Source organism: [Scytonema hofmanni] UTEX 2349, from assembly GCF_000582685.1.
GTDB lineage: Bacteria > Cyanobacteriota > Cyanobacteriia > Cyanobacteriales > Nostocaceae > Hassallia > Hassallia hofmanni.
The window spans coordinates 115,343-173,013 of sequence record NZ_ALWD01000002.1; the positions used below are offsets into that span (position 1 = coordinate 115,343).

The window sequence follows — 57,671 nt, forward strand, 5'->3', positions numbered from 1 at the left end:
AGAAGTTCTCAAAACTAGGGTTTGTGCCATAGCGATGATTGGCTATCGCAATGCTAGTGTTCTAGTTTCCCATCGCGGGGTCATAGGTGAGGGGAAAACTTCTGACCTGGGCTTTATTAGGATGCTAGAGAAAGTGATGAGCAAGACTTCTGGACTTAGCCCCAAGCGTCTGACCCCAGCAATTGTGGAAGCAGGTGACGAGGTTAGATCGGCAGCGTTGTTGCGTTTACCCAGAAGCACGACTAGAGAGTTACGAGCCGCTGATGTTCAACAAATTGTGGCTGCTATTAAATCATCTCGTCCTGAATACGCCAAAATCCTCATCAGTTGGTTGGATGAAACCCTCCCTTTGGATGTGGAAGAAATTGTTTTTTGCGGGGGTACTGCGGATTACTTAAGAAAGGAACTTAACGAACATTATGACAGGATTCCTTTATTTTGGAATGCTGAATTGGTTATTCCCAAAACCCTAGACACTTTTGGGTTGGGGAATCGACTGGCTGATGTGTATGGAATGTTTTTGTACTTCTCTAGTTTAGTTAACACATTGCCCGATAGAGATGAAGAGGGAGCGGCATAAAAGGTAAAAAATTATGGCTGAGAGAATAAAGCAGGCGCATTTTTGTTGGCGGTATCAGCCAGAATCCCACACTTTGGATGCAGTGTTGTTGGCTTATCTCAAAAACAATGTGGTAATGCGGACAACCGATATGATGTTGCATTCTTTGCGGGCGTTTTGGTTGCCACTAGCTTGTTTAAAGCATCCCGATTTATCTGAAGCAGACAAAAAACAGATGGCAAGAGATGCAGTGTATGCCCTGATGCGACAGGCGGATTATCTTTGCTCAACTTTTGGTTTGGAGCGGGTTACTCCTCCTAACTCTTTAGTTTCCCCAAGTTCGATATCGCCAGTTTTTAGAAGTACAAATTCGGGACAAGGAGCCGAATCTTCTTCTTTGCCTTCAAAGAAGTTGAAAGAGGAAACAAGGGAGAATTCGTTATTGGTATCGGAGCTAGAACGAGCCACTGGCGATGGTGATTGGGATGACAACGGTTGGAAAAGTTAAGGAGAAAGAAGAATATGGCTTTAAGAGGAAGAAAGAAGAAAGAGGCAATTTTTGAAGAAATAGGAAATATTCAGGTTGAAGACCAGACTTTGGACACTATTTCAACTCAAGATACAAAAATTGAAACTGAAAAACTGGACAATACTTCAACTCAAGATACAAAAATTGAAACTGAAAAACTGGACAATACTTCAACTCAAGATACAAAAATTGAAGCTGAAAATTTGGACAATACTTCAATTCAAGATGCACAACTTGAAACTGAAAAACTGGACAATACTTCAACTCAAGATGCACAACTTGAAGCTGAAAATTTGGATAATACTTCAACTCCAGAAAAACAGGATGTTGGACACAAACCCCTACAAGCAAAGCAGAGGACAATAATTCATTTGGTGGATGGCGAAAAGGGGGGTGTAGGCAAATCTCTGGTTGCTCGAACCATGCTGCAATATTGTTTGGATAATTCACTGCCAATTGTTGCAGTGGAAGCTGACCGTTCCAATCCAGATGTGGCTGGGATTTACTCAGATTGCTTTGAAGCTGTATTTAGTGAGGATGAAAAGAGAGCTGACAAAGCGGATAAAATTTTCGAGTTGGCTATGTCTAAGTCCGTGATTGTAAACTTACCTGCTCAGGTATATGAGCCAGTGTCCGATTGGATAAACAAGAATGGACTGATTGAGTTAGGAAAGCAGCATTCTCTAACTTTCTGTAAGTGGTTTGTCTGCACCGGTGGTTATGACAGCGTGCAGTTGTTCTTAAAGTCCGTGAAGGATTTTGGTGACAAAATGCCCCACGTTTTGGTGCGGAATTTGGGATTATGTGACGATTGGTCTCATGTCGAGGGGATGGAGGAAGTGAACAATACTATTAATAAGTATTCGGTGCAGGTAATTGACTTCCCCAAATTTAGCTACCGGGAAAGGAATATGGTAGATGAGAAGCGAATAACGTTTGCCCAAGCGCGGGATTCTGATGAATTTGGGATTGTGTCGAAACAGCGAATTCATAATTTTCTCAAGTCCGCTTATGCACAGTTTAAAAATACGGGTTTGCTACCTTAACAAGTAAAAAGTAGTCGTAGAATCCCCATAATTAAAACGCGTAGCGCCGTTCGCTGTGCGTGGCGGTCTGGGGATTTTACGCTCACCTTTTCTTTTGGTCGCTATGCGCCTCGAAAAAAATCTTTATATTTCTTACCAGAGATTAATTTTCGGCTCCCAGACCAATTCTCTCTTTTGCCTTTTAAATGCATGACTTTTGACTTGGAGCGAACGCGAGTGCGTCTCCGTTCGCGCAGCGTCCCGTACAGCGCGTAGCGCATGAAAACCACGAAGTGTCTCCGACAGGAGAAGGGAAGGAGAACCGACTGTGACCTTTTTCAAAAATGCCAAAACCCAAAATTTGTTGGATGTGGTTTTGGAAGGAAAAACTGAGGAATTCCGGCGTAGGGTGTTGGATTTGGTAGTTAAGACAGGGTTGGAACCGGATGATCCAATTTTTCTAGTCTTGCTAGCTACTGGGCGTTTGGAAGTGTTGTTGGAGGAATCTCCTCTGGCGCTAGAGCGTCTGTTTAAGGGATGGACTTCTGAGATTAAGCGTAGTCTGGATTTGGTGGAGCAAGTTACTATTGAGCAGCAGAAAAGTGCGATCGCTAAAGCAGCCGGGGATTTAATTCGGCAAGCGGAAAGGAAAGAAGGGCGACGATTTTTTACTTCTTTGATACCGGCAATGGCGGTGTTGCTCTCTTGTGTGGGAATCGGTGTATTGTTGGGGATAACGGTTCCTCCCTGGATGGGCGGGGGACTGACCAAAGAGCGCCGCCTCACAGTAGAGGAAGCTGAAGCCTTGCGCTGGGCGCAGAGTAAAGAAGGGAAGTTTGCCCGCAATCTGATAAAGTGGAACTCCGGCTCCCTGGACAATTTGGACTGCACCAAAGATGTAAAGCGCCTGGGTGTTACTTTGAAAATTGCTGGAAGACCAGCCACAGGAGGCTTTTGCACGATTTGGGTGCAACCCCCAGAAAAGCGCCAATTTAAGAAAGAGGAGTAGTTATAACGTCAAGAGTAAACTACCTACACCTGTGTGAGTACAGGTACAGTGGGAGCCTCCTGCCGGAAATAGGTGACAATTGTCACTCTCGCGCTTTTGTTTCATCCTAAAATTTATCGCCCGAGAGCGATCGCTCGCGTGAAATATGCAAAAAAGTAAGAAGAATGGGGCATTTGATGAGCTTTAGCTAAAATCGAAGGTAAACAAGGATGAAGCTGGGAGATATTGTTAGTCGCATTGTTATAGATAAGCGCAAGCTGACGGATTACGCTCTCAACAGAGATAACCCCGTAGGTGCTGACAAGGCGGTAATTTTTCAGCGTGATTTAGGTTTTACCATAGATAACTATCAACTTCTGCTAGAACAAATTTCGACTCAAGCCCTAGATGCTGAAGCCTTGAAGGGGCGTGCCGACGAGCATGGACAACGCTACACTGTAGATTTGGATATTACGGGAACCCAAGGGCAGCGATAAATTGTTCGTACAGGTTGGATAGTAGAACTCGATAGCGATGCAGCTAGATTAGTAACGCTTTATGTTCGGAGGCGAAAATGACTTATCCAGAACTGTTTGATGTGATTGAATTGTTAGTAAATTTGCCTTTATATAACCTGCGTGCCGGAGTCCGAGGGGCGATTGTAGAATGTTATGACGATAATACTTATGAAGTAGAGTTTACTAATGAAGAAGGAGAAACTTTAGCTATTTGTACTCTATCATCTGAGCAATTTATAGTTATCTGGAAAGCTAAAACTAAGAGTTGGTTACCAGTCTCGGAACAGATTTATGCTGTGATTAACCATTTGTCTGAAGAACGTAAGCAGGAAGTATTAGATTTTGCCCGTTCTCTTCGAGCGCGATAGTTACTTTAAAAAGGAAAAACGCCCTTGAGTGACAATTGTCACTCTTGAGCGCTTTTGTTTCATCCTAAAATTTATCGACCGAGAGCGATGCCTATGGCGGGCGCGAAGCGCCATCGCGCTATAAAATATGCGTGCAAATCATGGACGGTCAACCTTGTCGTTGAGAAACCGTGTATTTGCTCAGATAATACGATCTACTATTAAAGATGGAGAGCTAATAACTTATGGTTCAAACAGTTGGGATTACCAAAGCGATTACTAACCTGAATGAGGCGCACGCCAAGTTCAATTTAAGCCAGACTGCCGAGAGCGAATTTTTCACAGAATGGTTTGACGATTTACCCGAACTCACAGATAGCGAAAAAGCATCTTTGAATCGCCTGAAAAATCGCTACCTCTATTATGCCGCAGACGGTTCAATCACAGAAGGTACTGTCAATATTATTATGCTATCTCCACTACTGGAATTAATGGGTTTGTGCGATCCTCCTTTTAAGATTCAGAGTGAGCAATTGGTGAAGGTTGAAATTGAAAATGGAGGCGAAGAAGAACTCGTATTAGAAGGATTCATTGATACTTTGGTTGTGCAAAATAGACTCTGGGTGGTGTTAATTGAATCGAAGCGTTATGGTTTGAGCGTTATGCAGGCTCTCCCACAAACTTTAGCTTACATGATGGCAAACCCTAACTTGGAAATGCGCCTTATTTTTGGAATGATAACGACTGGTGAAGACTATATTTTTATCAAGCTGAATCAGCAGACGCGCTCCTATGCTTTATCAAACAAGTTTACTCTCTCCAACCCAAGAGAAAATGAGTTGTACGAAGTTATGCAGGTGATGAAGCGAATTGTTAGCTTGGTTGTACAGGCATGAGTAGCGATGTATTGGATTGCAAAAAGTGAATCCTGAGTTACTACAATACAGTTAGTTTGCATAAATCTTACATTGCCCCAAACCCCGAAAAAAAATTACCCCGCTACGGTTAGGGTCGCGGGGTTGCCGTCCAATGGTGACGGCAATGCATATTTAGGCAGATTTGGCTGATATTCTTTCAGCACGCTGCTGTTTGTGCAGCTTACGACGTACTTTGATGGCATCTAGGTCTGCCAATCCGTACAATAACTTTGCTTTCTGAATAAGCTCGCTCAAGGGTGTTTCTTTGTAGTCTTCACGGAATTCAGTATTATGAACTTTCCAGTCGAATTCTTCACCGCTCCATTGGGCTACGCTTTCCAGTTCACGTCCGCTTTCTTCCCGTAAGACTTCCAAAGTCATAAGACGTAATTTTTCCGCATATGGGATTACGCGGTCTAATGCTTTAGCTTTGGGTTGGGCTTGAACTTGAGACTTACGTATCATTACATTTTCTCCATTTTTAACAGTTGATATCATGTGGAAAGCAGCAATAGCTGCATTTACAGTTAGTTCAAAATTGAACTTTACTCGCTTCGCTGTGTCCTTTGTAGCGGTTCACAGGCATTTACAGCGGTAGCTGATTATCCAGTTAAATTCAAAGTTTTAAACTTTCACGTATTAGCAGCAATCGCTGCTTATTTAATTAAATTCAACTTGAATCTTCAAAGAAAAAAAATACTCTGCTTTGGGGGCAGAGCATTTTTTAGTTAATCAGGCAGTTTGCAATTTTACTCTAAGGAATCGCCTTCTTCTTCGTCGTCCTCATCTTCATCATCGAACTCCTCTTGGGAGTCGTCGTCGTCCTCCTCATCATCGAGGTCTTCCAGGTCATCGAGGTCTGCATCGTCCTCATCCTCTTGCTTATTGTTGTTGAATGAGTTACGCTTTTCTAAACTCTGACGATTAAATTCCACCAGGTCAGCAATTGCCTGTTCGGGAGTCAAATCGATAGTGTCGTATAGCATCGCTAGGGCGAGTGCTACGACTTCTGTAGGATGTTTGAGAGCGTCTGGCGTTCCGAAGAGCCGGACAAATACTTTGTTGTTCCAGCGGTTCCAGTCCAACTTTTTCCCGTTTTTCTTTTTGACTTGGGCTGCGATGTCAAGTCCGATTTTCTCTCGGCTTGCGTGACCTACTTTGGTGGCGATTCGCTGGTTGCGAACTTGGAGTTTGACTCCAAATTCTTTGAAGACTGCGTTGCGAAGTTCTTTGAGTAATGCGATCGCTTGGTCTTCGACGTTGCCTCTTGCTGTAGCAATTGAGGTTGATACCGTCGCTTTTGTGCTGGCAGCACCATTTCCGTTTCCGTTCCGAGCCGTATTAGTGCGAGTTTTAGCGGTAGTCATGAAGTTCCTTTTTTTTAATTTATTGACTTCATGCTCATAGCCGCGTTAGCGGCATTTTTGGTTCTGCCACGTTTGCCGTGGCAATTAAATTCATTTAATGAATGAAATTTAGATGTAAGAAGATTGCACTTTTTGCTGCGATCGCTACCCAAAAATAAATTGCCTCTACTGCTATGAATGTATTTATACAACTTGAGAAAGAGTTAAATCTTGACTGGGGATTGTTATCAAAGTTATTAGGTTTCAAACAAAAATAAAAATATTTACTTAATATTCTTAGGGTAGTTAGTGTATGCGCTTGATAAAAGATTGGTCAGCCTTAGCCGCGAAAGGCACTCCAATAGTTGGTTTGGAGTATCATTCGACTGATAGGGCAAGCATATTAAACCAGTTCTACAAATGGGGTGCAGAGCGTTCAATGCCCGTTTATTACTGGAATCCCGGTTATTCCTGTCTTCAGCAGGTGGTGGAGCGTTCAGGACAAAATAAGTGCATCTTGCTCCCTACGGATATTGCCCCAAATAAGGATGTACCGCAGTTTTTATTGGAGAACAAGCAGGCAGGGATTTTCCTGTTAGAGGGGGTGCTAGAGTTTGACAACATTGGTCAGGTCAGTGAACGACGTTCTTATCAATTGATGAACGCTTTCTACCAAGCGTCTTGGGCAACAAGCCAGCAGTTCTGGGTTTTACTGGAAAATTATGTCCAGCTACCTTTGAATTTGCAAGCCTTAATTCCTATTCTCTCCAACCCACTGCCTGGGCGGGAACAAGTACGCGACACAGTTGCAGATTTTGTCAGCAGAAATTCCGGCGTTGCAGAAGGAAAAGACGATCCACTGGCGATGGCTCTCCTTGTTCGGGCTTGCCAGGGATTACCTTTGGGAGAGATTGGGCTGGTATTAGAGCGTAATCTGACGAATGCTCTCACAATTGAGGAACTGGCACTCGTTGTGCTAGAACACAAAGTTTTCAAGCTGCGGGGGCGGGGGTTGGAATATCTGAACGAGCCGGATGTGCCTTCTTCTGGGGGTTTGGACTTGCTCGACGAGACGCTCGACAGGGTGACAGCATTGCTAGACCCGGAAGCTGAAAAGTACGGGTTAAAGTTTCCTAAAGGTATGATCCTCTGGGGACCGCCAGGAACCGGTAAAAGTTTGAGTGCCAAACTTGCCGCTAAGAAGATGGGAGTACCGCTTTTGGCGGCTGACTGGGGTGGGCTGCGCGGTGCTACTGCTTATGAGTCAGAGCGAAACCTCCGGTTTTTACTAGAACTAGCCCAGAGCCTTGCTCCTGTTATTTTCTACTTTGATGATTTTGATAAGGGCTTTGCTGGGTGGGACTCCGACGCTGATGGTGGTGTGGCACGACGGCTCTCTGGAAAGCTTTTAACTTGGATGGAAGAGCATCAATCACAAGTTTACATGATGGCAACAGTGAATAGGTTAGGGATGCTGCCACCGGAGCTGATCCGAAGATTTGACGATATTTTCTTTATCGATTTGCCTCATGAGGGGGCGATGTATGAGATTTTTAACTTGCACCTATCCAAATATTTCCCAGAGTTTCAAAATCCAGACAAATCACCTTGGTCGGATGAGCAATGGCGAATTTTGCTCAGGGATTACCGACTTTGCACAGGAGCGGAAATTGCCAATGCTGTCAGAAAAGCTGCTGAGGAAGCATTTTATCAAGGTAAACCAGGAAAGGTGGATGTACTAGACCTAATTAAAGTGCGTTCTTCGTTTACTCCGTCGTTGATCCGCGATGAAGATAAAATCCTGGCAATCCGCAACCAAGCCGTGTTTGCCCGCCCAGCAGCAGGTCCAGATCAGTCTCGCTTTGCGATTCTGCCAGCCGAACTGTTTGATTAAAACACTCTCACGTTTGGTGTTAGGGGTATATCTGTGGGAAATTTATCCACATATGCTTTTGTTAACGTAATTATGAGTAGGTTTATGCAAGCGGTCTAGACTTTATTAAAAGCTTTCGCCCATCACCACCCAAACCCCGCTCCTCTTGACGGAAGACAAGAAGCATAAAGGAATTCCCACAGCTTGTTCAGAATCACCTGTATGTTGGGCACGCGCGATTTGGGTGCAACTGTTGGCAGATCATTTGGTCAGTATCGATATGGTAGATTCGATTTCAGACGAAACAGTGCGTCAAACTTAAAAAAAAAACGACTGTCACAAGCAATGGCAAAGGCTACGCCGCGCCGAGCGCCAAACAGCTAGAGGATAAACATGGGAATATCCGGACGTTTTAGTTGCTGAACGCGGAGGATTTGACAATAATCCATGTTTTATTTGATAAATTGTTTGACTACTTTTATAAGCTAAATTTTTATTAAAGTGAAACGGTATTATCCCTACTTTCTCGACCGAAAGCGCACCGGCATTCGATCGGGCGGATAAATCAAAAGGTTCTGCTGTAACTGTTCCAGAGATGATCGACCGTTGACCAACTCCCACTCAAAGTAGCGGAGCAGTAGTGCCAGCATCATCGTTCCTTCCAGCATTGACAAATGCTCTCCCAAGCAACGATGAGAACCTGAGCCAAAGTCTATCATTGGCAGTTGACTATTTTCCTTACTCTTCTCTAACCAACGCTCTGGCAGAAATTCATCGGGATGCGAATAGACTTCTGGATCTCGTCCAGCAGCAAGCATTGACCAGAATATTTTCGTGCCACGAGGAATAACCGTACCCTCGATAACAGTGTCACGTTGAGCCTCCAATGAAGTCGAGCCAGAGGCGACTGAATAAAGGCGCAAAGTTTCCTTGATAATAGCGCGGATGTAATTCAAATCCTTAAGGCTTTCTCCATTAATACTGCCTTGACTTTCCCAAGCTTGGTCAACAACGGCTTGTGCCTGCTGAAAAACCCTTGGATTTAAGGTCAACTCTGCTATTGCAAAAGATAAAGTATGAGCCGTGGTATCAGTACCAGCTATTAAAAGTTCAATAACTTCTGCTATCAGTGTTTCCCGATTGTATTTTGGTTCTTTGGCAGCTATTTTCACTAACATTGATTCCTGGAACAAAGGACTTACCTGTGGTAAATCGGTCTGATTTTGTTCTCTCATCTGTAAAGCTAAGTCTACACGGGGAGTAATAAACTCCTCTAAATATCGCCTTGCTGCCCAATAATCTCGTGAGTTCTTAGTTGGCAGATATTTCATCCATATCTTCTCGCCAGTAGCTACCCGTAGGAACCGATAGCCTACAATAGACATCGCCTCGTACACCTTGAGAACATCAAGGGGTTGTCCTTCATGACTAGCAATGTTTCTATCCACAGAAATGCCCAGTACAAGAGAGGAAATCACCCTCATTGTTAGTTCTACAAACAGAGGATCTACCTGAACTTCTGGTGAGGCAGCTGACTGAATTTTCTCAATTATTTGTTCGCAAGCTTGGCTAATAATTTCCACATATTTGGAGAGACCGCTAGAACTAAATTCAGGGTTCCAAGCCTTGCGTCTGTACTGCCACTCATTTCCGTTTTGACCTAAAAGAATGGGCCCACTAATGTCGTTCCAAGCTTTGCTAGCTCGCTGTGACCTAATTAGGCTACCGTCTCTCATGCCATTAACAATAGTGTCTTCGATAACTTTTGGCTTACTCAAAACGAGAACTGGCTGGCCAGCCCAGTAAACATACATTGGCCCTAGCTGCTGGCTCCAATCAAATAATAATTGGAAGAATTTCTTCTCTTTGACTGCTGCTAATACTTGAGGAATATTTCCTAATAGCCAGTGTCTCTTAGGAGAGGGAAAGACCTGTAGAGATTTGTAAGTGTTCTTTTGTTTCCACCACCTTAAACCGAATATTCCCGCTGTGCTAGTAATGCCTAAGGCTGTAACTAAATATGGAAATGAGTCAGAAAAAGCAATTTGAGCAGTAATCTCTTGGAACATGAATCCGCCTTTGTCCAACAAAACTTAGGTTATTCAGATACTACCGTATTGTTTCCTTTCTTCGTTATATCACCAACGTTGGTAAGTCGAAAATACCATTGATATCGTGTCCGGTTAAAGACTTATCATTTAGGCCGCACTCTTGCAGGGGGCTTTCTAGCAGGGGAAAAGAGAGTTTCATGGTTTTTGCTATTATGTGGGAATTATAACTAATTAAGCGGACTTGATATGATTAATTGAAAGTCCGTCTGAAGGGGTGCAAAACTCTGATTCGTTCTCAAAACCAAAACCCCCGTGGAGTTGTTCAGGAGGCTTATGGTTGTTTTAGGGCATTGGGCTGTTCGCTCTCTTATGTTCCAGGCTGCTGATCGCATTCAAATGTTCTTTTTCCGCATACGTCAGTTTGTACTCCACAGATTTCAACAACTCAGGCAAGCCTGTTCTTGGGGTTTTTTTCGTTGTTCCACTTCATCAACTGTTGGTCGCGGTGGTAGAGCAGCCCACCATAAACCCCGGCCATCGGGACCTGTGGGCGATGTAATGTGCGATCGCTCGAAAAACAGGGCAAAGCACTCGTCTTACCGATTGTGGTGGAATTACTGAGCTAGATGTAGTAGGCTCCCTTTTCTAGTGAGAAAAAAGGTAGGCGGTAATGAGAGTACGCAAAGCGCTATTAACAATGAGAGTGCGATCGCTTTTTACACTTCCTAAAACCAATACCTAAAATACCAAATACTACTAAAGCTAATACAGAAGTTGGTTTTAGGAATAGCAGTGGGAGGTTCAGACGCTGGTTCAGCACGGGCAATGACTATAAAGCCATCTGCTTTTTTGGGCATGAAAAACGATTTGACCGGAGTTATTCAGGAAATTGTTAGAAAAAGCGAAAAGACTTGTTACTGTAGAGCCGAAAAGTAGATCGCCTGTAGTAATCACTTTATCTTTTACTGCGTCGCTTCCTGTAAAGATGCCTTCACCACCAGCGTCTAGGTCAGCACCAAAAGCGTTTTGGCGCAGTCAATATTGTGTAGCAATAGGTCAATCCAGATCGTTACCGCAAGCTTTCCGAGCCTGGGTCAGCTTCCTTCCAAGTAGTTCACCATTCGAGGGATCGCGCGTGTTTTCACTTCTGGGCGATCAGCACCCCCAAAAGAGAACCGCGATCGCATCCTAATTTACAATAGGGAGCAAAGCAAGCTGGTATTACGCTCTAGAGTAGAAGTTGAGGTGCAAAATATTGCACAGAATAATTATTTGGTTCATCTGTGCCAATCCCTAACTCCTGTAACTTAGCTTTAATATCTTCCCAGTTATCACCACAGTAGTAATACTTTTTATCTCGAAGATTTGCAAGATAATAACCAGAGTTACCGCCATTGATGCGGAACAGTTCAATCACAATTTTATTTTTAGTTATCCCAAATAACCTTTCCCGGTTACTTTCGGGTAAAGATTTATCAGTGCGATTGTAGAAAACACTTCCATATTTGAAATACCATGTTGTACCAATTCTCTGAATAATTTGGAAGTGGAGAGGATGAATGATGCTTGTTGTTGACATAAGCTATATGCACCTTCAAGATGCTCCCGTACGCTCCAATAGGTGAAACCACCCCAAGAAAGCATCCCTTCAGCCCACTGAAGAACCTGCCAATGTCATCATTCGCAACGCCACACCAGAGTCAATGTACCCATACCAATTCCAGCAAACACTCATAGAATGCCTCAGATGGACTATACCACCTTTGAAGGCGTGAGAATACCACTCATTATAAATAAATGCGTCATAACCCTTGACTAATAATAATTTTATGCACTGCGCGATCTAAAATAGTTTACTAGAATGCCACTTCTGATAAATAAATGCGTTCACCCCTAGTTCAGGCGCTAGTTCTAAGCGAGCCATTGCCACTGACGCTACACCCAGCGGCGGTGTATCTCGATAGCCTTGCTCCTGGGTCTAGGCCCACTATGGAACAGGCTTTAAATGCGATCGCTTATCTTTTAACCAACGGTGCGTGCGATGCAATGACTCTCGACTGGGCGGCATTAAGGTATCAACATACAGCTGCTGTGCGGTCTGCGCTGATGAAAAAACACGCCCCGGCGACGGCAAATAAGATGTTATGTGCGTTGAGGAGGGTGTTGCTTGAAGCTTTTAAGTTGGATTTAATTCAGGCACAAGATTACCAGAAGGCTGTAGATTTACGCAGCATAAAAGCGAGTAAAAAGCAACGGGGCAGACAACTAAAACAACCTGAAATAACAGCACTATTGGCGGCATGTCAAGATGATAAATCGCCGCTTGGGGTGCGGGATGCGGCGTTAATTGCGATACTACGGTGTGGGTTAAGAAGGGCGGAGGTAGTTGATTTAAACTTGAAAGATTTTGATGCTGCAACCGGGGCGTTGGAGATTGTTGGTGGGAAGGGTGAAAAAGATAGAACGGTATATATGCCGATTAGTGCGATCGCGGTGGTCTTTTCATGGCTTGTTGTGCGTGGGAAAAGACCGGGACCTTTATTGCATCCGATTCGCAAAGGGGGATTTATAGAAGATTTCAAGCGCATGACCCCCCAAGCGGTGTTGATGATTTTAAGAAAACGTGCATTATCAGCCTCGGTTGAGCAATTTAGCCCCCACGATTTTAGGAGGACGTTTTGTTCAGATTTGTTGGATGCGGGGGTAGATATTGTGACGGTGCAGAAATTAGCCGGACATGCATCCCCTGTAACTACGGGGAAGTATGATCGGCGTGGGGAAGAGACTAAGCGCAAGGCGATGGAAAAATTGGATATTGGTTATACGCCGAGCGAGTAAGTAAAAGTAGCGACTATACACCCCAAGATAAATCCCGCATAATTGCATAAGTATTTTACGAATTCATCAACAGTGTCCATTGCTACTCAACGCTAAAATATCACGGGAGCTGGCTACCAAACTATTTCTCGCCAATATTGCTTATTTATCGAAGTTTGTGCTTGAGCAGCTATAAGCTGTTTTTCATAAGCGCTTAAATCATCAGAGATGATGTTATTGCTATTCGCAGGGTCTACATATCTTCTATTTTGCAACTTATCTTGTAGAAACGAGAGTACGCTGAAAAAGTTAGATGCTAGCTGCCCATATCTGCATCCGTAAAGGCAATCAATGACTGCTAGCTCAAGATAAAAAGATGGGAAGTCTAGCCTATGCAGTTCGCGCCATATTTTGGTGAGTTTAATCTCATCGATACGATTTGAATTTCTTACGGTATAAATGTGTATATCTATATTTGTTTTTGTCCAGGAATTAGTCTTGTTTTTATAAAGACTATGGTCATTTCCATACTGCGACTGCCGACGCCCTGGAACGAGGTCAATTTTGTATTTGCCAATATTTACACCAATTGAAACATTCTGCTTTCTAGCCGTATATCCTGCATCGGTTACAGCGTTGTAGAGTGAATTATATATCTGAGAGAGTGTACCAAGAGTTGTAGAACTAAGGGACAAGAAAACATCAGCGTCTGTACCCAACGAAACAGCCGTTCCTTTTGCTAAAGAACCAGAGAATTTCGCGTCATTCAGACAACCATTTGCCCAACTATAAATAACTCCATAAATGGAGTTGGCGGCGGCTTCAGATGAGCTGGCATCTACAGTGTATTTATTAATAACTCCTTGAAGGTATTCATCCTCAGACATTAACTTTTCTCGTTGTACAACTGCTTAATACTAATATAGCATCAGTACTGGCGTGACACGCCTAAAATGGTGGAATAGAAAGGGCTTGTAGTTGCGCTGTCTTCGCTAAAAAAACAGAAAACCTAATGCACTGTTTTAGCTGTGCCACGCCACTACGTGTTTTTCAAAAAACGATTATTTTGAATCTCTTCAAATTCGACTTCCATCTCCTTATTGTTTTCATAAGGTGGATAAAATACTTTGATTTTTCTTTGTAAGTTCTTAAAGAAAATCTGTTCTCTTTTAAAAAGAGAGTTGAGAACTTTGTAAGTGGTAAACGAACCAACCGCTATTGAAGAAAGAATTGTTAAAGTACCAATTAATAAATCAAGATTACTTAGATTTTGATAAATCGTTTGACCGTTCATACTATTCAATTTGCTCCATACAAAAGTGTTCTCGTCGCCTAACTGTCATCAAGACACTCAGTAGATTAAAGCATAAAAGCTTCACCAGCAGAGGTCAGTATATCAGGCATTGATCGCTACGGGATGGTGATACACGTTATTGACAAAAGTAATTAACTGTGGTTATAACCCATTTAGCAAAACTCCGCAAACAAAAAATACGGAATTTTTTCCTTTTTGCTGGAAACTCAGTATGAGATAGTGTAAATACTTAAAAGATACAAAAGTTACTCTCTATCAAACCCTCTCACCAGAAAACAAGACTATTGCCAAGTTGACGCTAATCCCTCATTGCTTTTCTTCAACCCTATGACAAACGATTCTCGCACGCGCACAATTACTGCACTAGCCTGGTGTCTTGCCTGGGGCGAAAAACACAGTCTCCTTCAAGATGAACTCAGTGCGTTGCATCAAATGCGACAGGTGTTGTCTGGTCAAAACAATCAAGGCGATAAGCAAGATGTGCCGAAAAGCATGGAATTTTTTGTTGCACAGGCACAGCAACTCTACAATATTCCAGAAAAGTACACCCCTAAGACGCTTGAAGAATTAGAGAAAAATTATCCAGACTTGTGGAAGCAAGAAACATCCATTGGCTTGGTATTTGGTGGTGCAACAAAGATTAAGCAATATGTTTTTGAAGCAGCAAAACTGAACGATATTCGCGGTGCATCGGCACTTCTTGATCGGATTAACCTCTATGACATCCCTGGTTTTTTTGGGCAAGGAGTGCGATCGCACGGGAGCATCAGGCAATGGCTGATTGATAATGGATTTGGAGGTTTAACACAAGCACTTATCCCCGAATTGATTATCTACTCTACAGGTGGTAGTATTCTTGCCTTTTGTCCTGCGGCTTTTGTTGATGAACTTGCTAACGCTATTGAGAAACGCTACACCGATGAAACTTTAACAGCTAATTCCTGTGCAGTTGGCGATACTTTCCGCTTGTTAGAATTCCGGTTTGGACTGCTGCAAAATCCAATTGAAAATACTCTTTGGTTGGATGAATATCTGCAAAAGCAAAATAATCCCATCATCCAAGCTTATTTTGACCAGTCCAACGAACATGATTTAGAGGAGAAATTTTGGCAGCGCAAGAACTTTAATGAACTTGTGGGCAAACTTGCTAATCAATTTACCCATCGTCGTAATGGTAACAAACACTTGTGCGGTAAACAAGTCTCCACAGATGCCCAAAACGACGGAGATAACAAGATACTGGGTCTACCGCGTCCGAGTCGTTGCTATCCTCCTATGTTTGAAACCCATCCGTATCTGCAACGGGATGAAACCGATAGACGTGCAGCTGTAGCAGAGACAAATTTACCAGGAACGCCGAGTTTCTCCGCAGCTTTGGCACGTAAAGTAATTGTCGGACAGCGCAGCAAACGCGATCGCCAGCGACAACAATGGTATCAAAACTTTGGGTTTCGCCGACTGTCGGGAGATGAAGAACTATGGGAAACAGGTATTGTCCGCAGCTGGGTGAGTAAGTTTAAGCTATTTCTGAAAAAGTCAGGTAGCAAAAAAGAATACTATCAAGCATTAGATCAAACACTAAAACCTTACAAAGTTACAGAAGCCTTTTCTCTGCGTGAAATCGGTAATGTCAGCACACCTCGCGGTTTTGTTGGCTATATCTATGCGGATGGTAATAATATGGGTGGCTACATCCGCAACAAAATTCGCACACCGCAGGATTACCGCGAATTTAGCAAACAGGTTTTAGATGCAACCCAAAATTCTGTTTATATTGCCTTGCGAAACCATCTCAAGCCCCGTCAACTTAATCATCTTACCGACCCAGACAATATTAATCGTAACGGTGAATGGATCTATCCGTTTGAAATAGTCACCATTGGTGGCGATGATGTGTTGCTAATCGTACCTGCGGATAAAGCCTTAGATATTGCCAAAACCATCGGCGAAGAATTTGAACGAGAAATACTAAAATCATCAGAATTTAGAGTTGATAAACCCTACGATCTTGAAAAAGTCCATCGCTACCAAGGGGGGAAACAACCTGAATACACCCATCAGTGCGAGTTAAGTATGTCCGCAGGTGTTCTCATCACTGCGGAAAATACACCCATATACTACGCAGAAGCACTTACCAACCAACTGCTAAAATCATCAAAAAAACTTGCTAAAGACCTAAAACGCGACTGCAACTACTATGGCGGAACGGTGGATTTTTTAGCCTTGAAAGCCGTGACAATGATTGCATCAAATATCAAAGATTTCCGCGAACAAGGGTTAACGAAAGATAATCTTAACCTCAAACTTTACGCTGCACCCTACACTCTTCACGAACTGGGAGGGTTGCTGGATACTGTCGAAGCACTCAAAAAAGCCAAATTTCCCAAATCGCAACTATATCAAATCCGCAGTTTATTAGAGCGTGGTAAACGTACTGCCATCCTTAATTATCGCTACTTCCGAGTACGTCTGCAACAAGGACAACCAGAACTAAAAGCCGCGTTTGAGGAGGCTTGGTGTCAGCCAAAAGATGAAAATAATCATGGTAATCTTGCGCCGTGGATGTCTTTAAAGCTGAATAAATCTGATACAGAAACAGAAAAAACTATCTACGAAACAATTTGGCGCGACTTGGTAGATTTATACCCGTTCATTGCCACACTTCAAGACGGTGAAACAGCTTTTATTCAAGGCGAACAGCAGCAAGTAAACCAATAATATAAAAAATGATTGACTTAGATAGACTTCCCCAAGATACATCCGAACGCTGGAAATTAACAGCAATTATTGATACTGCACTATGTGTCGGTGCGGGTGGCTCATCAGGTTCCCTTGCAGATAAACCCATCGTCCGCAATGCCCAAGGACAATTGCTAATTCCTGCTTCTCAAATAAAAGGTAGGCTGCGTCATGAATGTGAAAAGTTGGCGAGTGCGCTAGGTTGGCAAATTTTTTACGCACCAGTAGCGACAGAGCTTTGTCCAAATGAACATCAACTGTGCGATCGCTTCCGGCAAATTTATATGCTTGAAGATTTTCTTCCAGATGAAAACCAAGACTGGAAGGACTTCCGAAATTTATTTGAAGTAACTGGCTATAAGGGCTACCACTGCGTTGTATCGCAAATCTTTGGCAACCCCATCCTACCATCCCGCATCATTGTAGAAGATTTTATCTGCCCATTACCAGCCGATGAACTACCAGAAGTTCTGCGTCCTGGTGTCACCATCAACCGTCGTCGTCGCACTGCTGAGGAAAGCAAGCTTTACCTATTAGAAACATCCCCAGCTAATGGCCAATTGGAATTTACAGGTACTATTCACTTACTTCCTCGCTTCAATTCTCCCAGTCCTGATTTGGCAAAACCCTTGATTTTTGCTGCCTTACACCACATCTATGCATTAGGAGGCAGTAAATCAAAAGGTTTGGGATGGTTGCACTGGAAAAAGGAGAGTTTAGCTACATTACTTCCCGATAATGTTGACTGGTCGAGTTTGATACCTAAAACTGCTAACACCAATGTCCAAGTTGAGGATGCAGCATGAAGCAAGGTAAAACACTGATTTCAATAAAAATTACAGCCCTCTCACCTCTAGCAATTGGTAAAGAAAAACCCGGAGGTTCCATCAGCGAAGTTGAGAAATACATACCTGGTTCAGTTCTGCGTGGTGCAGTAGCGAAACAAATCCTACAGCGTCATTCAGGGATGGAACTCGAAAATCTGGATGTTGTTGCCGATAATAACCACTTTCAACAATTATTTTTAGACGAAAATCCGGCAATTTTCCAAAATGCCTATCCCGCTGTTGCCTTGTTTGGCGATCGCTATCAGGTGGTAGAGGATGCAATTAAAGTTTTACCTGCAACAGCAGTGAGTTCCAAAGCTAACCCAGGATTTATCGCCAAAAATCACGGTGTATTCGATACACTAATAGATTCCTTCTGTGCGGAAAAATTCAACTATCCCTACGACCCCAGTAACCTTAAAGCCTTAGCAGATGGAATAGATTCGCGGGTAGAGAGTTATAGTAGTTTCTACAGTAAGCATGGTGATAAATATTATAGCCATGCAGTTACCAGTCGCTTACTGACGCGGGTTGGTATCAATCGCCGCCGTGCCACTGCTGCGGAGGATATTTTATATAGTATTGAAGTTCTTAATGAGGCATTCCTGCAAAAAAATAATACTAAATCTACCAATAAAATTACAAAAAAAACTGATTTTAAATCTTTGGAATGGAATAACTATGTTTATCGAAGTTGTATCATCGTTCCTACCAAAACTTTAGCTAATAAATTGACTAGTTTTATCAACAATAATTCCGAAAAATTTAGACTTGGCGGTTCGATATCGCGGGGTTTGGGTAAAGTTAAAATTCACGCCAAAGCAATTCAAATAAACAACAATGTAAAAAATAGACTTGATCAATTTAATCGGAAATTAAAAGAACGCTGGAAAAATTGGTCAGACGCATTTGGAGAAACAATAAATAACCCATTTGATAGCCAAATATATTTTACCATTAACTTACAATCTGACGCAATTTTGTTAGAAAATTGGCAGCGTACCACGGTGATTTCGTCTGCAATGCTTAAAGAGTTTGTGTATATCAAAGATGAAGATGATAAATCTTTAAAACTTCACACTGCTTACAGTAGCTATGATTATCGTTCTGGTTGGAATAGTGCTTGGGGGTTGATGAAAGATGTAGAACTTGTAACTAATAAAGGTTCAGTTTACTTATTCAGCACCACGAATCCAAAATTATGGTATGAAAAGTTATTTGACTTAGAGTGTAGTGGTGTAGGAGAACGTATTAGTGAAGGTTTTGGTCAAGTAGAAATTTGCAATGAGTTTCATTTAGTATTTCGGGAGGCTGCGGTATGACAAATTGGGAACAACAACAAAAAGAGTTCAAAATTCAAAAAGAGATACTTCAAGTTGAAGATGATTTAGTAATAGCAATTGAGAAAATTATTAAAGATAAAAACTCATGTAAAAATTTAGAAGAGTCGCAATATCGAAATTTGATGCACGTTGCAGATACAACTATTAGCATAGAAGTCATCAAAAATTTTTTACGTTACCAGTTAGGACGAGATAATAAATGGGGTGAAGGAGGAAATTCTCTAGCACAACAAATAATTGATGATATTGATAAATTACTTAGAAATAAAGCGGAAGAAATTGTCAAGAAAGTACAGTGTGACGATAAATTTAAAGCAGTCTGGCTGGAATTAACTCGACGCTATCTTGGTTATGGTTCGCGTCGGCTAAAATATCTGAAAGCTAATAAAAATAATTCTGATAGCAAGACAAACTAAAATACTTAATTACTAGATTTATCCAGCAAAGCTATGTTTGAAATCTTTAAAAATCGTCTAGAAATTACCGGAATATTGGAAACAGTTACAGCATTACGAATTAGTGCCGGACGTTCTACAGAACCTATAGGTTCAGATTTACCCGTCATCAAAGACGCTTTGAATAGACCATTAATACCTGGTTCGAGTTTTAAAGGGGCTTTGAGGTCAAGATTAGAAAGTTTCTTACGGGGGATTGTAGGTAGTAACCGTAAATTAGTTGCTAACCCAGCAATAGAAAGTGAATGGTCAATCACTCCTGATGAAATATCACAGTTTAAACACGAAACTCCTAATGTTAATCCGTTAGATAGAGAGAATAGACTACATAAATACATTATCGAAAATACCGATTTAGTATCTTTACTCTTTGGTTCACCCTGGCTTTCTAGTAAATTACAAATCCGTGATTTAACGGTATATGAACCAGAAGATAACTGGTTTGGACAGTATCAAGAACGAGATGGTGTTTCTATCGACAGAGATACCGAAACTGCTGCTGATGGTAAACTTTATGATTTTCAAGTTGTGCCAGCAGGAACACCATTTATATTTCATGCTGTTGTCGAAAATGCTGATGATTGGGAGTTAGGCTTATTGATGATTGGGTTACATCAATTTGAAACTGAACAAATTCCTTTAGGTGGTGGAAGGTCAAGGGGTTTGGGAGTTGTAAAACTGAAAATTAATGATATTAAATGGGTGGATGTCCGAGATGATAACGATAAAAATAAGGTCAATCCAAATAAAGTTATCGAATATCTCAAAAAATTAAGTAATTCTAATGAAAATTTGCCTTGTGATAATACAATACCTTTACCATATATATGGAGCCAAGCATTAATTTACCGTCTAAATGAAGAGATTGAAAAAAATAAAAACACAACAAATGCTACTCATTAAAACTTAACCATGCACAAACGATTTGTTAACCATTGCACAATTGATATCACTATTATTCCAGATGGACCCATCCTGATTAAATCAGGTCGGGAAGGTGCAGACCCTACAAAACCTCAAATGGAGTTTGTAGAAACTTTTCATAATGGTATTCCGACAATTTATCTTCCTGGTAGTTCCTTAAAAGGTGCAATTCGCGCTCATGCTGAACGTATTGTCAGAACTGTAGGTCATCCTGAATATGAAAAACCGTCCGATCCCAAACTTATTTGGGCAAATAATCCGTTAGATACTGATAAATACGATTATTTATATGAAAATCCTCAAGCTGAACAAGGACTAAAAAAGAAACTACCAGCACCCGCTATATATAAAGAATCATCCTTCACTGACCAGATATTTGGCAATATTGCGATCGCTAGTCGTTTCCGTATTGAAGATGCTTATCCTGATACCTCAGTACCAGTCAAAATCGAAGAACGCAACGGTGTTGCCATTGATAGAGTATTTGGTTCGGTAGCACACGGACCTTTTGATTATCAAGTTTGCACTGGTGGTGCGTTTAAGACCAAAATCCACCTAAAAAACTTTTCGCTGGCACAGTTGGGGTTAATTGCACTTGTAATGCGTGATTTAAACGCAGGTTGGTTTGGCATTGGTTTTGCCAAATCGCGGGGGTTGGGTATAGTCCACTTAGAGTACAACAGTGCTGTTGTGCAGTATCCAGGTTGCATATTGGACAAAGAAGGGCAAATTTACCCATTTGGCAGTTCAACACCTTGGGATAAGGTTTATCTTGCAGGTGCTGGGGAATTTTTACAAGAAGATGGTGCTAATCCTTACGGTTTTCCTTCAAATGACAAATATGAAGTTGCTATCTCACCAACATCGATGGAATATGGCTTTGGCGTAGAACTGCGCTGGGAAGACAAAACTGATATCACCGAATTATTTATGCAAAGCGTTGCCGCTTGGAGCAAGTTGTTGGAAGAAGGAGGTGCTTTATGTGCAACGTTTGGGTAAGCGAAGAATCTCTTTCAACAGATAAATTAATCGAACGATTGGAAGAACTGACAACTTCACCCAGTTACTATTTTTTACGTTGGGCACATCGGGTTGGGGGGTTTTGGCAGCGGCGAAGCGACAAGTTTGCCAACTTGGGAGATGATATAAGCGATCGCTTAAATAATTATCCCATCAATGGTGTTGCGCCAAAACACCCTGAACCCTTTCCTAGTCCCCAAGGACAACTGTTTAACTCAGTGCTGGAGGTGCGTTGGCAGATTAAGCAAGGTAAGTATCAGGTATTGCTACTCGGTTCACAAGAGATAATACCAGGTTTTAGGGCGATCGAACGCGATTGGGAAATAATTGAGCAAAATGTACTTATACATCCCGAAGATGAAACTCGCTTTCCCAAGGGACTGGAGTCAGATGTCGTTAATAATCTTGCCCAACGCTATTTTCGAGACAAGAAGACTGCTACGGTTCACTTTGTCGCCTTAACGCTGAAAAATTCCCATGACTAACAGTTCTTATCGCTCTAACACCAATGGTAGTTCAGATGAACGCGCACCCGTACCATACGAACTCGTTCGGTTTCCAGATAAACCACCCAGCGTTTGCACTCCTCCCGGACACGACAAATACCAAAGCAATTGCTTACACGGTACTTTATTTTTAACTCTCCAAGTACAGACAGCGCTACACGTTTCCACTGGGGTAGCTGTGATGGGTAGCGATGTTGATAAAAATGGTATACCCCTAATCAAGACTATGGAGCAGGGGGTAGATAAAACACTGTTGATTCCAGGTAGTTCTTTAAAAGGTTGTATCCGCGCTATCTATGAAGCAATTACTAATAGTCGTTTAGGCGTAAAGTCAAAAACCAATAACCCACCTGACCGCTTACCTGCTCGCAGACAAAATGAAATTTGTCCGGCGGGAGTCGTCTTTGGTGCATCGGGAGATAATTGGGGTTGGCAAGGATTAATTAACATCCGAGATGCACGCTGTAACACAAATGGTTTTGGTGTTGGTTATATGCCTGCTTTATGGTCGCCAAAACCTCAAGGAAGCAACTATTATCATGAAGGTAATGTTGCTGGGCGTAAGTTTTATTATCACATGGTTCGTGCCTTAGATAAAGGTGAAAAGGATGGAATTCGCGTCCAACAAGCAAGTAGAAATTATACTTTTTCAACACAGTTACACTTTAGAAATCTTCAATCTAAACAACTAGGAGCGCTATTAATTGCTTTGGGACAAGACTCAAATTATCCCTTTGCACTCAAACTTGGTGCGGGAAAACCCATTGGTATGGGAACAATGATAGTGAAAATCACGGAAGTGCAGGTGATGCAAAATCAAGATGATTTATGTAAGCACTATAAGTCGTTCTCCAATCCAGATGATGAAAAATTAAAGGGTGAACTGTTGCAGCAATTTATTCTTCAACACATGCAAGCAGCCCACAATCAAAATTTGATTGAAGAGCCGCAGTTAGAACAATTAAGTCAAATTTTAAGTTATCCCACTACCCGTCAACCTTACGAAAATTACTAATGGCTGTTTATCTCGACGAACGCGCTTATTCATTAACAGAATATGAGTCGCAAATCGCGCATAATATTGCGCGAATTTTGGCTGAAGAACAAATATCACTCAATCGTGAATCTCGCTCTAATTCCGATGGGATTAAGACTGAGCTAGAAAAAGTCATTACTTATCTTTATACAAAAATTCGTCAAGCTGAGGGTAAGAGTAAAAACAATGTATTATCTATTTTATTTAATTATCTAGAGCATTTAGTCAAATACGGCAAACAAATTGGGCATACAGGTAATGTCCCTAAATATTATGACAGTATTCTCTATGCCTGCGAACAATACTTTGATATCAAACAGAATGATGCTGCTAGAGTATTAACAATACTCGGCTGGTCGGCACGTTTAATTCGCTTTTACAAGCAGAAAATTGAAAATGGCGAAGTTTTACCTGCAATTGCACCTGTAGTGAAATCACCTCCAGAACCCAAAAGCCAGACTATTACAAATCAATCCCAGAAATTTGAAATTGACCAGATACTCGATGCTACAGTAGTTAAAGTTACTAGCAATAAAGTTTCCTATCAAATTGGAGATATTTTGATTCCTAATGAGAAAGAACCTAAACATGCCAAAAATTTACAGGAAAAACAAACAGTCAAAGTCAAGGTGACGGCAATTAAAGAAGATGGCAGTATCAAACACGTTAAATACTGTGGTAGTTAACCCTTGATTTGTTAAATATTCATCCATCATTGCTTTTCACCATAAGCAACATAGGCAGAATCGGCAACAATTCCCAGCAAACTTATCGGTGCATTTACAGGAATATAATAGTAATCAACTCGCGCTGCCAAATTATCTATTTCTCTATACCTTCCTTTTACATAAATCACTAAAACAGTATTTTTATCCAACCAATCTAATGCTAAATCAATCTGCTCCTTTACTTTATCTTCCCGCTTATTTTCTGCATCTTCTTTTGATAATCCAACAAAATCCTGTCCTTCAAGTAGCTTAGAATTTATTAAATCTAAGACTAAAATATCTCCTACTGGCTTCTTAGGCTTCCTTTTTTGATTCCAATATCTAACTTTAGCAAAACCTCTTGTACGCAGCAGCTTACAATCATTGGGTTCTGTTGTATCGTTACTAGGTAAATAATAATCTACAATTGTTGAACCAATTACCCTTTCACGCTGCAAAGAACGCTTGACACTCTCAACTTCGGATTGAACTAAATCTGTAATTTTATTCTCTACTTCTCGGTTAATTAATTGACTGGCTACTTTCTTCGCATCATCTAAATTTTTACCTACAACATAAGCTAAAAGTCCACCCAAAAAGGCAAATACAACTAAGACAAATTGCATCGCTGCAACAAATCTATTAAAGTTTTCATTTAGTTGGATGTTTGTACTTTTGAGAAATTCTAGTTGGCTGGCATTTGTAGTTTTAAGAAGCTCTATTTGACTTTTTAATAGTTCGATATCATTAGAAATTTTTGCCGTATTTGGTAACGGTGAAGATGTACGGGTAGGTGTTGGAGTTTGGGCAATAACCAAATCCCAAAGGTGAGATAAGTCAATTGAGGGTAGCCAATCCATAAGTTAGTTTATAGTGTTTGACGATCATAATATCCTTGAAAGGCGTCTTTTTTGTCCCCGTGAGGGGTAATTGGTTGAAAACGATGCACTTTCCGCGCAAGGTGTCCAGTGTTTTGTGAATGGTAGTTTCCATCCCCGTGAGGGGTAATTGGTTGAAAACAAAAATAGTAGAATGCTATGACAATCATTACGATGGTTTCCATCCCCGTGAGGGGTAATTGGTTGAAAACATTAATACATTGAAGGAAGATTTACGACAGAATCCTACTGGTTTCCATCCCCGTGAGGGGTAATTGGTTGAAAACTTAGAGTATGCAACCCCTACGAATAGAGGATTTAGTTTCCATCCCCGTGAGGGGTAATTGGTTGAAAACCTATGACGGAACAGGCAAAAATGGCGGTGGTTCTCAGTTTCCATCCCCGTGAGGGGTAATTGGTTGAAAACAAACTACAACGGCAAACGCGTCGGCGTGCCAGAGTATTGTTTCCATCCCCGTGAGGGGTAATTGGTTGAAAACGTCTTGATGAAAAATCAGGATATTATCCGTTTAACGAGTTTCCATCCCCGTGAGGGGTAATTGGTTGAAAACAATAGCTAATGCAAAAACAAGTGCTGAATCAGAAAGTTTCCATCCCCGTGAGGGGTAATTGGTTGAAAACTTGGAAAGACAGCTTGCCTGTTGGACCAGTGGAAAGTTTCCATCCCCGTGAGGGGTAATTGGTTGAAAACCCTACCTGACTAGAAACCTTGAAATAACAAGGTTTGAGGGATGTAAATCTGAGGGGGTGTTTGTCATAAGCAAATAATTGAGACTATTTATCAATTACCTTTAACCTGACAAGCTTTTAACATTTACACAGCAAGTTATCTGAGGGGGTCAACGAAAGAATAAGGGTTTCAGGTGTTACCCTTCCCCCTCAGGTGATTATTAAGCGAGCGGAAATATAAAGTAAATATAAGATCGCTCTACTCCCCACTAAAAACTTGCATGTAAAAAGTAAAAACAAACACTTTCACCTTTATTCGGAAACGCAATATTAACTTTTCGAGGTTCCGCTACACATTCGATGAGTATAGCAAACTACTCCTGATTTTTGAGCGCCCGTCGCGCTAATTTAACATAAGTTTTCACTGTTTCATAAGGCATTCCCAAATCTTGCGCTACCACTTGCAACGATTCTCCCATTTCTCGCCGTGCTAATATTGTCGCCCATTTTGTGGCTATTTCATCCGCGCGATCGCCCCCAGTACGTTTGCGTTGTGTCTTAAAAATTTCTGCTAAATCTTCAATGCGTTTCGCTAGCACACTTTCCACATCGGGTACATCCGGCAAAATTTGCGATGACCAACCTAACCGCGTTTGTCCCAACCCAAATGTAGTTTTATGACCAGTTCCGCAGTAAGGTGCGAGTTTCCCCAAAGCATAAAATAACTGTTGAAACTCCGCCTGCAAAGCTGCATCCTTAGTTAAACTAAACTCAATTGCCCCAGTAAAACCTGTCACCGCACCTTTTTTAGCCGCTAGTACCTTTGCGGTTGTTATCTGACAACGATTTATCAACACACAATCATCTACCCAAGCCAGGAAAGCATCTTGGTCAATAATTATCCCCGAAAAGTCATTCCAGCGTCGCAAGTAGCTGTGGAAGATATTAACTGGTACTGGAAGGGGGAAGTGATGACCTTTGCGACGAAAACTTGTAGAACTCAAGAATTTTAGGGTGACAGTATTGCCATGCTCAGAATTTAGCAGTTCGGCATAAGTTGTGGGAGGATGGATAATATCGCAAGAATTTATCTTTAAAGTGCCGGAGCGTAAGTCAACTACACTGGGCAAATTTTCCACCCACTCAAGCATCCACTTTTGCACTCGACTTGACAAAGCTGTGACATACCAGCGGTAAGTAGTGTTAGCAGATAATTGTATTTGTCTGCCGCTACTAATTATCTCTCCATCCAAAGCAGAGATAGTAAAAGGTTTTTCTGATTCCCCATCGTGGAGATAAGCAGAAAGTTCCACGTCAAGCGATCGCACTTGGTCGAGAAACCAAGCATGGAGTCCAATGGTATACTGCGGGTAAAGGTAAGCATCTTTTTCGGGGATTAACTCAAACTCCAAGCCGATCAACTCTGTGTCTTTTGACCATGTAAGCTCAGAAGATGATGTAGTTAGCTTTTTTTGAGAGTGTCGAGGCATGGTAGCATTTAAGCTATATTTTCTGCATCTTATCAAGTTTTCATCCCCTTATGGGGATTTAATAAGTCAGATGTAGAGACGACGATTTATCGCGTCTCTATAAGAGTCGATTTGGAAACCTTAATAGAGAGATTGCATTTTGTCGGTTGCTATGGTACTGTTTATACCAACACATGCACCTTGACAATTTAATAACTACATTTTCTTTAATGTGTAACTTAATGGTTAGTTTCCTAAAGCCATTTTGTTAAGAAATGTAAACTGAGGGGGTCGTCCAAAGTCCGAAAGGCTTATTGTTTCGTAGACCCCCTCAGATGACTTACTGTATAAGGGTTTGGGGTCTTGAAGACTGTAGTTATTGTCAATAATTATGGTCTGTTGACAGGTAAAATAGACCCCCCTCAGTTTTACAGTTCTGTAATCCTTATTTGGTAAGCTTTCTGTAAGAGTGGGGTTTTAAATCTCTTACCCCTCACGGGGATGGAAACTTAGCCATGTTTACAGTGGTGAACATGGCAATAAGTTTTAAATCTCTTACCCCTCACGGGGATGGAAACCCCGTTGACGTGTCCTTTCTCAACTATGTCTCCAGTTGTTTTAAATCTCTTACCCCTCACGGGGATGGAAACAATTTCCACACTCATTTGCAAATACAGATGAAGCTGAAAGTTTTAAATCTCTTACCCCTCACGGGGATGGAAACACCATTCTTATAACGAGGCGTTTTGTGTCCTCATCAGTTTTAAATCTCTTACCCCTCACGGGGATGGAAACTTTCTTGAAATGTCCATTCTGCTCGCCAAATCTTACCAGTTTTAAATCTCTTACCCCTCACGGGGATGGAAACACAGTACGGCACAGGCAATTGGGGAGAATGCCACCCGTTTTAAATCTCTTACCCCTCACGGGGATGGAAACCAACGCCATTCAACGCCATCAAACCAGCAATAGCCAGTTGTTTTAAATCTCTTACCCCTCACGGGGATGGAAACTTTCAGTTGGTGGTGTTCACGTGCTGCACGATTGGAATAATCGTTTTAAATCTCTTACCCCTCACGGGGATGGAAACCAGTATATTTATTGCGCTAAATTTTTAAAACTTCTATTTATTTATGGAGATTATCTTTTTACTTTTTACTATCAGGTAATTTTCGCACTCCTTGCACATCAAAAATAATCAGAAAACTTGTATTTTTGATTGAATGTTGCAACACTTGCAAGTAAGCAACTGCATCATCTCGGCGACGAAATCGTGCAACAACTTTAGACTCTTGGCACTCTGTATAAATGCTTCTGGGGTGTAACGGCACACCAGAATTATCCAACTGTTGTTTATTAGGTAAAACACGAATAATGCACCACGGATGCAGTTGCTTAAAATAGGTCATAATTACCACCTCACAAATGCTGATAAATACCTGAAAAATCAGCTTTTAAATTGACTACTATCACCTTAGTTGAGGAATATTATTCAAAACAGGTCGAGGTGATATTGACAAATTGACTTAGTTGTGATTTAACTAAGTGAATTCTCTAAATTATTGAGGTGTAACCAGTGTAGAACCTCTTCGGGAATTTCCTCAAAATGTTCGAGTAGAAAATCCATCAAAGCCAAATGGCGTAAGTCGTTATAAGTGGGATAGCGTTGGTTACAGCCGTTTCTAAACCAGCCTCTAACTGTTGAATCGGAACGGGAACATATCAGGGCGATTTGTTCGTAATTTACACCCCATTTTGCATAAAATTGTGTTGGTGTCATACCAAATTCCCAATTGCTGTAGAGTAAAATCAGATGTCGTTCGCGTGCGGTTATTCGACGGGGATTAGACATCATAAATAAGTAAAAAGGTAAAAGTAAAAAGGCAAAAGAAAGAGTAGGGAATAAGTTATACCGTTTCTATATGAAGATGCGTCTAATCAGCCCACGTAGGTGGGCTTTGTTCGTATAGCCCTAGGCTTCCAGCCTAAGGGCGATAATGTGCAACCTCACATAGAATTGGTATAACTTGATTAGTGCGAATCTAAATGCGTGATAAGAATGTTTTCTGACTCCGTATAACGCCAGTAAAATCGTTTTGCCATCGATGCAGAAGAACTCCAGATATCGCCGTTTTTACAGCTATATCTGTGTGTTCTCAAGCTGCGATAAGCCGGACCATAAAGAGCAAAAATTTCAAATGCTTTGTCGTACTGCTTGCGGTCTTTTAGAGGTAATTCATCAAGTTTTTTTTGGACTTTGGGAGCAAAAATCAAACGGAATTTAACAGATTGAACTTCCATTCAATAATTCCTAGATATCCCAACTTGACCAGACAGCGCAGAGTTTCTTATTCAAGGAGGCGATCGCGCAGCGACTCCAAAGGAGTATCGCGCTTTTTTCCAGCTAGTCATTTTGATATTCTTTTCTAAGGTAAAAACTACGTAGAAATCACTTTCTAAACAATAAACGCTGCATCATCTACAACAAATTCAGGTTGTGTTCCCAAGACTGCAACTTTGCACCGATTGTGTGCAGACATGGGGTAAAATCTAACTTGGTCTTCGCGTTTGTTGACGAGTCGCATGAGGTATTTGGATAGCGTTTCGTACTGTTTTTCGTCCAAAACGCACTCAAAAACCGACTTTTGCACGCGAAACCCGTAGCCTTCAAGCATTTTCGACACCTTATTGCGTCGGCGATCGCTAACGATGTCGTAGCAAACCAAATAAAACATCATCGTTTCACCAGCGTTAAGGGCGTTTTTTCGGGTTCAGCGATATTGGTGAAATGGGGATGATTTGGGTGAAACTTCAAAGCTAAGGGGCGATAATATTCCACATCACCCAGCAAACAAGCGAGGTATTCCCGCACCTGTAAGTCCATACACTGACGGTAGCTTACTTCCCCAGCGTGGGGATGCAGTACAAAAGTTCGCAACTTCGCTTCCCAATGTTGAAGGAAATTTTGGAGAATCATTTTCGGCTGGGTTTTACCGTTACCATTCCCATTACCATTTGAACTGGGGAGATTGCGGACAAAGTTTAACACCAAATCATCAACGATAGGTGCGCGAAATTCTACAGTAAAGTCCCATGCCAAGGGGAGTTCGTGATGACCGTGACGGTGTAAAATGGCGTAATCGGGGTGAAGTTCTACGGTGTGGAGAAGCGTGTAAATATATTGATGCAACAGTTGATATCCCAAGTTGAAAAGTCCACTAATTTGCCTTACCCTTGTTTGGGGATATATGCTATAAAAGCTGAGTAGCGAGTTGATAGCGGTGTAGTAAACGTTATCCGCTTCGTCGTTATATTCGCAAAGTTCATCAAGGGATTTTGCGATCGCTAAATTGTCCATCAACAGCGTTAAATAATTTGACGCACGTTGAGTTGCGTGGTTTGCATGATAGCGAGTCCAACTTTGTAAAAATATATGTTGATTGTGCAATTTTGCCCAAATCATGCTTTCAGCCGTAGCGCGGTTAAATTCAATATCGCGCAAGCGTTTCCGCTGGTGAAACATGTATTTTGGTTGCACTTGGGATGGGTTTTCTAACCTTCCTAAATATTCACCATCTTGGGTTAAGTATAAGACGGGAATATGATGTAAGCGCAGAATTTTAATCACATCGTTTGGTAAATTAACATTACCAAAGATAATGATTTGATTTACGTGACGAATCGGCAGCGAAATGCATTGCTTTTGTTGATGAAACACTTGGAAGTAATTGTGTTTCATTTGAAATGATGCGTCAGATTCAGTGATGTAAATATTGGGCATAAATTGAAGTAAACTAGGTTTATTTTTAGAAAGGAAAGTTTTATTCCCTTGTCTATACTTCAATCTTTCCACGTCGCTATATGAGTACGTATCTGCGTAAAAGCAATTTTTATATGATTTTGTATATGAGTTATATGAGTTGCTCAAAAGGCATTAAAAAAGCCGGAGGTACTATCCCCGACTTAGCTATAGTTTAATTATTCAAGCAATTATTTATACTTGTTGTTGGTTTAACCAAGCTTCGAGTTCAGCAACTTCTGAAAAATCTAACAACGCTTCTCCCAAAGTTTCTAGTTGTTCAATCGATAATCCTCTAACTCGTTCAATTAACAATGGATTTATTTCACTAAAACGTCGATTTAGCTGGCGTATAATTAGACGTTGCTCTCCTTGTTTGTTTCCCTGTTCCAGAATATCTTGGTAAATTACCGATTCTTTCATGACATCCTCCCTTAAAAATTGGCGAATCAAAGTCTTATCAAACTTCAAACCTGCTAATATTTCGGTACATCCCGCAATATTTTGTCGTACATCTATATCTGAAATTCTAGCTATTCTGTTACCAACCTGCGAGAGTAAAGTTGCTGGAGAGTCAGTTTGAGTAAGAGGTGCTAGTGGTAGCAGTGCTGGATTATTGAGAAACAAGGTAGAATTTTCTTCCCACAAGCGTACAACTCGGTAACGGTGAGTTGTTATTTCATCAATATACTCTTGAGTGAAAGCAATTTCGTCACGTGTTTCCTGCAAAAATATAACAACCTGTGTAATTGGAAACTTATACTTACGTCTCAATCTCACGGAGTAATCCAGCATTCTAAAGGGTAGCGGGGGTTTCGAGATAGTACGGGTCTGGAATTCGATGTGTAAAATTCTCTCTTGAGTTTGCACAAAGGTAACGGAATCTGCGCGGATTGGTTCTAAAGAAAGTTCCGTTTTAAGTATTTTAGCTTCTGTGGTTTGAGATGTTAATAACCAACGAGCAAATTCGAGTGGATATTCTTCTGCTAACAGCTTACAAATGTTGTCCGTGTTCAATTTTTACACCCTGAAATGAGGCTATTTTTGTGACGAGTGTAAATACTTTATCATCATTGGCAAATGCGATCGCCACCCGTTTCCATCCCCGTGAGGGGAAGAGGAATTAAAACTTATGTAGTCCAAGCTTCTCTGGAGCGTGGAAACATTAAGTTTCCATCCCCGTGAGGGGAAGAGGAATTAAAACATCTGCTATTGGTTTCTTCTTTTAATGTTTCCAAAATTGTTTCCATCCCCGTGAGGGGAAGAGGAATTAAAACCCTTAGTAAAATCAAAGAACTGGTAATCGCGCGCGAGTAGCAATGGAACAGGAATGTACGCTAAGGCTACAAGCTTTGTCTACACAAGTTTCTAGCTATAGGATTCGCCAAAGTCCTTTGGATCGCGCAGAGGACGAAGTTCACCCCGCTTCAAATGTTCAGCTAAAGCAAACTGATAACGTCCTAACATATTGATATGCTTGTATCCCAAAGGAGAGAGCCGCGCCAAATCCTCAGATTTTACTTCCACCCCCTGGTCTTGCAGTTGCTTTACCGCTACATCTATGTAGTTCGTATTCCATAGTACCAGTGCATTCACTACCAGTCCCAGAGCGCCCAGTTGGTCTTCTTGACCTTCACGATAGCGTTGACGCACTTCACCCCGTTGTCCGTGGAAAGTTACCCTGGCTAAACTATGGCGACCTTCTCCTCGGTTAAGTTGGGTAAGGACGCGACGGCGATAGGTTTCGTCATCAATATAAGGTAGCAAATATAACGTTTTTGCTATTCGTCCTAATTCACCGATTGCTTTTGATACTGTCGTTGAACTACTTCCACCTTGCAAAGTTCGCATCAACTCAGATGCACTTACAGTCCCCAATTTTAGGGAACCAGCAACCCGCAACATATCATCCCAGTTATTAGCAATTAGCTCAGTATTGACTCGGTTACGTGCTAACCCATTCAGCGCACCATAATTAGCACTCTCGTCAATCCGCCAAAACCGAGTCTCACCGATGTCTGCAATTCGTGGGCTGAACTGATAACCCAGCAACCAAAACAGACCAAATACCACGTCACTGTAGCCTGCCGTATCGGTCATAATTTCAATTGGACGTAAACTGGTTTGTTGCTCCAACAATCCTTCCAATAGGAAAAGGGAGTCACGCAGTGTACCAGGAATAACGATGCCATGAAAACCAGTAAACTGGTCACTAGTAAAGTTGTAATAGGTAATGCCGCGTCCCACACCAAAGTATTTGCTGTTGGGTCTAGCATTAATAGTCCGCACAGGAACCGTAAAGCGCAGTCCATCAGCAGATGCTACCTCGCCTCCTCCCCAGGCTTGGACTAAGGGAATGTGAGTTTGGGCATCAACTAATCTGGCATTAGCACTAGTCAGTGTGTCCATGCGGATATAGTTTTGTTGTACCCACGAGAGTCGTCCGCGAGTTAATGCTGGGACATCTGGGCGGATCAATGGCTCCAGTCCAATATTACAAGCTTCTGCTAAAAGTACCGCACAGATACTTGTAGACAAGTCCTCTACACGGGCATTCAATGCGCTCAAATGGGTAAATTCATTGGCAAATCCTGTCCTTGCTTGAATTTCTAAAAGAATTTCTGGTAAGTCAGCACGAGGCAGCATCTCACTAACTTGATCTCGAAGGACTATCAAGCTAGGTGGCTCCTCCAGCTTGTCCAGTCCAGTTAATACTATTGTGTCGCGCCCATCAACTTGTTCAATACGTACCGCAGCATTAGTAGGTAAATTTAGAGCGGTGCGGCGATAAGCTTCATCAAGTTGGTGTGCTAATGCTTCCAACTCCAGTTGAGGAGTGGGATGAAGGTCTAGGGTACGGCATACAGTGGGACGTGCTGAAATCCAAGCGTCACCCTGCAAAAGTTTTGCGCGTGGGTCGCCCCATCGTAGACTAGGAGAAACAAACAAGTCCCGGCGGCGCAAAGTGTGACGTAAACGTTCTAATACGCAAAATGTGTAAGCGCGACGGTCTATTTCACCATTGACAGTTTTCACTAACCGCAGCCAGCTTTTACTGACAAAAGCTAGTGGAGCAACACTCATGTCAGGTTTTTTACGTCCCTCAATGGCATGAAGAAATTGCAGCGCCTCCAGGATGGGTTGTCCTGCCTCTGTTCCCTCAAACTGAATTATATGTAAAAGCCGTGGTAAAAAGATGCGGATATGTTTCCAACGACGCATCATCACATCTCCGTAATCGTCATCAGGAGGTCGTGCCAGTGCCTCTACCTTGGAAATTGCTTGTGTCAACTTCTCTTTGCTGATGCGTGTAAAAATTTCGTCGCGTACCTTCTGGTCATCACAAGTAGAATCAAGGAGAACTCCACAAGCTTTGCACAGTTGCAACGCTGCTGCATCCAAGTCTTTAATAGTACGCAGACGTTCTCGCTCTCCAATACGTTTTGATTTCGCTAATAAATCCCCAATTAGCAAATCAAGTAAATCTATGGCATCATCAGTAGCCGTGGCCTCTAAAACATGAACAAAAGCCAGCAGTGTAGCTGTTCTACGTTCAGGAGGCATCCTAGCAATAGCTTGGGCGCGTGCATTATATGCTGTTCGAGCTAATACCTTCAGTTGACTAGACGGTATAGCAGATAATGATAGTGTATTTACTTCTATAGCTCGCACCTCAACCAATCGGTTTAAAGCACCAACCAAAGCCGGAGCTGAGGAGCGGGTAGGGGAATGACGTAGGCGGTCTAAGGGTGTAGTGCGGGTGTTAGGAGTGATTTGTAGTAAATCATCCAGACGTGTCCGTTGTTTGGTGTTAGGAAGTTGGGACAGAACTCGCCACAGACGGTTAGCTGCACGGTCGCGCACACTGGCAATCAAACGTGCTAAAACACTAACACCAGGCAAGAGAATTTTTCGTTCAACTAATCGTGCTGTAGCGAGGTCAAATAGGATACTTGGACGTTCTGCGCTTAACCATGTACGTCCATACAACCAGCGCACCAATCGCCAGTGTTCTGGCTGCTCACTAAAGTCTCGGTAGCCGTTTGGTAGCAATGCTACGCAACTATCTTAAGCAAACTGGATATAAATATGGACCTCTGTTCCGAGCCTTTAAGAATTTTAGGGGTGGTTCTCTACGTTACCAATCAGTTCAACAGAAGTGGTCTAGTTATTGTAAAAAAGCTGGTATAACCTGTAGTATTCATGACCTAAGACACGCACACGCAACTGAACTTATCAACAATGGGGTAAGCCTAAATACTATCCGCAAGCGTCTTGGTCACAAAAACTTGCAAACTACTATTTATATCAAAATCGGTGGCGTTTTCAGCCTCGGCGCAAGCGTCTTGGTCACAAAAACTTGCAAACTACCCTCCGTTACGCAGAACAGTCAGATGCTACTGCTGACGCAGAACTGCGGGCTTGGCGACGACACCATGAACAAGGTTATCAGTAGCGATCGCAGTAGCGCGTGATTGCTCCCGATTGCCGTTGTCTAGAGTCTAGTGATAGTAAGCTTTTCGGGCTTAACGTACATTCCTGTTCCATTGCTACTCGCGCGCGGTAATTTGTGCAAAGTTTCCATCCCCGTGAGGGGAAGAGGAATTAAAACCGACAACTATACGGATGCCCAAGATGCTTGGTGCTAGTTTCCATCCCCGTGAGGGGAAGAGGAATTAAAACGTATTTGCAAATGAGTGTGGAAATTTCACGCAAAATGCGTTTCCATCCCCGTGAGGGGAAGAGGAATTAAAACCTTTCAGCCTTGACCAAATTATTGAGCAACAAGGACTGCGAATTGTTTCCATCCCCGTGAGGGGAAGAGGAATTAAAACCTTTTTCACCTTGGTCTCATTGAAGAATGGAATCAAGTTTCCATCCCCGTGAGGGGAAGAGGAATTAAAACCCTACCTTTCTGAAAGCTTTACCACAAGAGTGTTTTAAGGGTGCAAATCTGAGGGGGGTGTATTTTACCTGTCAATAATCTACAACTATTGACATAAAGCAACATACTGAGCCACTTCAAATCCTTACAAGGTAAACGTTCTGAGGGGGTCAACGTAATAATAAGGGTTTCAGCGATTGGGCTACCCCCTCAGATCAACTTTCTTCACAAAAGAATTTTGGAAAAATTACGCCTTATATGAATCTTGACGATCAACAGGCTTAATTTGGAACTGCATATTTATGAAATTGTCAAGGTACAGCAGCGATGTACAAAATATACCACATAAATTTCACAAAGCGCAATCCTTAAGTTTCTGTTTGCGTATCAAATTCAAAATTATCTTTCTTTTGCCTTTTGACTTTTGCCTTTTAACTTTTAACTTTTTACTTCCTTCCATAGCTAAAGTTTCCAAATCATTGGTCTATATAACTCCACCTCTCCCATCAAACAAGCGACATACTCCCGCACCTGTAACTCCACACATCGACGAAAGCTGACTTGATATCCTGTATGTGGGTGTGTTAACTCGGATTGTAATTTTTCTTCCCAATGTTTGAGAAACTTTTTTAATGCGTGGGGTTGAAGATATACCCCACCTTTTTCGTCTGGCGGTGTAAAATCTTCAAGTGTTAATATCTTAGAATTCACAACGTAAGCTACCAACGAATCAACCAATTGTGCGCGAAACTCTTCCATCAAATCGCTAACTAAAGCAGGATGATTATCTCGTGGTACGTGGAGATTACCAAAGTGCGTGTGTAAACCCACCGTTTCCACAAACGAGAAAACATTTTGACTCAATAACGTATATCCTAAACTCATGAGACTGTTAATTGGGTCAGTTGGTGGACGCTTTGTACGTCTATCAAACTCAAACACTCCCGTAAACAAAGAACCCAAAGCTTGAAAATACAAAGTTGCCGCTTTACCTTCATATCCTCGCAGTGCATCCATTGATTCAGCTTGCGGTAATTTGTCCATTAAATCGGCGATTAACTCAATAGCAGAACTAGCCATTTTTGATGGACGACGACGATTAAATTTTAACAACAAAGCGCGGGAATTATGTAACTTTGCCCACACAATATTTTCAGCTTGCTTTCTGGTAAATTCCGGATTTTGCGAACATATTACCTGACGCATCAAATACTCAACTTTGGCATTACCTTCAGTTTGTAACCTACCAAAATATCGCCCTTTTTGGGAAAGATACATAATTGGAATTCGTCGTCGTAATGCGTAAGAAACTGCACCATGTGATACATTACAACAACCAAATAAAACAATATTAGTCACTCGCGTTGCTGGAACTTTAATCCGTAATTCACCTTGGTAATAAACTTGAAACTGTTGATTTTTGACACTCAAATAAGCGCCCTGGTCAGTAACGTATAATGTAGTCATAAAATCCTGCCAAAGATGAGATATTGGTGCTGTCGGATATTTACTCGGCTTGTCGATACTGCAAGCTTTAGGAGGACGAGAAACGGGTTTTGTCGGTCTTGGTTTTGTGCGAAAATAGGGTGTACCCGAATCATTAATTACCCATTCACCCCGACGTACAGGTGCGGGGGGTGGTGGTGCGTAAACTTCACCTTTTTTAAACCGATAACCGAGGAAAATAAATTCATCGTCAGGAGCGTAAATTTGCGTTTTTTCTGGTTGCAGTTGTAAATAAAGTTCCCCCAGCCAAGTTGTAATTTTGTCTAAAATCCGGTTTGCTTCATGAAAACTGGTGCAAGCGATCGCAAAATCATCACCGTAGCGCACCAAATTTATGCCGTGACTGAGACATTTCCGATCAAAATTAGTCAGGTATAAATTTGCTAACGCACCGGAAAGCACACCACCTTGCAATACTCCCTTACCTGGGTAAACGGGTTTCCCCGCAATGACAATACCTGATTTGAGTTGTCCTTCTAACAATTGCAGTACAATTGATTCAAGCTGCAAATCTTCCAACGCAGTTAACAACAAAGCCCAACAAAGATTGTCAAAAAACTCAGCGATATCAGCCTTAATAACCCACTTTGGTTGCAACTGGTAATAACTATATAAATGCTGCACCGCTTGCTGAATATTTCTTCCCGGACGATAAGCGTAACTACAATCAAGAAAGGTATCTTCTAAAGGAAAATACAGTTCTTCAAGTAATAAACGCTGCACAATTCTATCCCGCACTGTCGGAATACCAATCAACCGCTTATCACCGTTTTTTTTGGGTACATAAAAACCCTTTGCCGGACTTGCTGTATAAGTTTCATGGTGGAGTTGGTATTCTATGTTCCGTAATTGTTCGGCAGCAACCGACTCAAATAAGTCAAGAGAAATACCATCAACACCCGCAGATTTAGTTCCCGCACGGACTTGGAACCATGCAGCATTCAGAAGTTCAAGAGGAAAACGCATGGAAAGTAAAAGGTGAAAAGTAAAAAGGTAAAAGAAAGAGATGGAAAAAGTAAAAAGTGGAAAGTAAAAAGTTAAAAGTCTTGATCGGGAGTGGAAGCAGTACCACCAACAGCTTCATAAAAAGTAAAAAGTGGAAAGTAAAAAGTTAAAAGAGCTTATTTAGAGACTGAAGAAGTCAAAATAGGCTTTTTATTTAGACTTTTATCTTTTGCCTTTAAACTTGATTGTCACAGCTGTGTATATGAGTACGTATATGAGTTATTGACTGAAATATATGACTTTGTATATGAGTTACCGAACAAATATAGGGTGCTGTACTTTCAGCTAACGCACCGCATATTTAATCTTCGTATGGTGCGTTAGAACAGTCGAATTACCCCCCTTAATCCCCCCGTTTATTGGGGGGAAAAAGAAATCTATCTAGTTCCCTCCCCTTTACAAGGGGAGGGTTAGGGTGGGGTAATTCGAGGACTGGTAGTGATTCTGATTAAACCAATTACTAAAGCAGCAATTAAAGCAGGTTAGGGTGGGGTAATTCGAGGACTGGTAGTGATTCGATAACTTGTGTGTACACCGTAGACGAGCGTAAGGAGAGGGAAGCCCTTATGCTGGGTGAGGTTTTATCTTATATTTAATTACGCCTACTTATTGACAAATGTATACAACTTCGTATATGAGTTAGACAATATTCTCTTTTAACTTTTGATTTTTAACTTTTAACTTGTTATGCCTGGAGTTTCTCTTGTTGCATCAGCAGAAGGTATTATACGAGCCAGAAAAGCTTTAAAATATCTAAACATGACCCAGATGTCTCTAGTTAACGAGAGAGGAATTGCATCTTGGTCAACCATCAACAATTTTTTTAACGGTAAACCAGTTAAACGTCAGATATTTATTGAGATTTGTGAAGAAATCAACTTAAATTGGCAAGATATAGTAGCTTCTCCCAAAGATGAAGACACCCAGCAACTAACACCTATTGATGAACTTTGGCAACATCTGCAAACACTAGGTTCTCCCACCGAACAAATGGGATTAGTGTTAGTAACAGAGGAAACACTCGCTTGGGGTTGGCATTCTAGCGTTTATGACAAATCCGTGCGTGTAGGCAGTTATATTCAATTTAAAATTAATTTTGAAACTCCTGGATATTTACTTTTATTACAAAAAGACACATCGGGGCAAATGTGGTGTTTTTGTCCCTCGTGTTTTGCGCCACAACCCAAGTTAGAAACTGGTAAAACAAGTTTACCTCAAGAGGGTTCACCTATTACGTCATTTCCTATTGAAGGTGCGCCAGGAAAAGAGGAAATTTTGGCAGTAATTACCCAGGATATATCTGGTTTGCAGTGGCTACCGCAAGAAAATGATGATCCATTGGAACTAGAAGCAAGTCATCTTATGGAATTACTAAAATACCTGACTGAATGCGGAGAATATCAGGTTTGGTATACAGATTATATGGTAACTGCACAATAAAGTAAAAGTTAAAAGTCAAAAGGTAAAAGTCAAAAGTCAAAAGTCAAAAGATAATCCCGATAAATTGCAGGAGCGGGGATTTAATAAGGACACCTTGTACGAGTGGACTGCTTGTCTAGAAACAAATCTTTTTATTTCTTTCCATAAGTAAATTTAGTTGCTCTCAAACCATTTTTTCTTTTACCTTTTGCCTTGTTTGGTGAAAAGTTAATATTTCAGGCTTTCCAAATTTCAAGTACTTTGTTATACTACTGTTTATAATTACAGAACCTTGAAAATTGAATCTCAAGTTTTTAATTGAGAGTAAAAGTACTCATTCTTCCCTTGGATACTTAAATTTTCTGAGGGGGTATCCCGATGGCTGTAACCCTTATTCTTTCGTTGACCCCCTCAGATGATTTGTTCCACAAGTGTTTGAGGGTGGTTGTTCTAAGTTTTATTGAGACTTATTATCAACTATTTGCCTATCTAGATTACCCCCTCAGATTTAGGCGTCTAAAAGTCTCTTCTGAAAAGGGTTTCAAAAGGGTAGGGTTTCAATTTCTCTTCCCCTCACGGGGATGGAAACATTCTTGTACCCTGAATTCAGTTGGGACACCGATAGGTTTCAATTTCTCTTCCCCTCACGGGGATGGAAACTTTTGCGGTGTAGGCTGAAAGCAGAAGGTGCAGGTTTCAATTTCTCTTCCCCTCACGGGGATGGAAACCTCCAGAGTCAATTCGCACAATTCTCTCAGCAAATTGGTTTCAATTTCTCTTCCCCTCACGGGGATGGAAACCTTCAGTTGTGCCAAATCCCGTGATTTGGTATTCTCGTTTCAATTTCTCTTCCCCTCACGGGGATGGAAACGCTACATCGCCAGGGTGTGGCTGCACAATTCCGCTGAGTTTCAATTTCTCTTCCCCTCACGGGGATGGAAACACTTGAGCAATAAACGCAGCGGATACGGTAACTTTCAGAGGTTTCAATTTCTCTTCCCCTCACGGGGATGGAAACAAGTTACTTGTGTAGGAAATCTGTCTCTAGTTATTAGTTTCAATTTCTCTTCCCCTCACGGGGATGGAAACTTGAGTCCCTGTGCGGAGGCTGTTCTTGGAACTTGTGTTTCAATTTCTCTTCCCCTCACGGGGATGGAAACGATGCACATAATGGTGCAAATATGAAAGATACTACTGAGTTTCAATTTCTCTTCCCCTCACGGGGATGGAAACCGCTTAGAAGAGCGCATTGCCTTGATACTGATATCGTAGTGTTTCAATTTCTCTTCCCCTCACGGGGATGGAAACATTATAAATCTTTTAAGAGCCATAAAAAAAAAAGTTTCAATTTCTCTTCCCCTCACGGGGATGGAAACATAGCTGCTTCTCGTAGTCCACCTTTTGTAAGATTAGGAGTTTCAATTTCTCTTCCCCTCACGGGGATGGAAACCATGTGCGATATGGGGTTTTCCCACCTATATCCCTTAGGTTTCAATTTCTCTTCCCCTCACGGGGATGGAAACCTGTTTGTTGTGTCTGGTTAGTAGAACCGACAACTGGTTTCAATTTCTCTTCCCCTCACGGGGATGGAAACTATTCGCAACAGTTAGCTATCTACTTGTTAGTTCTCGTTTCAATTTCTCTTCCCCTCACGCTTACGCAAAATTTTGCATAAAATAACAACTAAGAACCAAAAAATATATAAGCATCTCAAATCAGCAGATGAAAGAAATAATAGAAAAATTAAATCAACTCAACCGAGAAGTAGTGCAACTTGTTGAGCAAGGGAATTTTGAGCAAGCTGTAATCGTTACACAACAAGCGATAAAGCTAGGACGAGAAAATATTCAAGAACACTCTGCTCTAGCAGATAGCTTAAATAACTTAGCAGAATTATATCGAATGCAAGGACGTTTTTTGTTAGCAAAACCCTTGTATATCGAAGTCTTAAATATGAGAAAACGCTTGTTTGGCTCACATCCCGATGTTGCACAAAGTTTAAACAATCTTGCAGCATTTTATGTCTCACAAGGACGTTACTTAGAAGCGGAAAGTAACTTTTTCGCAGCTTTGAATATTTGGAAACATTATCTGGGTAAAGAGCATTCAGAGATTGCAACTAATCTCGAAAATATTGCAGAAGTTTATCGAGAGCAAGGACGCTATTTAGATGCTGAAAAAATGCACATTAAAGCTTTAGATATGCGAAAACGCTTATTTGGAGACTCACATCCTGATATTGCTCAAAGCTTGGATAACCTAGCAGTACTTTACAAAAATCAAGCGCGTTATTTGGAGGCTGAAAAAATACATTTAGAAGCCCTAAATATGCGAAAAAGTTTATTGGGTGAGGAACATTGGTATATTGCGGTTAGTTTTAACAATTTAGCTGCATTATATAACTCCCAAGGGCGTTTCTCTCAAGCCGAAGAAAACTATAGCAAAGCCTTAGAATTATGTAAAAAAACATTAGGCTCTGACCATCCTTATGTGGCAATTACATTAAATAACATAGCTGATATTTACAAAAACCAGGGAAGGTATTTAGATGCCGAAAAAATGAATTTAGAAGCATTAGCAATGCGAAAAAGGTTCTTTGGAGACGAACATCTCGAAGTCGCTATGAGTTGGAGTAATTTAGGAGATGTTTATCTTCAACAAGGACGTTATAAAGATGCCGAGCGAATGTATGTAGAAGCTTATACTCTCAAAAAACGCTTGCTAACTTCCGAACATCCAGATATTGCCCTTAGTTTATATAATCTCGCAGTTCTCTACACATATCAAGGGCGCTACCAAGCAGCAGAGGAAAAATGTTTAGAATCATTATCTCTGTACGAACGTTTATTAGGAAATCAACATCCCGATGTCGCCGATAGTTTAAGTCATTTAGGAATAATTTACCGTTTACAAGGATTTTACTCTCAAGCCGAACAAAAGTATTTAGAAGCATTAGCAATTCAAAAAAATCTTCTCGGACAAGAGCATCCTGATATCGCAAATAGCTTAAACAAGCTAGCAGGAATTTATCACTTACAAGGACGCTACTCCCAAGCCGAACAAATCTATCTCGAAGCCTATTCTATGAGTAAACGCTTGCTAGGAGAAATGCATCCTGACGTTGCAGCGGTTATCAATAATTTAGGAGTATTATACGATGCTCAATATAAACATTCACAAGCAGAGCCATTATTTTTAGAAGCTTTGTCTATTGTCAAAACTAACTTCGGAAATAAGCATCCGCAAGTAGCAAGCACCATAAATAATATAGCAACAATTTATGGTAATTTAGGACGTTATTCTGAAGCTGAATCAATGCATTTACAAGCACTAGAAATTAGAAAATCGATATTAAGTGAACAACATCCCGATATTACCAACAGTTTAAACAATCTTGCAGATATATACTTTTCTCTAGGACGCTATCAAGAAGCCGAATTACATTACACAGAAGCTTTATCTCTGAGAAAAAGTCTGTTAGGAGATAAACATCCTGCTGTGGCATTGAGTTTAAATAATTTAGCAACTTTATTAACTGCTACCCAACGTCCTATAGATGCCTTGTCATGTCGCATCCAAGCAAGCGAAATCAATGACAAGATGATTAGCAATATATTCTCTTTTAGTTCAGAAAATGACCGTCTGGCTTTTCTGCAAAAAATCAGAAATAATTTTAATTTATTTCTCTCTTTAGTCTACAACCATCTTTCTCACTCCAAAAGAGCCAAAAAACTAGCGTTAGATTTTATCCTCAAACGCAAAGCTCTAACTGCATCCGCACTCGCTGCTCAAAATGAAGCTCTTTATAGCGATCGCTATCCCCATCTTACAGAAAAATTCCGTGAACTCAACGATTTGAGCAACCAAATAATTCATCAAACTTTTGCAGTTTCCGAGACTGATGATTTTACCATATACCAAGAAAACTTAGCGCAACTGCAAACTAAATATAACAACTTACAAAAAGAATTAGCCGCTCAAGTTCCAGAAATTCAGTTATCCGAACAAATTGCTGACAGATACGCAGTTGCAGCAGCATTACCCCCCGATTCTATTTTGGTCGAATTTGTCCGCTTTGACGTATTCAATTTTCAGGCAGTCCCAGCAAAAATGGAAGCGCAATGGTATCCCGCACGCTATTTGGCATTTATCCTCAAAGCAGGACAACCGGATGCAGTGCAGATGGTTGATTTAGGGGAAGTAGAACCCATCGATAACCTAATTAGTGGGTTGCGATCGCACTGCACCGACAATACTAAAATAACTTTAGGGTGGGTTAAAAAAGCTGCTGCTGTACCAAAATTACCTATCAAACCGTACAACCCAACAACAGCAACCCAACTGTGCGAAATGCTTTTTCAGCCCATCCGCAATGCAGTTAAAGATTGCAAACATCTGATACTTGCACCCGATGGGGATTTGAACTTGCTACCATTTCAAATATTACCCCTTGATAAGACAGGTACGCACCTATTGATGGATGAATATACTATTAGTTACCTGGGTGTTGGACGGGATATTTTACGCTCAAAAATTCAATTAACGCGCAATGCGATCGCCTTTAGTAAAGCAGAGCCTATCGCACCTTTGGTTATAGCTGACCCTGATTTTGATTTCGGGGTGGACTTAGCAACAGATATTGATTATATACCAGATAACAATGATTTTGTCAAGACTTTTATTGCATCTGAAGCATCACCAACAGGAGAATTGCTCAAAGTTTTGGGCGATCGCTTATCTCGCACACTCGGTACAAGGTTCCTTGGTGAAAGCGTAGCTAAAAAACTTCAAAACGCACGACTGTATATGCAAGCAGAAGCATTGGAAACCCGCTTAACAAGCAGTCAATGTCCCATTATCATGCTTATTGCTACTCACGGTCTTTTCTTACCCGACTCCCAACAACCACCAACTTTAAAACGCAACTTGTTAGGTTTAGAGCGATTTTCTCAAGTAAAAGTAGAAAATCCGATGATGCGATCGGGACTTGCTTTAGCCGGTGCTAATACTTGGCTATTCGGGGGAACTCTCCCCAAAAAAGCAGGTAAAGGCTTTGTCTTTGCCCAGGATATCGCATCTTTAGATTTGTGGGCAAATGAACTTACCGTACTATCTGCCTGCGACACCGCCAGAGGAGACATTAAAATAGGTGAAGGTGTCTTTGGATTGCGTCGCGCTTTTGCGGTTGCGGGAACAAAAACGTTAGTGATGAGCTTGTGGAAAGTGCCTGATAAAGTAACTGCATTGCTGATGGAGCGTTTTTTCGACAATTTGCGAAGTGGGATGAATCGAGCGAAGGCGCTACAAGATGCACAATGTAATATACGTAAAATTACGGTTGCTAAATTGCGGAAATCAGCTTTGGGGATTGAGGTACTGAAAGAACTGTTGTCAGTTAAGGAATTATCGACAGACAGTAAAATTGATTGTCAAGAAGAAGACACGCCGTTTGAGCATCCTTTTTACTGGGGAGCATGGATTTGTCAGGGGGATACTAAACCTTTGGTATTAGAAGTATTGAATTGACGCAATCCTCACTCCTCAAATGTTGGCATCGATGCTCGACACTGAGGACATTTTGCATATAAAACAGGAAATGCCATCTGACAAAAATCTGCGTGTGATCCAAATTATCGGGATAGGTCGAGTGAACTACCCACACTGACTTGGAGCTTGCCTTGTACAGTGTCGGCTTCTGTAATCACGGGGGAGTGCCTAAACTTAGACTTTCGCCCAAGATTAGGACTTACATCCCCTCCTACAGCAGAGACGGATGAACCTTCCGTCTTTATCATTCTGATACCCTCTGCTCTAATATTCGCTGCTGCATTTCCATCGCGGTCATGATGAGTATGACAATGAGGACAAATCCATTCACGGATATCCAACGGCATCTCAATGATTTGATAGAAACAATTAGAGCAGAGTTTGGAACTGGGGAACCATCTATCAATCTCAATCAACTTCCCGCCTTTGCGTTCTAGTTTGTAAGCTAAAAAGTTAGTGAATGTTCCCCAACCAACATCAGATATTGATTTTGCCAATTTATGGTTGCGTACCATGCCTTTGATATGAAGATTCTCTACTATGACAGCTTGGCTATCGCTGACCAACTTATAACTAAGTTTATGTAGAAAATCTTGCCGCGAATTAGTAACTCGCTCGTACACCTTGGCAACAACTTTTTTATACCTGTTCCTTGATTTACTTACTTTTTGTTTACGTGCTAATTTTTTCTGCTTGCGTTTAAGGTTTTTCTCGTGTTTGGCAAGGTGCTTAGGATTGTCATATTTAGAAACTTTCTCACCGTCAGTAACAACCGCAAAGTGTTTCAAACCTAGATCAATCCCATATATTTTACCTTCTGAAATAATCGGGTTCTCACCCTCTACAAGAGTCAGTATAGATGCAAGATATTTACCAGAAGGCGTTTTACTCACAGTAACAGTCTTGATTTTACCCTCGATTAGTCTATGTATTTTGGCTTTGACTATCCCGATATTGCCAGGGAGTTTAACATTGCCATCTACAATCTTGACGTTTTGAGGATATTGGACAGACTGTTTACCGTACTTAGATTTGAACTTAGGAAATCCAGCGCGGTTCTCAAAAAAGTTTTTGTATGCAGTGGTCAGATTAAGTGTCGTAGCTTGCAAAACTTGGCTATAACAATCGGCTAACCATACAGTCTCTTCTGCCTTTTTGAGCGCAGGAAGAAACGCGTTGAGTGCTACACGGCTAAGTCCCTTGCCCGTTTCCTTATAAGTTTCAATCGACTTATTTAGAGCATAATTCCACCACCAACGAGCGCAACCAAATGTTTGAGCTAGTTGTATTTCTTGTTCTTTTGATGGATATAAACGGACTTGCACAACTTTGTGTAACACTCAACATCACCTCCTTGATAGCAATACTTTAACACAAATTGATATTGCGGTAAAGTAGCCGAATAAAATAATTGGTGATTCCGACGCTCGATGACTCGCTAACGCTTCGCTATCATACATCCAGCATTTGTTTTTGCTAGGCAAAAACAAATGCTGGATGCAATCGTTATCACCCGCCTTATATCCCGCCACTGATTCGGAGTACCAAATTCAGTGGGGGACTTACGGCGTAATAGTTAAGTAGCGATCGCCTCAAGTCGGCATCAAGGCTCGTGGCAGCAGCGATCAACGGGACAAGAAACGGCATATTAGGTTACTTAAGCGCTATATTGACTACTGACTTCGCCGAATACAGCGCGGTTTTGGGAGGTTAATATGTTGCAACTACGGGACTACCAGACGCAAGTAATATTCGATACTTATAAATTTTTTCACATCGGATTGAAATCGGTTCTGCTTTATGCGCCAACCGGTGCGGGTAAAACAGCGATCGCATCTCAAATTATCGCCGATTATGTTGGACAAGGTAAGCGAGTTTTATTTCTTGTGCATCGCACAAAACTTGTGCGGCAGACCCAAGACACGTTGCAGAAATTCCACGGCATTGATTGCAGCGTCATTTGGGCTTCGGAAGGTAAGCCAGATTATAGTAAGCCCGTACAAGTCGCGATGCTCCAAAGCCTCCATCGTCGTGAGCTACCACCAGACATCGATTTGGTAATTCTGGATGAAGGACACACAAGCAGCTATTTCTCAACATATCAGCGAATCTTAAATCAGTACTCTGGCGGAATTTGGGCGCTTTCCAAAACACTATTTTTGGGGTTGAGCGCTACACCTTGGCGGACAAAAAAGCAAGAGGGGTACTGCCACGTATTTGAGGCAGTTGTTCGCGCTCCTTACCCCCAGCAGCTTATCGATTTGGGGCATTTATCCCGCGCTCGTCAGTTTGGGTATGTGGGATTGATTGATGAAAGCAAATTAGAAGTAAGCCGGGATACTGGCGAATTTACAGATGCCTCAATAGCCGAGGTTTGTGACGAAGCGCTTAACCTTGAAATTGTTAACAAATACTCAGAACGCGATCCAAAAGGAGAGCGTAAGGTTCTAGCCTTCTGCGCTAGCGTCAAACAAGCGCTTGATTTAACTCTCAAGTTAAAAAGCCGAGGCTACTTATCTGAAATCATTATTGGTGAAACTCCAGAAAGCGATCGCTCTTGTATCTTTGAAAAGTTTACCAAAAGTGAAATTAAGATTTTGGTTTCGGTAGCAGTTCTTTGTGAAGGTTTCGATGAGCCATCTGCTGATTGTGTTTTAATCTGCCGTCCCGTTAAATCAAGGGCGCTGTTTATACAAATGGTCGGACGCGGGCTGAGGATTGCCAAAAATAAAGAAGATTGCTGGATTATCGATTATTGCGGCAACATTAAGCGGCTAGGACTGCCCACCCAGCGATATCCTATCAGCCTGTGTCCGCACACTCATAGCGATGACGACGAGCCTATATCCACTAAAACCTGTCCCAGTTGCGGACAAGAGATTTACGCCTTTTTGATGATTTGTCCTCACTGCGGACATGTTTTTGAACCTGAGAAAATAGATTTAGTACCACGAAAAGGCAAACTAGAAGAAATTCTTTCCCCAGATCAGCGCACCCACTTTAAGTTTCTAAAAGAACTAATCGTTGGCTTATACAACAAGCGAGCCCCCAATACCGAGATTGACCTTGCCTTTCTACAAAAGTGGGGCTACCTCCCACCAGAAGATTGGTATGATTCAATATTATTTGGCGATAAGCATGGCTGGGAAGTAGATGTACAAGTTTATTATCGCTATCTGTTAGAGGCGCTGCCTGGTGGTTCTACTCAGACCCGCGAGTGGATAGAAAAAAGCATCCGACGTGAATTTAAATCAGCGATCGCCTGGGCAGAAGAAAACTTTTACAAGAACTACAAACTTCACCTGCCCCCTGTTGGCGTACAGCGCTCCGCGCATGAAAACGGCGGAGCCTCTCGTAGAGAAGCCTCTCCAACAGAAGATATCCAGGAGACAATTAATAGACGCATCAAGGATCTAATTTCCTACAAAACCTGGTGGAAGCTTTTAGGATTTACCCAGGAGCCGACGGATTTATCTCTGGTCTACGATGCTTATCAACAGCGGCTCAGAGAAGCGGAAACTTGGAAGCGTAATATTTTTGAGCAACGAGCGAAGCTCTACAATTTAGCGTTGGAGCAGTCTGTAGCGCGGTTTAGCCTCAGTCCCCGTCTTTTACTATTGACCGCAGGTGCAATCAAAAGAGCGATCGCTGCCCAAGATTTCCAAGCAGCAGAGGAACATGCATCATCCGTGACGGCGATCGCCAGAGAAACTATTTGGTCAATGCTAGATCCAACGGAGCGCAGTTTATTTGCCCGATATCGCCGAGGTGAGTTGAATAAACCCGTTCAAGTTGCCAAACCAACCTACACTCAGCACGGAGCAGCGTTTTATCATAAGTCTCATCGTAACTAGCCGCAATATCGGCACTTGCTCGTCATTCGCTCTTGCTAGTTACGATTAGTTAGCGTGACAATTGAGCGATCGCAATGAAAAGTTTCTTTAATAAATCAAAAGTCTCATGAGTGGAGAGTGAAAACGGTGAGGCGAAAATAAGGAGGCGATCGCCCGATCATGATAAGCTGCCAAAAACTGCTATTCCTGCTCAAGCGCTCCAACTGCGAGCAACTTGAATGGACACTTCTACAGGTAGAGGATTGAGGAATTGTGCCGCTGCTGACAGCATACATTTGTGCAAAATCTTGCTCACAGGTGCAACTTGTTCTTCTGGACATTCCAGTAAAATTTCATCATGCACAGTGCCAATTAACTTCGCATCCGTTTTACCCAAAGCTTTGAACAGCTTGGCAATGGCGATTTTGGTAATATCAGCACTCGTTCCCTGTACGGGGTGATTTAACAGTTCAGAAAGACGAGGTTTATTTGCCCAGCGCCGTCGCCGTCCACCGATTGTCCTGATTTCTTTAATTCCTCTGCCGTAGACGGTGCTACGAATTCTATCATGCCATTTGGCTACACCTGAGTAAGCTTGGAAGAAGCGTTTTCTGAAAATCTGTGCTTCTTCAAGTGTCATAATGATACCGTATTCAGTTTCGGCATACACTTGCAGTTTTGAAGCTCCCATGCCATAGATTAAGCCGAAATTGATTGCCTTGGCTAACCGTCTATCTTCTGGTGTAATAGAGGACAGAGGTTTTCCCGTAACCAGGGAAGCGGTAACGGCGTGCAAGTCTTGCCCTTGTTTATAGGCTTTGAGAAGAAGGCGATCGCTACTGAGTACTGCTGTTATTCTCAGTTCGATTTGGCTATAGTCAGCTTTAATGATTTTGTAGCCACCAGAAGCAACAAAGCAGCTTCTTATTGCCTTATCTCGCGGAATGTTTTGCAAATTAGGGCATAGACAGCTGAACCTACCCGAACGGGCACCGCATTGACGGTATTGTGCATGTATTCGACCTGTAACAGGATGAATGTGTTCTTTAAGATTTGTTGATGTGAGTTTTGATAATTTGCGGTAGTCCAATAGCGATCGGATGATTGGGTATTGGTTAGCTAGTGGGATTAGGGTTTTTTTGCTAGTTGAGTCAACGGGGATACCGAGAGATTGTAGGGCTGCCAAAATTTGTTGGGGTGACTCAGGATTCACACAATCTGTGTATTCTGGTAGTAAGGAAAGTTGATCCGAATGCCTGATTTTTAGTTCTTTTAGCTGCAAAACTGCTGCTTGCTTTTTCTGTTCCAAGTCTAAACTTACAGCAAGCCACTTTTGGTGATCTAGCTGCATTCCGTTTAGCTCCATTTTTGCTACAGCTGGCATTGCTTCAAATTCTAAAAAGGCGGTTGGCAGCAAAAAAGCCCGTTTGAGATGAGTGTATAGAATTTTTTGCAATGGGAGCAGGATGGCAGCATCAATAGCAGCGTACTTTAGTTGGTCATTCGACAATTTCCCAGAAAAATCGCTGTGTTGTAGGTTTTTATTAAGTTCTATCTTTAAAAATTTGTCGGCTAGGGCAGCTAGGGTATGGCTCTTTTTCAAGCCAGCGAAAAGGACTTGGGATGCTAGTTGAGTGTCAAAATAAGGACCAGTGGGCTGTAAATTAGCCATCGACAGAAAAGATAAGTCAAACTTGCCATTGTGAAAAACCTTAGTAGATCCATTAGTTAGTAGTTGTCTTAAGGGTCTAAGTTTATCTGCGGGAATGGCGGCTAAGTCCACAATCATTACGGGCATTCCCGAAGCTGCTATTTGCACCAGCCTGAGTTGATGAGTTCGGGGGTCTAGTCCGGTTGTTTCTGTGTCAATCCCTATGGTTTTGGCGGTGGCTAAAGACTGACACGCGGACTTCAGGGTTTGGGCATCCTGCACCAGCTGGTACTGCACATCGTTTGTGTTTAAAGTTAAATTCATGGCTCTTTGTTAATAGGAGTTGATGATAAATATTGCTTACAGAGAACCGCGCCAATGGGTGGAGGAGTGGGAGACAACTTGTTGCCATGAAATTGTTTTGTTGATTTACAGCAGATTGCATTTTTATTGAATACACGTAGAGACGTTCCGGCGGAACGTCTCTACAGGATTTTGGGTTTTATGCATGTACCTCCTGCAACCTGAAATATGCTGTAGTTTTCAACATCAAGGAGTTAATCATATAAAAACATAAAAATGAAAAAAAATGACTTCCATTGAAGTCAAAAAACAAGAATATAAATGAATTTCACAAGAGGTATTCATGGTAAATAAAAGAATGTTACCAGCGCACTATCGACAGATGAGAAAGGATAATAGCAAGCAGTTACCTGTTAAATATGTACCGAAAACCAGGTGCTTTTAGTATTCGTCTGCACACATTAACAACCCAACCCGCCAAGTTTTATCGGGGTTGCTTGGATCATCAGAACCCAAATCTTGACCTTTGCGGAACGCTTCACGGTCGTAGTAATCGATTTTGTAAAAATATCGAATTCCGTCCAGTTCAACCACCGCTAGATCGTGTTCATTATACGGGTCATTATTAGAAGTGAATTTGTCAAAGCTACGCACCAGTTGAATGAGTTGGGCTAATTTGTTAACTGGGAGGGCTTGGACGTTACGAGTCATGCAGGTTATGCCCAAACTGGTGTCACCTTGGCGAAAGCGATCGTTCAGTTCTGCAATCGACATTTTGAGTTTGGGCTTTCGACAACTATAAGCTGCTTCAATCACATTGTCTGGGTCAAACTCAGGTGGAACTTTGAGTAATGTCCAGCATGAAGTGCCTTCAATTGTTGCGCTTTGTTTTTCTGTTAAAAAGTCACTGAGGACTTCTATAAAATGGTCTTCACCATGCTGTTCCCACAGCTTTTCTAATGTTTGTTTCATTGGTTTATATGGATTATAGAATTGGACTCAGCTACGTCCGTATGTGAACGTGCTGGCTAATCCTAAAGGGCGTTAGCCCTGATTTTTCTCTAGTTATCAGTGACTTAAAGTCGAGATTGAAGAACGGAGTTCTCTTTCTTTGAACTGAAGAGCGAAGCGCAACTACAAGCGCTGCGATGGTGTAGCTGCTAGCCTTGTCGGACTTCGCAATTTTTTTAACTCAGCCTAACGGCTGATAGCCTGACTGAAAATTCTTCCCGTTGATAGAACCAATTTTTAAAGAGTGTTGGTTAATTTAATTTGTCAATTTTGAATGATTTGTAGCTACAAATCATTTGAAGGTTCTTTATGAGACTTCCAAAAACGAATACTACTTTTATCTATTTTTTGAAAACATTTTTGCTGCCGTCAAAGACAACTTTTGAAGAAAGTGTTGAACCGACAATGATTAGAAGATTACCCAGATATTGGCGCTTTCTGACTTGCATATTTTCTGCCTTTTTAATCATTTCCAGTTTTCTAACATTTCCGGTAAGTGCGGTGGGACAGACTCTTAGTGATGGAAGTCTGCCTACACGGATTTGGGAAGTCAAGAGTGCTGAGAAACAAGGAAATCCCACTAAAACGAATGTTCTTTTACCGGATTGGAAGCAGATAACATTCAGTCAGATGCCGCCGATTAGTAAATCCGGTAGCATTAATGCTAGTGAGTACACGCAAGCCGTTGGTTACGACTTAAGCCGCAGCTGGCAGACTGGGCAAACTCCCGATCAATATATGAAGCTGGGGGATGTAAGCCAAGCTTTGCAACCTGAACTGCTTTCGGTTGGGGCGATCGCACAAGCTACGGGTTTGAATTTAAATCAGGTTGCTTTGAGTACTTTTACTCTGGTTGCCGAGCAGACTTTAGACCAATTAGTTAAAGCAGTGCCGATGACGGGACAATTTAATGTCCGAGATGTTGCTCCAGTTGCTGCTTTGCTTGGCACGTCATCTGTGGGCGATGTATCCGATCTTCAAATTGCTCAAGTACTAGCTCAAAATCCTCAACTAGGGCAACTAAAGCTTGGGGAAATAGATTTGAGCCGTTACTCAGTTTCTTCCATTCCTAATTTAGACAGCACACCACTCCAACAGTTTACAGGCTGGCAGAACACTTTTATTAAAGACGTGCCAGGACTGAACACTTTGCCTCTGGCTGCGATGCCTAATCCCATTGCTGAACTTGGCAGTTTGGTAATGCGGATCGATATGGTTTATGGCAAAGCTGAAGCTAAACGAACTAATACCGTTTCTGGCTCTGATGTCCAGGGGTTTTCAGTTCCCTGTGAGGGAAATGATTGTGCCTACGTTGAGCTTGACGATTTAGAAAATCAAGGTCGAGCAGCTCGCGGATCGTTGGAAGGAAAACAGTGGATTTCGGGTAAATACCAGGAAGTAGAGGGAGGTTGGGGCTGTTTAAAAGGTTTTAACGGTGGCAAAGAGCCAACCGGGAGATTGCCGTTTGGCAGTTCTTTTAAAGTGGTGATTTGGGATACGGATGAAACGACCGATAGCATTACCACTGCTTTGTTTTTCCGGTTTTGCAGTCCTTGCGGATGTACGCCTTACTTTATTGGACCAGTTCCCTTCTTCACTTATCGGGTCAATTCTCCAATATTTGTGGGGACTTTGAATGAAAGGCTTGTTACTGCTGCTTACATGCCGACTCAGGTTCAACCAGAAGTGATGTCTTCATCAGCATCGACACCCAAACCTGTTCAAGATGCTGTTTCCACTGCTAATATACCTTGTTCTTCTGCGAAAACATCTGGGGCATCTTTGCAAGGGATCAACCTAGATGCTTTAGGTCGTGCGATCGCTGGTATCGAAAGTAATGATCAGTCTGATGGTTTCGGTCTTTATGTTTGTGCTGATAAAGGACAGAACTGTGGGCGTGCTTTAGGAAAGTACCAAGATATGTCCTACAACCCCTACGCGGTGAAGGTGATTAGCAGTAAACCAGGTGGTGAGGCGTGGCTCTTGAAAATTCGCTCTGGCGGGGAGATAACGAAGCAAGAACTTTTTCAGTTTTATCCCCCTGCGGATCAAGAAGCAGTCTTCAAAGCTTCGTTGCGAGACAAGATTGCTTCTACATCTGAGCAGATTGATCCTAAAACTGGGAAGCCTTACTTAGGCGATTCTCTTTTGGAGACCCTACCTGTTAGCGAAGCTTACCGAAGGTATCGCTTAATTGAGCGAGTAGCGCAGAAACATTTTGGGGGCGAATACTCCAAAGTTGACTCTGGTGCAAGCGATATATATGGTCGATTGAGTATTTACACTTATGGTTTTGACGCTTTGAAACGATACAAGTCAGAGGCGGGTGGTACTTTGACTAACACTGCTTGTACTCCTACTGCTTCTGCGTCCTTTAGTCTTCCTACGTCTCCTACAACGCAAAAAAGTGGAGCGAGTAATTCTTCATCAGCCCTTAAAGCGACGAACAACTATGTCAAACCTTCAAACGGGCTAATAACCAGTAATTTCGGTTGGCAGACTCACCCGGTCACTGGTGTGCGGAAAATGCAGAATGGTATTAATTATACCGCACCTCTTGGAAGCTCGGTCAAAGCAGCTGATGGTGGTGTTGTTAAGTCGGTTGTCTCTAACTGTAGTCAAGGTCAGAGCAGCTGCGGTGGCGGCTACGGGAATTGGATTGAAATCGACCACGGTAACGGTAGAACCACTCGGTACGCTCACCTGCAATCTGGAAGCGTCAAGGTTAACCCAGGAGACACAGTTTCTCAAGGGCAAGTGATTGGTGGAATTGGCAGCACGGGATTGTCAACAGAACCACACCTGTATTTTGAAACCCGCTCCTATGGTAGCCCTGTCAACCCGTCTCAATTTGGACTTATGCAAGCCCACCAGTAAGAGCAAGCATTGTACCAGCGTGCTGTCAATCCGGCTCAATTTGGACTTATGCAAGCCAATTAGAACTTACTCACTAGGAAAGAAAAACGAAAGTCCTGCCAATGAAAGTAAAAAACCAACTAGCATCGTTCCTGTCTGGCTTAGGCTTTACGCCAATTGAGGTTTCAAACTCCTAGTAATGTTGCGATCCGAGGCGTGAATTTCAATGAAAAGACTCATAAAAAGAAGGTTTTTGCAGTTTAGTTGGGGCGTGTTGACTGTCCTGATGATTTCCTTGATCTGCGGGTTGTTTGCCCCAACAAACAGCCAAAGCAGTGAAATAGAGGTTCCGATCGCCTGCGTTCCTAAAAGTATTGGTGTTGTGAGAACAGAACTAGTAACGGCTGTTTCAGAAAAAGGTATTCAATACCGCTTGCTGGATGCTTATACCGAAGAAGCCTCTGTGCCATTTTCTCTGTTGGTTTCTCTCAAGGGCAAATCGTGCCAGATTCTTCTTTCTAATCCCATGAATGACTTTTACCCCTACCACCGTGTAGTGCCGTTGCAAGTAGCGCGACAGCTGGCTTTGGGCGAACTGCGTTACTCCATTGACAAGTTGGGAGGAATAGATAAGTTCCGTGCCACCTTCCAATCTAGATCTCAAGGCTCGTCTTGGGAATTTGCAGAAGAGGACATCTGGGCGTTGCAACTGTTAGGAATCACACCACCCAAAAATATCAAGGTTATTAACGCGAAATAGAGGTAAATCAGTGCCAAAACTAAAATTGCCAAAACATCACGTTTTATCTTCATCCCCTGTTTCTAAACCTCCAAGCTGCTGGATGTCACTTGCCCGTTGGTTCCGTTTTGGGCTTGGGGTTTTCTTGTTGCTTTCATTATTATTGGGAACTGTTGGTTGTAGTTCTAGTGCCGCAACGGTATCTTGGCAGGAAGCATTATCTGTAGTTTCTGTCAAGACTTTAGAACAAATTGTTCAACAAAATACTGAACTCGATCCGACTCAAGCAACTGCGGATGTGCTGGCTTGGACTGTAAAAGGAAAAGCTGAAAAATTGGTTGTTCTTGATTACAATAACTCCGGTGTTTGTGGAGCAGCAGGATGTTTGTACAATGGCTATCTAATTAGTAAAAATGAGCAGTTAAGCCAGGTTTTTTCGAGTTATTTGAACCCTTACTTACCACAGCATCAGCCTTTGTTTCAAGTTGGCAATGCTCCAGAGGAGTCGCTTGGCGTAGACGCGGAGCGGCTTGTCGTTAGACATCGCTCTGATACGGCTTTACCTTGCTTGCAGGTTATGCAGGTGGATAACAACCGACTTCGACAAATGCTCTTTTGCTTCAATGGTCAAAATTATCAGTTAACCAGTAGTCAATTAATTGACAAAAATAGCAAATAATGATTATTCAATGGGATGCACTCTTGGTGCTGCCAAAAAAGATTCCCCCAGTCACGAATGGTGCTGGGGATCTTTTTTAGCTAATTCGGACTATGCTTCATCCTCATCGCTAAAATCATCATCAAAGTCGTCGAACTCCGATTCCTCGTCAAGTTCAAGCTCATCCTCAAAGTCGTCATCCTCTTCAACTTGGTTGATTTTCCGAGGTGGTTTGTTATGACTGCTTGTAGAAGTCTTGGTTTTCTCTGCTGGTTTCCCGGCTGGAGGGAGAACTTTGACTTCAGGTTCAGAAGAGACTGGTAGGGCTGATGTTTCTGTAAATCCAGCGATCGTGTCATGCAGATTCCAGATACTGTTTTTGTGTTGGGGTCTGCCGAGATAAAGCTGCGATAGGTTATCAATTGTTGGTTTTGTATAGTTGAGGGTTTTGCAGCAGTAAGATTTATTGTTTCCTTCGCCTTCCTTAACAGCTTTAAACTGGCAATCAATAACCCCCAATGAGCGCCATTTGTCATTTTTACCGCTAAATGGTACTTTGAAGAAATCTGAAAATGTTTTTTCAAGTAGTCGGTAAAACTCGTCACGAGCTGCTTTGAAGCTCCACAGAGCTACGTTTTTAAAGCGGATCACAATGGGAGTTGAATGAATTGGACGATTGTTTTCGTCCAAGAACACCAGGGCGTGTTCGCTCACAACATCCATTGTTTTCTTGTCGAGGTTTAGTTTGTACTCATCGTACAGTCCAACAACACTGCCACCGACATCGGGGGCGTCGCTTTTATAGCGAATGTATTCAGGTACAAAGCCTAAGACAAGAATTCGGGCTTTAGTGAGTAGCAAACCAGTCACGTCTTCACTAAGTGTGACAGTAGTTAAGTCATCATCATCAGGCATAGCAAACCAATTCGCCTTTTCCAGTTGATCTTCTGGAATGAGAATACCTGCGGGGTTATCATTGATGACAATCCCATAAGGCAAGACGGGGCGGCGGATTTGATTATATTCTGAACCCAGTAATTCGGGGTCAATATCAAATATTGCTTGCTCTTCAACTTGAGTTGCTTCTTGGGAGGTTTCTTGGTCAGCTGCTCTAGTTCTGGATTTAGTTGATTAGACATCTCCGAAAAATACTAATACCTTTCTATGACTGGCTTTCAACGGGCGATCGCCAATTGCAAATATCAGCCACTCTCAACGCTAAAATCAGGGTTTGAGACAGTTTATGTCGATAATAAGGCAAAAGTAAGTACCTATGTGCGCTAATCATAAGCAGGAAAAATAGCAGTATTTTATATTCAAAATACTAAGGTTCCTATTCGGAATCTTACAAGTCCACATATCGTCATGATTATTTTTTCTATATTTACTTGGATTTAATCTAAATCTTTCCGAAGCGACTCTAAATATCTTAATCATACGAATTAAATGTTCGACAAATATTCTTTCAGAGGCTAGTTCTTTATTTTCAATTTTTGTGACAATGTCAATTCTCCTTTTTTTGGTTTTTTTGGTCGGAACTTTAATTGATGGTTCTCCTTCATAACCTTTATCTCCTTGAA

The 57,671-nt window shown here is 41.8% G+C and carries 45 protein-coding genes, 4 pseudogenes and 4 CRISPR repeat arrays (1 of these 53 cut by a window edge); of the genes and pseudogenes, 26 read left to right on the plus strand and 23 right to left on the minus strand.

Annotated features, from left to right (window positions below):
- The 7 genes from TOL9009_RS37270 to TOL9009_RS0100695 form a co-directional block, all read left to right on the plus strand.
- Positions 1-580 carry the 3' portion of a ParM/StbA family protein gene (locus tag TOL9009_RS37270; protein ID WP_051502717.1) on the plus strand. Its footprint begins 557 nt before the window's first position, so the window shows 580 of its 1,137 coding nt (coding positions 558-1,137); its start codon lies beyond the left edge, outside the window; it ends in the stop codon at positions 578-580.
- A 13-nt stretch (positions 581-593) separates the two neighbouring features.
- Positions 594-1,067, plus strand: coding sequence for a hypothetical protein (locus TOL9009_RS41825; protein ID WP_051502718.1), 474 nt, complete (start codon positions 594-596; stop codon positions 1,065-1,067).
- Positions 1,068-1,081: 14 nt separating this feature from the next.
- Entirely contained in the window at positions 1,082-2,134 is a 1,053-nt protein-coding gene (locus TOL9009_RS48665) for a P-loop NTPase family protein (RefSeq protein ID WP_144238097.1), read from the plus strand.
- Between the two features lie 307 nt (positions 2,135-2,441).
- Complete coding sequence (locus TOL9009_RS0100680) at positions 2,442-3,122, plus strand: DUF6753 family protein (RefSeq protein ID WP_029630472.1); 681 nt, start codon at positions 2,442-2,444, stop codon at positions 3,120-3,122.
- A gap of 209 nt (positions 3,123-3,331) precedes the next feature.
- Positions 3,332-3,598: a DUF6883 domain-containing protein gene (locus TOL9009_RS37280; RefSeq protein ID WP_199341256.1), complete on the plus strand. Its 267-nt coding sequence runs from the start codon at positions 3,332-3,334 to the stop codon at positions 3,596-3,598.
- Positions 3,599-3,675: 77 nt separating this feature from the next.
- A complete protein-coding gene (locus tag TOL9009_RS0100690) occupies positions 3,676-3,987 on the plus strand; it encodes a DUF4926 domain-containing protein (RefSeq protein WP_029630473.1) in 312 nt (103 codons plus the stop codon).
- 224 nt (positions 3,988-4,211) lie between these two features.
- Positions 4,212-4,862: a hypothetical protein gene (locus TOL9009_RS0100695; RefSeq protein ID WP_029630474.1), complete on the plus strand. Its 651-nt coding sequence runs from the start codon at positions 4,212-4,214 to the stop codon at positions 4,860-4,862.
- Between the two features lie 153 nt (positions 4,863-5,015).
- On the opposite strand, the gene TOL9009_RS37285 is transcribed toward TOL9009_RS0100695, so the two are convergent.
- Complete coding sequence (locus TOL9009_RS37285; protein WP_242055133.1) at positions 5,016-5,348, minus strand: hypothetical protein; 333 nt, start codon at positions 5,346-5,348, stop codon at positions 5,016-5,018.
- A 284-nt stretch (positions 5,349-5,632) separates the two neighbouring features.
- Positions 5,633-6,250 (minus strand): hypothetical protein, encoded by a 618-nt coding sequence (locus TOL9009_RS46715; protein ID WP_029630475.1) that lies wholly within the window; start codon positions 6,248-6,250, stop codon positions 5,633-5,635.
- A gap of 292 nt (positions 6,251-6,542) precedes the next feature.
- Between TOL9009_RS46715 and TOL9009_RS0100710 the strand changes: the two genes are divergently transcribed.
- Positions 6,543-8,123, plus strand: coding sequence for an ATP-binding protein (locus tag TOL9009_RS0100710; RefSeq protein WP_029630476.1), 1,581 nt, complete (start codon positions 6,543-6,545; stop codon positions 8,121-8,123).
- Positions 8,124-8,482: 359 nt separating this feature from the next.
- On the opposite strand, the pseudogene TOL9009_RS50685 reads toward TOL9009_RS0100710, so the two are convergent.
- Both TOL9009_RS50685 and TOL9009_RS0100720 read right to left on the minus strand, forming a co-directional pair.
- Positions 8,483-8,597: pseudogene (locus TOL9009_RS50685) on the minus strand (IS701 family transposase); the annotation flags it as partial.
- A 23-nt stretch (positions 8,598-8,620) separates the two neighbouring features.
- Positions 8,621-10,171, minus strand: coding sequence for a cytochrome P450 (locus TOL9009_RS0100720; RefSeq protein ID WP_029630477.1), 1,551 nt, complete (start codon positions 10,169-10,171; stop codon positions 8,621-8,623).
- 774 nt (positions 10,172-10,945) lie between these two features.
- On the opposite strand from TOL9009_RS0100720, the gene TOL9009_RS46720 reads away from it, so the two are divergent.
- On the plus strand, positions 10,946-11,089 hold the full coding sequence (locus TOL9009_RS46720; protein ID WP_186227441.1) for a hypothetical protein: 144 nt from the start codon (positions 10,946-10,948) through the stop codon (positions 11,087-11,089).
- Between the two features lie 292 nt (positions 11,090-11,381).
- Here the strand turns inward: TOL9009_RS46720 and TOL9009_RS0100730 are convergent, their stop codons facing one another.
- Positions 11,382-11,732 (minus strand): hypothetical protein, encoded by a 351-nt coding sequence (locus TOL9009_RS0100730; protein ID WP_029630478.1) that lies wholly within the window; start codon positions 11,730-11,732, stop codon positions 11,382-11,384.
- A gap of 302 nt (positions 11,733-12,034) precedes the next feature.
- Here TOL9009_RS0100730 and TOL9009_RS0100735 point away from each other — a divergent pair, with 302 nt between their 5' ends.
- The gene (locus tag TOL9009_RS0100735) at positions 12,035-12,991 is read left to right on the plus strand and encodes a tyrosine-type recombinase/integrase (protein WP_029630479.1); all 957 of its coding nucleotides are present in this window, start codon (positions 12,035-12,037) and stop codon (positions 12,989-12,991) included.
- A gap of 113 nt (positions 12,992-13,104) precedes the next feature.
- Here TOL9009_RS0100735 and TOL9009_RS0100740 read toward each other — a convergent pair whose 3' ends face one another.
- Positions 13,105-13,857 (minus strand): nucleotidyltransferase family protein, encoded by a 753-nt coding sequence (locus tag TOL9009_RS0100740; RefSeq protein WP_029630480.1) that lies wholly within the window; start codon positions 13,855-13,857, stop codon positions 13,105-13,107.
- A gap of 152 nt (positions 13,858-14,009) precedes the next feature.
- Positions 14,010-14,264: a hypothetical protein gene (locus TOL9009_RS0100745; protein WP_029630481.1), complete on the minus strand. Its 255-nt coding sequence runs from the start codon at positions 14,262-14,264 to the stop codon at positions 14,010-14,012.
- Between the two features lie 348 nt (positions 14,265-14,612).
- Here TOL9009_RS0100745 and cas10 point away from each other — a divergent pair, with 348 nt between their 5' ends.
- The 9 genes from cas10 to TOL9009_RS0100790 are packed head-to-tail and all read left to right on the plus strand — an operon-like array spanning position 14,613 to position 23,821.
- Positions 14,613-17,003, plus strand: coding sequence for a type III-B CRISPR-associated protein Cas10/Cmr2 (gene cas10, locus TOL9009_RS37290; protein ID WP_038295545.1), 2,391 nt, complete (start codon positions 14,613-14,615; stop codon positions 17,001-17,003).
- An 8-nt stretch (positions 17,004-17,011) separates the two neighbouring features.
- Positions 17,012-17,830, plus strand: a complete 819-nt coding sequence (locus TOL9009_RS0100755; RefSeq protein ID WP_029630482.1) for an RAMP superfamily CRISPR-associated protein — start codon at positions 17,012-17,014, stop codon at positions 17,828-17,830.
- Positions 17,827-19,173: a type III-D CRISPR-associated RAMP protein Csx10 gene (csx10, locus tag TOL9009_RS0100760; RefSeq protein ID WP_029630483.1), complete on the plus strand. Its 1,347-nt coding sequence runs from the start codon at positions 17,827-17,829 to the stop codon at positions 19,171-19,173. The genes TOL9009_RS0100755 and csx10 overlap by 4 nt, the downstream gene beginning before the upstream one ends.
- Positions 19,170-19,610, plus strand: a complete 441-nt coding sequence (locus TOL9009_RS37295) for a hypothetical protein (protein ID WP_038295547.1) — start codon at positions 19,170-19,172, stop codon at positions 19,608-19,610. Before csx10 ends, TOL9009_RS37295 begins: the two co-directional genes overlap by 4 nt.
- Positions 19,611-19,643: 33 nt before the next feature.
- Entirely contained in the window at positions 19,644-20,552 is a 909-nt protein-coding gene (gene csx7 / locus TOL9009_RS37300; protein ID WP_038295549.1) for a type III CRISPR-associated RAMP protein Csx7, read from the plus strand.
- Positions 20,553-20,561: 9 nt separating this feature from the next.
- Complete coding sequence (locus tag TOL9009_RS0100775; RefSeq protein WP_029630484.1) at positions 20,562-21,572, plus strand: RAMP superfamily CRISPR-associated protein; 1,011 nt, start codon at positions 20,562-20,564, stop codon at positions 21,570-21,572.
- Positions 21,554-22,078, plus strand: coding sequence for a hypothetical protein (locus tag TOL9009_RS0100780; RefSeq protein ID WP_029630485.1), 525 nt, complete (start codon positions 21,554-21,556; stop codon positions 22,076-22,078). The genes TOL9009_RS0100775 and TOL9009_RS0100780 overlap by 19 nt, the downstream gene beginning before the upstream one ends.
- Positions 22,071-23,114 carry an RAMP superfamily CRISPR-associated protein gene (locus TOL9009_RS0100785; RefSeq protein ID WP_029630487.1) on the plus strand — a complete coding sequence of 348 codons (1,044 nt, stop codon included), beginning with the start codon at positions 22,071-22,073 and terminating at the stop codon, positions 23,112-23,114. The genes TOL9009_RS0100780 and TOL9009_RS0100785 overlap by 8 nt, the downstream gene beginning before the upstream one ends.
- Positions 23,114-23,821 (plus strand): hypothetical protein, encoded by a 708-nt coding sequence (locus TOL9009_RS0100790; RefSeq protein WP_029630489.1) that lies wholly within the window; start codon positions 23,114-23,116, stop codon positions 23,819-23,821. The genes TOL9009_RS0100785 and TOL9009_RS0100790 overlap by 1 nt, the downstream gene beginning before the upstream one ends.
- Before the next feature lie 26 nt (positions 23,822-23,847).
- On the opposite strand, the gene TOL9009_RS0100795 is transcribed toward TOL9009_RS0100790, so the two are convergent.
- From TOL9009_RS0100795 to TOL9009_RS37305, 9 genes and pseudogenes are all read right to left on the minus strand, one after another.
- Positions 23,848-24,702: a hypothetical protein gene (locus TOL9009_RS0100795; RefSeq protein WP_029630490.1), complete on the minus strand. Its 855-nt coding sequence runs from the start codon at positions 24,700-24,702 to the stop codon at positions 23,848-23,850.
- 47 nt (positions 24,703-24,749) lie between these two features.
- Positions 24,750-25,432: a CRISPR direct-repeat array (repeat unit 35 nt; unit sequence GTTTCCATCCCCGTGAGGGGTAATTGGTTGAAAAC).
- Positions 25,433-25,784: 352 nt separating this feature from the next.
- Complete coding sequence (cas6, locus tag TOL9009_RS0100800; protein ID WP_029630492.1) at positions 25,785-26,900, minus strand: CRISPR-associated endoribonuclease Cas6; 1,116 nt, start codon at positions 26,898-26,900, stop codon at positions 25,785-25,787.
- A gap of 453 nt (positions 26,901-27,353) precedes the next feature.
- A CRISPR array of direct repeats spans positions 27,354-27,969; the repeat unit is 35 nt; unit sequence GTTTTAAATCTCTTACCCCTCACGGGGATGGAAAC.
- A gap of 58 nt (positions 27,970-28,027) precedes the next feature.
- Complete coding sequence (locus TOL9009_RS0100805; protein WP_029630494.1) at positions 28,028-28,288, minus strand: hypothetical protein; 261 nt, start codon at positions 28,286-28,288, stop codon at positions 28,028-28,030.
- 128 nt (positions 28,289-28,416) lie between these two features.
- Positions 28,417-28,731, minus strand: coding sequence for a hypothetical protein (locus tag TOL9009_RS0100810; protein ID WP_029630496.1), 315 nt, complete (start codon positions 28,729-28,731; stop codon positions 28,417-28,419).
- Between the two features lie 179 nt (positions 28,732-28,910).
- The gene (locus TOL9009_RS0100815) at positions 28,911-29,180 is read right to left on the minus strand and encodes a hypothetical protein (RefSeq protein WP_029630497.1); all 270 of its coding nucleotides are present in this window, start codon (positions 29,178-29,180) and stop codon (positions 28,911-28,913) included.
- A gap of 155 nt (positions 29,181-29,335) precedes the next feature.
- On the minus strand, positions 29,336-29,614 hold the full coding sequence (gene cas2 / locus TOL9009_RS0100820) for a CRISPR-associated endonuclease Cas2 (protein ID WP_038295551.1): 279 nt from the start codon (positions 29,612-29,614) through the stop codon (positions 29,336-29,338).
- Positions 29,614-30,660, minus strand: a complete 1,047-nt coding sequence (gene cas1, locus TOL9009_RS0100825; RefSeq protein WP_029630501.1) for a CRISPR-associated endonuclease Cas1 — start codon at positions 30,658-30,660, stop codon at positions 29,614-29,616. The genes cas2 and cas1 (TOL9009_RS0100825) overlap by 1 nt, the downstream gene beginning before the upstream one ends.
- Positions 30,661-30,873: 213 nt before the next feature.
- Positions 30,874-31,695 (minus strand): DUF4351 domain-containing protein, encoded by an 822-nt coding sequence (locus TOL9009_RS0100830; protein ID WP_029630502.1) that lies wholly within the window; start codon positions 31,693-31,695, stop codon positions 30,874-30,876.
- 351 nt (positions 31,696-32,046) lie between these two features.
- Positions 32,047-34,719 (minus strand): annotated as a pseudogene (locus TOL9009_RS37305) (Tn3 family transposase); the annotation flags it as partial.
- Positions 34,720-34,730: 11 nt separating this feature from the next.
- On the opposite strand from TOL9009_RS37305, the pseudogene TOL9009_RS50275 reads away from it, so the two are divergent.
- Positions 34,731-34,922 (plus strand): annotated as a pseudogene (locus tag TOL9009_RS50275) (tyrosine-type recombinase/integrase); the annotation flags it as partial.
- 333 nt (positions 34,923-35,255) lie between these two features.
- Positions 35,256-35,584: a CRISPR direct-repeat array (repeat unit 35 nt; unit sequence GTTTCCATCCCCGTGAGGGGAAGAGGAATTAAAAC).
- Between the two features lie 441 nt (positions 35,585-36,025).
- On the opposite strand, the gene cas1 (TOL9009_RS0100850) reads toward TOL9009_RS50275, so the two are convergent.
- Positions 36,026-38,035, minus strand: a complete 2,010-nt coding sequence (gene cas1, locus TOL9009_RS0100850) for a CRISPR-associated endonuclease Cas1 (RefSeq protein ID WP_029630506.1) — start codon at positions 38,033-38,035, stop codon at positions 36,026-36,028.
- Between the two features lie 726 nt (positions 38,036-38,761).
- Between cas1 (TOL9009_RS0100850) and TOL9009_RS0100855 the strand changes: the two genes are divergently transcribed.
- Positions 38,762-39,514: a DUF4384 domain-containing protein gene (locus tag TOL9009_RS0100855; protein WP_029630507.1), complete on the plus strand. Its 753-nt coding sequence runs from the start codon at positions 38,762-38,764 to the stop codon at positions 39,512-39,514.
- A 533-nt stretch (positions 39,515-40,047) separates the two neighbouring features.
- Positions 40,048-41,158: direct repeats of the CRISPR family, unit length 35 nt; unit sequence GTTTCAATTTCTCTTCCCCTCACGGGGATGGAAAC.
- Between the two features lie 57 nt (positions 41,159-41,215).
- Entirely contained in the window at positions 41,216-45,019 is a 3,804-nt protein-coding gene (locus tag TOL9009_RS37310) for a CHAT domain-containing protein (protein ID WP_038295553.1), read from the plus strand.
- A 126-nt stretch (positions 45,020-45,145) separates the two neighbouring features.
- Here TOL9009_RS37310 and TOL9009_RS37315 read toward each other — a convergent pair.
- Together TOL9009_RS37315 and TOL9009_RS48670 are read right to left on the minus strand one after the other, a co-directional pair.
- Positions 45,146-46,380: pseudogene (locus tag TOL9009_RS37315) on the minus strand (RNA-guided endonuclease InsQ/TnpB family protein).
- Positions 46,381-46,558: 178 nt separating this feature from the next.
- The gene (locus TOL9009_RS48670; protein ID WP_260675810.1) at positions 46,559-46,687 is read right to left on the minus strand and encodes a hypothetical protein; all 129 of its coding nucleotides are present in this window, start codon (positions 46,685-46,687) and stop codon (positions 46,559-46,561) included.
- Between the two features lie 68 nt (positions 46,688-46,755).
- Between TOL9009_RS48670 and TOL9009_RS0100870 the strand changes: the two genes are divergently transcribed.
- A complete protein-coding gene (locus tag TOL9009_RS0100870) occupies positions 46,756-48,894 on the plus strand; it encodes a DEAD/DEAH box helicase (protein ID WP_029630509.1) in 2,139 nt (712 codons plus the stop codon).
- 190 nt (positions 48,895-49,084) lie between these two features.
- Here TOL9009_RS0100870 and TOL9009_RS0100875 read toward each other — a convergent pair whose 3' ends face one another.
- Both TOL9009_RS0100875 and TOL9009_RS48280 read right to left on the minus strand, forming a co-directional pair.
- Positions 49,085-50,848 (minus strand): bifunctional 3'-5' exonuclease/DNA polymerase, encoded by a 1,764-nt coding sequence (locus TOL9009_RS0100875; protein WP_029630511.1) that lies wholly within the window; start codon positions 50,846-50,848, stop codon positions 49,085-49,087.
- Between the two features lie 420 nt (positions 50,849-51,268).
- Complete coding sequence (locus TOL9009_RS48280) at positions 51,269-51,799, minus strand: DUF3768 domain-containing protein (protein WP_199341257.1); 531 nt, start codon at positions 51,797-51,799, stop codon at positions 51,269-51,271.
- A 348-nt stretch (positions 51,800-52,147) separates the two neighbouring features.
- On the opposite strand from TOL9009_RS48280, the gene TOL9009_RS0100885 reads away from it, so the two are divergent.
- From TOL9009_RS0100885 to TOL9009_RS37320, 3 genes are all read left to right on the plus strand, one after another.
- On the plus strand, positions 52,148-54,715 hold the full coding sequence (locus TOL9009_RS0100885; protein ID WP_199341258.1) for a M23 family metallopeptidase: 2,568 nt from the start codon (positions 52,148-52,150) through the stop codon (positions 54,713-54,715).
- Between the two features lie 205 nt (positions 54,716-54,920).
- Positions 54,921-55,454, plus strand: coding sequence for a hypothetical protein (locus TOL9009_RS0100890; protein ID WP_029630517.1), 534 nt, complete (start codon positions 54,921-54,923; stop codon positions 55,452-55,454).
- 10 nt (positions 55,455-55,464) lie between these two features.
- Complete coding sequence (locus TOL9009_RS37320; RefSeq protein ID WP_051502722.1) at positions 55,465-56,112, plus strand: hypothetical protein; 648 nt, start codon at positions 55,465-55,467, stop codon at positions 56,110-56,112.
- Positions 56,113-56,202: 90 nt separating this feature from the next.
- Here the strand turns inward: TOL9009_RS37320 and TOL9009_RS46725 are convergent, their stop codons facing one another.
- Both TOL9009_RS46725 and TOL9009_RS48675 read right to left on the minus strand, forming a co-directional pair.
- A complete protein-coding gene (locus TOL9009_RS46725) occupies positions 56,203-57,150 on the minus strand; it encodes a DUF5895 domain-containing protein (protein ID WP_051502723.1) in 948 nt (315 codons plus the stop codon).
- Positions 57,151-57,375: 225 nt separating this feature from the next.
- Positions 57,376-57,636 carry a transposase family protein gene (locus tag TOL9009_RS48675; RefSeq protein WP_260675812.1) on the minus strand — a complete coding sequence of 87 codons (261 nt, stop codon included), beginning with the start codon at positions 57,634-57,636 and terminating at the stop codon, positions 57,376-57,378.
- Positions 57,637-57,671 lie beyond the last annotated feature (35 nt).

Excerpts from the sequence above, each read along its gene's own strand:
- TOL9009_RS0100810 (WP_029630496.1), bottom strand. The coding sequence starts at position 28,731 with ATGTCTAATCCCCGTCGAATAACCGCACGCGAACGACATCTGATTTTA.
- TOL9009_RS0100785 (WP_029630487.1), top strand. The coding sequence starts at position 22,071 with ATGACTAACAGTTCTTATCGCTCTAACACCAATGGTAGTTCAGATGAA.
- TOL9009_RS0100855 (WP_029630507.1), top strand. The coding sequence starts at position 38,762 with ATGCCTGGAGTTTCTCTTGTTGCATCAGCAGAAGGTATTATACGAGCC.
- cas6 (WP_029630492.1), bottom strand. The coding sequence starts at position 26,900 with ATGCCTCGACACTCTCAAAAAAAGCTAACTACATCATCTTCTGAGCTT.
- TOL9009_RS0100730 (WP_029630478.1), bottom strand. The coding sequence starts at position 11,732 with ATGTCAACAACAAGCATCATTCATCCTCTCCACTTCCAAATTATTCAG.
- cas2 (WP_038295551.1), bottom strand. The coding sequence starts at position 29,614 with ATGTTTTATTTGGTTTGCTACGACATCGTTAGCGATCGCCGACGCAAT.
- TOL9009_RS48670 (WP_260675810.1), bottom strand. The coding sequence starts at position 46,687 with ATGCCGTTTCTTGTCCCGTTGATCGCTGCTGCCACGAGCCTTGATGCC.
- TOL9009_RS46715 (WP_029630475.1), bottom strand. The coding sequence starts at position 6,250 with ATGACTACCGCTAAAACTCGCACTAATACGGCTCGGAACGGAAACGGA.
- TOL9009_RS0100755 (WP_029630482.1), top strand. The coding sequence starts at position 17,012 with ATGATTGACTTAGATAGACTTCCCCAAGATACATCCGAACGCTGGAAA.
- csx7 (WP_038295549.1), top strand. The coding sequence starts at position 19,644 with ATGTTTGAAATCTTTAAAAATCGTCTAGAAATTACCGGAATATTGGAA.
- TOL9009_RS0100805 (WP_029630494.1), bottom strand. The coding sequence starts at position 28,288 with ATGACCTATTTTAAGCAACTGCATCCGTGGTGCATTATTCGTGTTTTA.
- TOL9009_RS0100890 (WP_029630517.1), top strand. The coding sequence starts at position 54,921 with ATGAAAAGACTCATAAAAAGAAGGTTTTTGCAGTTTAGTTGGGGCGTG.
- TOL9009_RS0100740 (WP_029630480.1), bottom strand. The coding sequence starts at position 13,857 with ATGTCTGAGGATGAATACCTTCAAGGAGTTATTAATAAATACACTGTA.
- cas1 (WP_029630501.1), bottom strand. The coding sequence starts at position 30,660 with ATGCCCAATATTTACATCACTGAATCTGACGCATCATTTCAAATGAAA.
- TOL9009_RS0100735 (WP_029630479.1), top strand. The coding sequence starts at position 12,035 with ATGCGTTCACCCCTAGTTCAGGCGCTAGTTCTAAGCGAGCCATTGCCA.
- cas1 (WP_029630506.1), bottom strand. The coding sequence starts at position 38,035 with ATGCGTTTTCCTCTTGAACTTCTGAATGCTGCATGGTTCCAAGTCCGT.
- TOL9009_RS37285 (WP_242055133.1), bottom strand. The coding sequence starts at position 5,348 with ATGATACGTAAGTCTCAAGTTCAAGCCCAACCCAAAGCTAAAGCATTA.
- TOL9009_RS0100720 (WP_029630477.1), bottom strand. The coding sequence starts at position 10,171 with ATGTTCCAAGAGATTACTGCTCAAATTGCTTTTTCTGACTCATTTCCA.
- TOL9009_RS0100815 (WP_029630497.1), bottom strand. The coding sequence starts at position 29,180 with ATGGAAGTTCAATCTGTTAAATTCCGTTTGATTTTTGCTCCCAAAGTC.
- TOL9009_RS48665 (WP_144238097.1), top strand. The coding sequence starts at position 1,082 with ATGGCTTTAAGAGGAAGAAAGAAGAAAGAGGCAATTTTTGAAGAAATA.
- TOL9009_RS0100870 (WP_029630509.1), top strand. The coding sequence starts at position 46,756 with ATGTTGCAACTACGGGACTACCAGACGCAAGTAATATTCGATACTTAT.
- TOL9009_RS37295 (WP_038295547.1), top strand. The coding sequence starts at position 19,170 with ATGACAAATTGGGAACAACAACAAAAAGAGTTCAAAATTCAAAAAGAG.
- TOL9009_RS0100695 (WP_029630474.1), top strand. The coding sequence starts at position 4,212 with ATGGTTCAAACAGTTGGGATTACCAAAGCGATTACTAACCTGAATGAG.
- TOL9009_RS37280 (WP_199341256.1), top strand. The coding sequence starts at position 3,332 with ATGAAGCTGGGAGATATTGTTAGTCGCATTGTTATAGATAAGCGCAAG.
- TOL9009_RS41825 (WP_051502718.1), top strand. The coding sequence starts at position 594 with ATGGCTGAGAGAATAAAGCAGGCGCATTTTTGTTGGCGGTATCAGCCA.
- TOL9009_RS0100780 (WP_029630485.1), top strand. The coding sequence starts at position 21,554 with ATGTGCAACGTTTGGGTAAGCGAAGAATCTCTTTCAACAGATAAATTA.
- csx10 (WP_029630483.1), top strand. The coding sequence starts at position 17,827 with ATGAAGCAAGGTAAAACACTGATTTCAATAAAAATTACAGCCCTCTCA.
- TOL9009_RS37310 (WP_038295553.1), top strand. The coding sequence starts at position 41,216 with ATGAAAGAAATAATAGAAAAATTAAATCAACTCAACCGAGAAGTAGTG.
- TOL9009_RS0100790 (WP_029630489.1), top strand. The coding sequence starts at position 23,114 with ATGGCTGTTTATCTCGACGAACGCGCTTATTCATTAACAGAATATGAG.
- TOL9009_RS0100710 (WP_029630476.1), top strand. The coding sequence starts at position 6,543 with ATGCGCTTGATAAAAGATTGGTCAGCCTTAGCCGCGAAAGGCACTCCA.
- TOL9009_RS0100690 (WP_029630473.1), top strand. The coding sequence starts at position 3,676 with ATGACTTATCCAGAACTGTTTGATGTGATTGAATTGTTAGTAAATTTG.
- TOL9009_RS0100775 (WP_029630484.1), top strand. The coding sequence starts at position 20,562 with ATGCACAAACGATTTGTTAACCATTGCACAATTGATATCACTATTATT.
- TOL9009_RS0100875 (WP_029630511.1), bottom strand. The coding sequence starts at position 50,848 with ATGAATTTAACTTTAAACACAAACGATGTGCAGTACCAGCTGGTGCAG.
- cas10 (WP_038295545.1), top strand. The coding sequence starts at position 14,613 with ATGACAAACGATTCTCGCACGCGCACAATTACTGCACTAGCCTGGTGT.
- TOL9009_RS0100745 (WP_029630481.1), bottom strand. The coding sequence starts at position 14,264 with ATGAACGGTCAAACGATTTATCAAAATCTAAGTAATCTTGATTTATTA.
- TOL9009_RS0100795 (WP_029630490.1), bottom strand. The coding sequence starts at position 24,702 with ATGGATTGGCTACCCTCAATTGACTTATCTCACCTTTGGGATTTGGTT.
- TOL9009_RS48280 (WP_199341257.1), bottom strand. The coding sequence starts at position 51,799 with ATGAAACAAACATTAGAAAAGCTGTGGGAACAGCATGGTGAAGACCAT.
- TOL9009_RS0100885 (WP_199341258.1), top strand. The coding sequence starts at position 52,148 with ATGAGACTTCCAAAAACGAATACTACTTTTATCTATTTTTTGAAAACA.